The sequence below is a fragment of the Acetobacter tropicalis genome (assembly GCF_001580915.1).
GTDB lineage: Bacteria > Pseudomonadota > Alphaproteobacteria > Acetobacterales > Acetobacteraceae > Acetobacter > Acetobacter tropicalis.
Window position 1 is genome coordinate 1 of sequence record NZ_LHZQ01000213.1, and the last position, 57671, is coordinate 57671.

41 protein-coding genes (1 of these 41 running past the window's edge) are annotated in these 57671 nt (G+C 58.3%); 17 read left to right on the forward strand and 24 right to left on the reverse strand.

What is annotated here, in order from left to right; all coding sequences use genetic code 11:
* Positions 1-435: 435 nt before the first annotated feature.
* The 5 genes from AD944_RS10825 to AD944_RS10845 form a co-directional block, all read right to left on the reverse strand.
* Entirely contained in the window at positions 436-2013 is a 1578-nt protein-coding gene (locus tag AD944_RS10825; protein ID WP_045542881.1) for an efflux transporter outer membrane subunit, read from the reverse strand.
* Between the two features lie 10 nt (positions 2014-2023).
* Entirely contained in the window at positions 2024-5323 is a 3300-nt protein-coding gene (locus AD944_RS10830) for an efflux RND transporter permease subunit (protein ID WP_045542880.1), read from the reverse strand.
* Positions 5320-8499: an efflux RND transporter permease subunit gene (locus tag AD944_RS10835; RefSeq protein ID WP_045542879.1), complete on the reverse strand. Its 3180-nt coding sequence runs from the start codon at positions 8497-8499 to the stop codon at positions 5320-5322. Before AD944_RS10835 ends, AD944_RS10830 begins: the two co-directional genes overlap by 4 nt.
* Positions 8496-9758 carry an efflux RND transporter periplasmic adaptor subunit gene (locus tag AD944_RS10840; protein WP_045542894.1) on the reverse strand — a complete coding sequence of 421 codons (1263 nt, stop codon included), beginning with the start codon at positions 9756-9758 and terminating at the stop codon, positions 8496-8498. The genes AD944_RS10835 and AD944_RS10840 overlap by 4 nt, the downstream gene beginning before the upstream one ends.
* Positions 9759-10045: 287 nt before the next feature.
* Positions 10046-11440 carry an MFS transporter gene (locus tag AD944_RS10845; protein WP_045542878.1) on the reverse strand — a complete coding sequence of 465 codons (1395 nt, stop codon included), beginning with the start codon at positions 11438-11440 and terminating at the stop codon, positions 10046-10048.
* Between the two features lie 111 nt (positions 11441-11551).
* Between AD944_RS10845 and AD944_RS10850 the strand changes: the two genes are divergently transcribed.
* The 3 genes from AD944_RS10850 (at position 11552) to AD944_RS10860 (ending at position 13742) form a co-directional block, all read left to right on the forward strand.
* Entirely contained in the window at positions 11552-11857 is a 306-nt protein-coding gene (locus AD944_RS10850) for a CsbD family protein (RefSeq protein ID WP_035377713.1), read from the forward strand.
* Between the two features lie 110 nt (positions 11858-11967).
* Positions 11968-12612 carry a ribonuclease HII gene (locus AD944_RS10855; protein WP_179946494.1) on the forward strand — a complete coding sequence of 215 codons (645 nt, stop codon included), beginning with the start codon at positions 11968-11970 and terminating at the stop codon, positions 12610-12612.
* Positions 12609-13742, forward strand: a complete 1134-nt coding sequence (locus tag AD944_RS10860) for a site-specific DNA-methyltransferase (RefSeq protein WP_045542876.1) — start codon at positions 12609-12611, stop codon at positions 13740-13742. Before AD944_RS10855 ends, AD944_RS10860 begins: the two co-directional genes overlap by 4 nt.
* A gap of 89 nt (positions 13743-13831) precedes the next feature.
* Here the strand turns inward: AD944_RS10860 and AD944_RS10865 are convergent, their stop codons facing one another.
* The 5 genes from AD944_RS10865 to AD944_RS10885 form a co-directional block, all read right to left on the reverse strand.
* Complete coding sequence (locus tag AD944_RS10865; protein WP_035377718.1) at positions 13832-14437, reverse strand: ankyrin repeat domain-containing protein; 606 nt, start codon at positions 14435-14437, stop codon at positions 13832-13834.
* A gap of 69 nt (positions 14438-14506) precedes the next feature.
* On the reverse strand, positions 14507-16708 hold the full coding sequence (locus AD944_RS10870; protein ID WP_045542875.1) for a hypothetical protein: 2202 nt from the start codon (positions 16706-16708) through the stop codon (positions 14507-14509).
* Between the two features lie 6 nt (positions 16709-16714).
* Complete coding sequence (locus AD944_RS10875; RefSeq protein WP_045542874.1) at positions 16715-19699, reverse strand: DUF4159 domain-containing protein; 2985 nt, start codon at positions 19697-19699, stop codon at positions 16715-16717.
* Positions 19696-20757 carry a DUF58 domain-containing protein gene (locus AD944_RS10880; protein WP_082741273.1) on the reverse strand — a complete coding sequence of 354 codons (1062 nt, stop codon included), beginning with the start codon at positions 20755-20757 and terminating at the stop codon, positions 19696-19698. The genes AD944_RS10875 and AD944_RS10880 overlap by 4 nt, the downstream gene beginning before the upstream one ends.
* A gap of 4 nt (positions 20758-20761) precedes the next feature.
* Positions 20762-21775 carry an AAA family ATPase gene (locus AD944_RS10885; protein WP_045542873.1) on the reverse strand — a complete coding sequence of 338 codons (1014 nt, stop codon included), beginning with the start codon at positions 21773-21775 and terminating at the stop codon, positions 20762-20764.
* A gap of 143 nt (positions 21776-21918) precedes the next feature.
* Between AD944_RS10885 and AD944_RS10890 the strand changes: the two genes are divergently transcribed.
* From AD944_RS10890 to AD944_RS10910, 5 genes are all read left to right on the forward strand, one after another.
* Positions 21919-22476, forward strand: a complete 558-nt coding sequence (locus AD944_RS10890) for a DUF1285 domain-containing protein (protein ID WP_045542891.1) — start codon at positions 21919-21921, stop codon at positions 22474-22476.
* 20 nt (positions 22477-22496) lie between these two features.
* Positions 22497-23720 carry a CCA tRNA nucleotidyltransferase gene (locus AD944_RS10895; RefSeq protein ID WP_045542890.1) on the forward strand — a complete coding sequence of 408 codons (1224 nt, stop codon included), beginning with the start codon at positions 22497-22499 and terminating at the stop codon, positions 23718-23720.
* Positions 23721-23870: 150 nt separating this feature from the next.
* A complete protein-coding gene (locus tag AD944_RS10900) occupies positions 23871-25661 on the forward strand; it encodes an ABC transporter ATP-binding protein (protein ID WP_045542889.1) in 1791 nt (596 codons plus the stop codon).
* Between the two features lie 279 nt (positions 25662-25940).
* Entirely contained in the window at positions 25941-27116 is a 1176-nt protein-coding gene (locus tag AD944_RS10905) for an HlyD family secretion protein (RefSeq protein WP_045542872.1), read from the forward strand.
* Positions 27113-28690 carry a DHA2 family efflux MFS transporter permease subunit gene (locus AD944_RS10910; RefSeq protein WP_045542871.1) on the forward strand — a complete coding sequence of 526 codons (1578 nt, stop codon included), beginning with the start codon at positions 27113-27115 and terminating at the stop codon, positions 28688-28690. The genes AD944_RS10905 and AD944_RS10910 overlap by 4 nt, the downstream gene beginning before the upstream one ends.
* A 494-nt stretch (positions 28691-29184) precedes the next feature.
* Here AD944_RS10910 and AD944_RS10915 read toward each other — a convergent pair whose 3' ends face one another.
* The 5 genes from AD944_RS10915 to gpmI form a co-directional block, all read right to left on the reverse strand.
* Entirely contained in the window at positions 29185-29694 is a 510-nt protein-coding gene (locus AD944_RS10915; protein WP_045542870.1) for an RNA pyrophosphohydrolase, read from the reverse strand.
* Between the two features lie 3 nt (positions 29695-29697).
* A complete protein-coding gene (locus tag AD944_RS10920) occupies positions 29698-30837 on the reverse strand; it encodes a divergent polysaccharide deacetylase family protein (protein ID WP_045542869.1) in 1140 nt (379 codons plus the stop codon).
* 21 nt (positions 30838-30858) lie between these two features.
* The gene (locus AD944_RS10925) at positions 30859-32301 is read right to left on the reverse strand and encodes a S41 family peptidase (RefSeq protein WP_006559288.1); all 1443 of its coding nucleotides are present in this window, start codon (positions 32299-32301) and stop codon (positions 30859-30861) included.
* 167 nt (positions 32302-32468) lie between these two features.
* Complete coding sequence (locus tag AD944_RS10930; RefSeq protein WP_045542868.1) at positions 32469-33977, reverse strand: murein hydrolase activator EnvC family protein; 1509 nt, start codon at positions 33975-33977, stop codon at positions 32469-32471.
* A complete protein-coding gene (gene gpmI, locus AD944_RS10935; RefSeq protein WP_045542867.1) occupies positions 33978-35516 on the reverse strand; it encodes a 2,3-bisphosphoglycerate-independent phosphoglycerate mutase in 1539 nt (512 codons plus the stop codon). It lies immediately after the preceding gene.
* Positions 35517-35522: 6 nt separating this feature from the next.
* Here gpmI and AD944_RS10940 point away from each other — a divergent pair, with 6 nt between their 5' ends.
* Positions 35523-35801: a hypothetical protein gene (locus tag AD944_RS10940; protein WP_045542866.1), complete on the forward strand. Its 279-nt coding sequence runs from the start codon at positions 35523-35525 to the stop codon at positions 35799-35801.
* A gap of 97 nt (positions 35802-35898) precedes the next feature.
* Here AD944_RS10940 and AD944_RS10945 read toward each other — a convergent pair whose 3' ends face one another.
* The 4 genes from AD944_RS10945 to carA form a co-directional block, all read right to left on the reverse strand.
* Entirely contained in the window at positions 35899-37095 is a 1197-nt protein-coding gene (locus AD944_RS10945) for a threonine ammonia-lyase (RefSeq protein ID WP_035377740.1), read from the reverse strand.
* A 1-nt stretch (position 37096) separates the two neighbouring features.
* Entirely contained in the window at positions 37097-37570 is a 474-nt protein-coding gene (greA, locus tag AD944_RS10950) for a transcription elongation factor GreA (protein WP_039903066.1), read from the reverse strand.
* Positions 37571-37712: 142 nt separating this feature from the next.
* Entirely contained in the window at positions 37713-40967 is a 3255-nt protein-coding gene (carB, locus tag AD944_RS10955; protein WP_045542865.1) for a carbamoyl-phosphate synthase large subunit, read from the reverse strand.
* A gap of 107 nt (positions 40968-41074) precedes the next feature.
* Positions 41075-42481 (reverse strand): glutamine-hydrolyzing carbamoyl-phosphate synthase small subunit, encoded by a 1407-nt coding sequence (gene carA / locus AD944_RS10960; RefSeq protein ID WP_045542864.1) that lies wholly within the window; start codon positions 42479-42481, stop codon positions 41075-41077.
* A 180-nt stretch (positions 42482-42661) separates the two neighbouring features.
* On the opposite strand from carA, the gene AD944_RS10965 reads away from it, so the two are divergent.
* The 8 genes from AD944_RS10965 to AD944_RS11000 all read left to right on the forward strand — a co-directional run bounded on the left by AD944_RS10965 (position 42662) and on the right by AD944_RS11000 (position 50551).
* The gene (locus AD944_RS10965; protein ID WP_045542863.1) at positions 42662-43117 is read left to right on the forward strand and encodes a GatB/YqeY domain-containing protein; all 456 of its coding nucleotides are present in this window, start codon (positions 42662-42664) and stop codon (positions 43115-43117) included.
* A 62-nt stretch (positions 43118-43179) separates the two neighbouring features.
* Positions 43180-45012, forward strand: a complete 1833-nt coding sequence (gene dnaG, locus AD944_RS10970; RefSeq protein WP_045542862.1) for a DNA primase — start codon at positions 43180-43182, stop codon at positions 45010-45012.
* Positions 45013-45161: 149 nt separating this feature from the next.
* Positions 45162-47132: an RNA polymerase sigma factor RpoD gene (rpoD, locus tag AD944_RS10975; RefSeq protein ID WP_035377750.1), complete on the forward strand. Its 1971-nt coding sequence runs from the start codon at positions 45162-45164 to the stop codon at positions 47130-47132.
* Positions 47122-47706, forward strand: coding sequence for a GNAT family N-acetyltransferase (locus AD944_RS10980; RefSeq protein ID WP_045542861.1), 585 nt, complete (start codon positions 47122-47124; stop codon positions 47704-47706). The genes rpoD and AD944_RS10980 overlap by 11 nt, the downstream gene beginning before the upstream one ends.
* 156 nt (positions 47707-47862) lie before the next feature.
* Positions 47863-48336: a 30S ribosomal protein S6 gene (gene rpsF, locus AD944_RS10985; RefSeq protein WP_006557019.1), complete on the forward strand. Its 474-nt coding sequence runs from the start codon at positions 47863-47865 to the stop codon at positions 48334-48336.
* Positions 48337-48342: 6 nt separating this feature from the next.
* Positions 48343-48618, forward strand: a complete 276-nt coding sequence (rpsR, locus tag AD944_RS10990) for a 30S ribosomal protein S18 (protein ID WP_006557020.1) — start codon at positions 48343-48345, stop codon at positions 48616-48618.
* 13 nt (positions 48619-48631) lie between these two features.
* Positions 48632-49228 carry a 50S ribosomal protein L9 gene (gene rplI, locus AD944_RS10995; RefSeq protein ID WP_045542860.1) on the forward strand — a complete coding sequence of 199 codons (597 nt, stop codon included), beginning with the start codon at positions 48632-48634 and terminating at the stop codon, positions 49226-49228.
* Between the two features lie 108 nt (positions 49229-49336).
* Positions 49337-50551 carry an SAM-dependent methyltransferase gene (locus AD944_RS11000; RefSeq protein ID WP_045542859.1) on the forward strand — a complete coding sequence of 405 codons (1215 nt, stop codon included), beginning with the start codon at positions 49337-49339 and terminating at the stop codon, positions 50549-50551.
* 455 nt (positions 50552-51006) lie between these two features.
* Here the strand turns inward: AD944_RS11000 and rsmA are convergent, their stop codons facing one another.
* The 5 genes from rsmA to lptF form a co-directional block, all read right to left on the reverse strand.
* Positions 51007-51873 (reverse strand): 16S rRNA (adenine(1518)-N(6)/adenine(1519)-N(6))-dimethyltransferase RsmA, encoded by an 867-nt coding sequence (rsmA, locus tag AD944_RS11005; protein WP_045542858.1) that lies wholly within the window; start codon positions 51871-51873, stop codon positions 51007-51009.
* Complete coding sequence (locus AD944_RS11010) at positions 51845-53206, reverse strand: peptidylprolyl isomerase (RefSeq protein WP_045542888.1); 1362 nt, start codon at positions 53204-53206, stop codon at positions 51845-51847. The genes rsmA and AD944_RS11010 overlap by 29 nt, the downstream gene beginning before the upstream one ends.
* A gap of 80 nt (positions 53207-53286) precedes the next feature.
* Positions 53287-55614 carry an LPS-assembly protein LptD gene (locus AD944_RS11015; protein ID WP_045542887.1) on the reverse strand — a complete coding sequence of 776 codons (2328 nt, stop codon included), beginning with the start codon at positions 55612-55614 and terminating at the stop codon, positions 53287-53289.
* A 6-nt stretch (positions 55615-55620) separates the two neighbouring features.
* Positions 55621-56736 (reverse strand): LPS export ABC transporter permease LptG, encoded by a 1116-nt coding sequence (lptG, locus tag AD944_RS11020; protein WP_035377759.1) that lies wholly within the window; start codon positions 56734-56736, stop codon positions 55621-55623.
* Positions 56737-56753: 17 nt separating this feature from the next.
* A protein-coding gene (gene lptF, locus AD944_RS11025) for an LPS export ABC transporter permease LptF (protein ID WP_045542857.1) crosses the window boundary here: on the reverse strand, positions 56754-57671 show its 3' portion. It continues 231 nt past the right edge of the window; 918 of the gene's 1149 nt are visible here — the last part of the coding sequence; its start codon lies off the right edge, out of view — the gene reads right to left on this strand; it ends in the stop codon at positions 56754-56756.

The following is a 57671-nucleotide window of genomic DNA, read 5'->3' on the forward strand; positions in this document are numbered from 1 at the left end:
TGGGTACCCCCATGAGTCAGGTCAAATAGCGCTTGGTATAAGTAGTTTACAGATCTATGCGCACATTAGAACGTGCAGACTGAAGAGCGCGATAGATGTGTGGGGAGCACACAATTGCGGGCAGACACGGAGAGGGCAGAAAACTTCTGTTGCGGCTTTTCTGTCAGCATCAATGCGTTATGGTTTGGGTATGATTAGGAAAGGATTTTTTGAAAATCCTTTACATCCTATTCGGGAAAAGTGGTGATGCTCTGAGTGAAAGAGGGGCTTGCCTATGTAGGGCTTCTATTTTCACCCGAGCCGAAAAAGCTGCTCTGTATGGTTCAGTTCAGTTCAGTTCTGATCGTAAGAACTTTAGGGGAAAGTATTTACGGCAAAAAATAGCCTCTTGAGGAACCCATTTTCACGAGGAGGTTCTCAAGAGGCTTGATGTTCTTACTTATGATCGTTCGGTAAAAAGTTTTTATCTTTTTGGATGAAAGAGGGCAGGAAGGGGTTGTCTTTCTGCATGGAGTTTTTGCTTGGTAGTTCGGAAACATTCCAGCCGCCACCCAGATTTTGGATCAGGCTGACAGAATCAAGAATACGGTTCTGCTGAATTTGCAGTGCCGTTTCGGCATTGGAGAGGGCTGTCACTTCCGATGTGATGACGGTGGTGTAAATCTGGGTGCCTGCCAGATACTGGTTCAGGGCGACAGTCACGGCCCGGTTGGCGGCTTCCAGCGCAACCTGTTGCTGATCAGCCTGCTGCGCCAGTATGTGCAGATTGGAGAGTTGATCTTCCACATTCTGCAGAGCTGTCAAAACAGTTTGCCGATAGGTGGCTACATAGTTGTCATATGTTGCATCGGCTTCATGCACGGCGGCAGTTCGGCTGCCACCCGCAAAAAGTGTTTCCGTAGCGGAGGCGCCAAGGGACCAGATACGGTTTGCCACCTGTACAAGAGTGCCAACAGGGTCCCCGCTATAGGAATAGGATGCGCTCAGCTTCACCTCTGGGTAGAAGGCGGCAATGGCGGCGCCTATCTGGGCGTTATATTCTTCCATGCGGCGTTCTGCAGCGGCCACATCAGGCCGCCGTTCTAAAAGCTGGGCTGGCACGGAAACAGGAATGGTGGGAATGGCGCGGGGTAGTGCGCCCGGAGCAATGGAGACCTCAGCGGGCGGTTTGCCAATCAGCACCGCAATGGCGTGCTCATACTGTGCCCGGCTCGCCTGAGTAGCCGTGGCCTGAGCGCGCGTCTGTTCCAACTGGGTTTGAGCCTGAAGCACACTGGTGGGGTCTGCTGTGCCTGCTTCGTACTGGTTACGGGTAATCTGATAGGAGCGTTCATAAAACTTTACGTTTCGCTGGAGCAGATCATAAAGACTATCCTGATACCGCATGTTGAAATAGGCCGTGGCAAGCTGTGCCTGGTAGGAAAGTTTGGCATTGGCCAAATCTGCAGCGCTGGCCTGTGTTTCTGTCACCTGAGCCTGAATCTGCCGGCGGATCTTGCCCCACAAATCCAGATCCCAAGAGGCCGTTGGTCCCATACCGTAAGTATTTTCAGTGGTGTTCGAAGGCGTATAGCCAGTGCCGGAAGAACCATCCCCACCGTAATTGATGATGGTGCCACTGGAACGGGAACCACGGCCTGAACTCTGGCGGTTGAAGGAAAGAGAGCCGCTCAGGGTAGGATAAAGTTGCGCCCGAACGGAATTGATGGTTGCGCGTGCACTGCGGTAACGTGCCTCGTATTCCTTCACGTTCTGGTTGTTGATTTCAACCTGCGCCTCAAGCTGGTTCAGGATGGGATCATTGTAAATGGTCCACCATGTGCCTTTGGGAAGCTCCGCCAGCGCAGGGTTGGCGTAGTTCCAGCCAGGGGCGGGGCGCAGTTCCTTGAATTTGGGAGAAATAATGGCGGTAGGCCGCTTGTAAGAGGGGCCTACCATGCAGCTGGTCAGGACAAGAGGCGCCAGCAGGATACCCAAGCGGCGTGAAAGCGGACGGGAAGAGAAGGGCTTCATGGGTAAAACTTCAGGTATCTTGCGGGTTGCGGGAGAAGAAAAAGGGCCGGATCTTTACGTGTTTAAAGCGCAGACGCAGGGTGTCCAGCATCAGATAAACAACCGGCGTTGTATAGAGGGTGAGTGCCTGACTGACGATCAAGCCGCCCACGATGGCAATACCCAGGGGCCGACGTAGCTCCGCCCCATAGCCGTTGGCGATGATTAGCGGAAAGGCCCCCAGAGCTGCCGCGATGGATGTCATCATGATCGGGCGGAAGCGTAGCAGGCAGGCCGTATGGATGGCTTCAAGTGGCGAAAGATTATGTTCACGCTCTGCGGCGATTGCAAAATCGACAAGCATAATGGCATTTTTTTTCACAATGCCGATCAGGAGAATAACCCCGATCATGGCGATCAAGGAGAACTCTTCCCCTGCCAGTTGCAGCGCTAGCAGTGCGCCCACACCGGCGGATGGCAGGGTGGATAGAATGGTGAGGGGATGGACGTAGCTTTCATACAACACGCCCAGAGTGACATACACAGCCGCTAGTGCTGCCAGGATCAGAATGGGTTCGTTATTGACGGTTTTCTGAAACTGCGCGGCATTACCAGCAAAACTGCCATGAATGGTGGGTGGCATATGCAGTTCAACCTGTGCTGTCTGAATAATGTGTGTTGCAACCCCGAGAGAGACCCCTTTGGCCAGATTGAAGGAAATGGTTGAGGCAACCGATTGGCCTTGATGATTGACGGACAGGGGTGTTTGAGAGGCCCGGAGTTTTGAAACCAGAGTCAAGGGTACCATGGCGGAAGAGGAAGTGGAAACAGCGGAGCCATTGGAGGCACTGTTGCCGCCCGCCAGAGAATTGGCAATCTGGTTTCTGAAAGACTGGCTGCTTAATGTTGAGGCGCTGCTGTTGCCTGAAGAATCCCGACCTGTTGTGTTACGTACGCGGACTGTGTTGGACGCAGTGCCGCCCCCCGCACTGCCGCCCGATACACTGATCCATACCTGCATCAGGCTGTTGGGGTTTGACCAATACGTAGGATCGGCTTCCATAACCACGCGGTACTGGTTCAGGGGGTTATAGATAACGGATGCGGCACGCTGTCCGAACGCATCATATAACGTGTTGGACAGCAGTTGTGGGGTAATGCTGACACGTGAAGATGTGTCTCGGTCAATGTCTACATCAATGGCGGAACCGCCCTGCTGAACATCGGAAGACACTTCAGTTAGTTCCGGATATTTGCGGAGAGCAGCAAGGAGTTTATCGGTCCACTGGTAAACTTCGGAGGCATCTTCTCCATCCAGAGTATATTGGTAGGAGGCGTTGCCCTGGCGTGCCCCTGCGCGCACGGCACCGGGTTGCATCAGGAAAAACTGAGCGCCTACCAGTTTGCTGAGCTTTTTTTCGATGCGCGCAATCAGTTCTGTTGGCGTGTCGCTGCGTTCGCTTTTGTCTTTAAGTTGCAGGAACATGTTGGCAGAGTTGGACGAACCACGGCTGCCCATAAAACTGGCAACGCTTTGTACATCAGGATCAGATTTGATAACCTTCTGAACATCTGTCAGCTTTTTAGAAAGGGCCTGGAACGAGATATTCTGGTCGCCCTGCAAATGGCCCATCAGGAGGCCCGTATCTTCGGTGGGGAAAAACCCCTTCTGCATGCTGATGAAAAGCGCAACAATGATAACAAGCGTGAATGGCAAAGAGAGAATAACAATCTTGCGGTATCTCAGTGCAGTATTCAGAGAGCGTTCATAGCCTTTTTGCAGACCATCAAGCAGGCGTGTAATCTGGAAAATCAGAAATTGTGTGATGCGGTTGGATGTTTTGTTGGGATGTGTTGGTTTCAGAAGTTGTGCTGCCATCATTGGCGTGAGGGTGAGAGACAGCACCATGGAGACAAGAATGGTAACGGAAACCGTCATGGCGAATTCATGAAACAGGCGTCCGGCTAAACCGCCCAGAAGCAGGATGGGCAGAAAAACGGCAATCAGGGAAATGGAAATTGAGATAACGGTAAACGCAACCTCGCTGCTGCCTTTCAGGGCGGCATCACGTGGGGAGAGGCCTTCTTCAATATAGCGGGCAATATTTTCCATCACCACAATGGCGTCATCCACCACAAAGCCGGTGGAGACCGTCAATGCCATCAGGGACATGTTGTCCAGCGAGTAATTCAGAAACCGCATGACGCCAAAAGTGGCGATAATGGACGTGGGCACCACAATGGCGGGAATAAGGGTCATGCGGAGGGAATGAAGAAACGCCAAAACCACAAGCACAACCAGCACGATTGAAATGACCAAGGTGAGTTGTGTATCCGCCAGAGACGCGCGGATGGTAAGTGAACGGTCCAGCCCGATATGCAGATCAACCCCGCCGGGAAGGGCGGCGCGAAGCATGGGGAGCTTGGCGTTGATCTCATCCACCGTTTCAATAACGTTTGCACCTGCCTGCGGAAAAACAATGGCGATAACAGAATGAGCGCTGTTGAAGTAGCCGGCGTTGCGGCGGTCTTCAACGCTGTCTTCAACTGTTGCGACATCTGCCAGACGTACGGGGCGGCTGTTGCGCCATGCGATAATCAGATCACGGTAGGATTGCGCACTTCTGGCCTGATCATTCGTATCAAGTGTGAAGCGTGTGCCGTTCTGGTCAATAATGCCTTTGGGGCCATGCGCATTGGCGGAAGCCAGAGCAGCACGGATGTCTTCAAACCCGATCCCGTACCGGTAGAGGGGGAGGGGGTTGATTTCCACCCGTACGGCAGGGAGGGAACTACCGCCAATTTCCACCTGCCCAACGCCACGAATTTGTGAAAGATGCTGCACCAGAACATTGGTTGCGTAATCGTAGAGTTGTGCCTGTGTATGGATGTCTGATGTCAGGGCCAGAATGAGAATGGGTGCGCCGTTGGGGTTGGCTTTGGAATAGCTGGGATTCTGGCGCAGGGAGGACGGCAGGTCCGCGTGGGCGGCCTGAAGGGCGGCCTCAACATCCCGCGCAGCCCCATTGATATCCCGTGAAAGGGCAAACTGAAGGGTAATGCGCGTGGTGTTCTGGGAGGACTGAGACGTCATTTCCGTGAGGTCTGCAATCTGGCCCAGATGCCGCTCAAGCGGGGCAGCAACCGCGCTGGCAACTTCTTCGGGTGAACCGCCGGGCTGGCGGGCCTGTACCTGAATGACGGGAAAATCGACATTCGGCAGGTCCGCCACCGGCAGACTTCTGTAGCCCAGCACTCCTGCAAGAAGAAGCGCCACAGTCATCAGAATGGTGGCTACAGGCCGATCAATGAAGATCCGGCTGAAGTTCACGGCGTGGTTTGCTCAGAAGGCGGAAGAGAGTGGTTGCCCTGCCGCCAGGTGTTCCAGCGGTGTGCCCAGGTATCCAGCGTGTAATAGATAACTGGTGTGGTGAAGAGCGTGAGCAACTGAGACAGCGCAAGCCCCCCGATAATGGCCAGACCAAGCGGAAAGCGCAGCTCAGAGCCCGTACCCTGTGAAATGACCATAGGAACGGCGCCTAACATGGCGGCCAGAGTTGTCATGAGGATGGGGCGGAAACGCAGGGTGGCTGCCTGCCGAATGGATTGCAGGGAGTCCATGCCATGTTCCCTCTCGGCTTCCAGTGCGAAGTCGATCATCATGATGGCGTTTTTCTTCACAATGCCAATCAGCAGCACAATGCCGATGATACCCATGACATCCAGTCCGGCTCCTGCCACCCACAATGTGAGCAGTGCGCCAATAGCAGCGGAGGGCAGGGTGGAGAGAATGGTGATGGGATGAATGAAGCTTTCGTAGAGAATGCCCAGCACGATATAAACGGCAATCAGCGCTGCCCCTACAAGGAACAGTTCATTGCTGAGCGAGCCCTGAAACGCGGCAGCCGTTCCCTGGAAGGAGGTCTGGAAAGACGCGGGTAAGTTGATTTCCTTTTCCACCTTCTGGATGGCGGCGGTGGCGTCACCCAGAGAATATCCCTTGGCCAGATTGAAGGAGATGGTGGTGGCCGGAAATTGCCCGAAATGGGTAATCAGCAGGGGCGCGGTTTCATGCGTAACCGTGGTGACTGCGGCTAACGGTACCAATCCGGATGTGGGGGACCGGGTGGGACCGGAGGCGCTTTCTCCTGAATTGCCGCTGATACCGGGCAGGTAAAGCTGGTTCAGGGAGTACAGGCTACCCTGGAAACGAGGATCAGCTTCCAGAATGACACGGTATTGGTTGGACTGCGTGTAGATGGTAGAAATCTGCCGCTGACCAAAGGAGTCATACAGCACGTTATCAATGGTTTGCGGTGTGATGGAGTAGCGTGCGCCCGTTGTCCGGTCCAGCGTGACTTTTGCCACCAGCCCCTGCGCCTGAAGGTCGGACGTGACATCGGCAAGAGAAGGCTCGGCCCGCAGCTTTTCCAGCAGCTTTGGAATCCACGTCTTGAAGGCGTCGTAATCCGGGTTTTCCAGCAGGAACTGGTATTGGGTAGCGGTGACGGTTGTATCGAGTGAAAGGTCCTGAATGGGCTGCATGTAGAGCTTGATACCCGTAACCTGCGCCGTCTCCTGTGAAAGGCGACGGGCAACTTCCGCCGCACTGCTGGAGCGGGAATCATGGTCTTTCAGGTTAATCAGAAAGCGCCCCTGATTCAGAGTGGCGTTCTGCCCATCCACTCCGATGAAGGAGGAAAGGGAGACCACATCCGGGTCTTTTAGAATAACTTTTGCCAGATCCTGCTGGTGCGCCTTCATGCTCTCAAAGGAAATGGACTGGGCTGCAACGGAAATACCCTGAATAACGCCCGTATCCTGCTCAGGGAAAAATCCTTTGGGGATGACAAGCGCAAGAACGCCGGTCAGCACCAGCGTGCCCACAGCGACCATCAGTGTCAGCACGCGGTGGGCGAGCACAACATCCAGTGCGCGGTCATAGGCGGCAATCAGTTTTTCCGTAGCGACTTCAACGCGGGCTGACCAACGCTGGAACGCCGTTGTGGCACTGGATTCATCATGTGGGCGCTCCGTGAGGATGCGTGCGCACATCATGGGCACCAAGGTAAGGGACACCACGGCGGACAGAATGATGGTGATGGCCAGTGTCATGGCGAATTCGTGGAACAGGCGTCCCACAACATCGCCCATGAATAGCAGCGGGATGAGAACCGCAATCAGGGAGATGGTCAGGGAGATAATGGTGAACCCGATTTCTCCCGCCCCCTTGATGGAGGCGCTCATGCGGTCTTCCCCGGCTTCCACATAGCGGGAAATATTCTCGATCATGACAATGGCATCATCCACCACGAAGCCGGTGGCGATGGTCAGCGCCATGAGCGAGAGGTTATCCAGCGAGAACCCAAGCAGATACATGATGGCCAGCGTGCCGATGATGGAAAGCGGCACGGACAGGCTGGGGATGATGGTGGCCGGTATATTGCGCAGGAACACAAAAATAACGGCCACAACCAGAACCAGCGCCAGAAACAGCTCGAACTCCACATCCGCAACGGAAGCGCGGATGGTGGTGGTGCGGTCCGTTAGGGGCACAATATCAATACCGGGCGGCAGAGATTTGCGCAGGATGGGCAGGGCGGTCTTGATATTGTCCACCACCGAGATCACGTTCGCGCCCGGTTGCCGCTGCACGTTCATGATAAGGGCGGGGGTGAGGTTAGACCACGCGGCAAGCTGCGTGTTTTCCGCGCCGATCACAACAGATGCAACATCCCGGATCCGAATGGGGCCACTGTTCTGATACGCGATAACCTGGTTGAGCAGCGTATCAATGGACGTGATCTGTCCATCCACACGGAGGGTCGCGGCGCGGGTTGCGCCATCAAACGTGCCGGTGGGAGAGTTGACGTTAACGTTGCCAATAGTGGTACGTAGCGTATCCAGATCAATCCCGTAGGAGGTGAGCTTGGGGATGTTCACCCGAACGCGGATAGCCTTGCGGTTGCCACCAGACAGCGTCACCAACCCCACGCCTGAAATCTGGCTGATTTTCTGCGCAAGGCGGGTGTCCACATAGTCTTCCACCTCAGGCAGGGGGACGGTGGCGGAGGTAATGCCCAGTGTGAGCACGGGTGTGTCCGCCGGATTGACCTTGGCGTAGATGGGCGGAGCGGGCAGGTCCGTTGGCAGCAGGGAGTTGGCCTGATTGATGGCCGCCTGCACTTCCTGTTCCGCCACGTCCATGGACATGGTCAGGTTGAACCGCAGCGTAATGACAGAGGCCCCGCCAGAGGAGCGGGAGGTCATCTGGTCCAGCCCCGGCATCTGGCCGAACTGGGTTTCCAGCGGTGCAGTGACGGAGGTTGCCATCACATCCGGCCCTGCGCCCGGGTAGAAAGTTTCTACCGTGATGGTGGGGTAATCAACCTGCGGCAGGGCGGAGATAGGCAGAAAATGGTAGCCAAGCAGCCCCGCCATCAGAATGGCGAGCATCAGCAGCGTGGTGGCGACCGGCCTGCGGATAAAGAGACCTGAGGGGTTCACGGGGCTGGGGTACCTGAAGGGGTGTCAGATTTCTCGGTGTCGGGGGTAGCGGCCGGGATAGTTACTTTGATGCCGGCGCGCAGATGATCCGTACCATCTGTTACCACGCGGTCTCCCGTTTTCAGCCCGCCGCTGACCACCGTGCGATTGCCGTCTGAAATACCAACCGTGACAGGCCGTACTTCAACCGTGTTGTCCGCTTTGACCACATAGACAAACTGGCCGGAGGGGCCGGTCTGAAGAGATGTCGCTGGAACGAGGATGACATCTTCCAGTGTCTTGACCAGCAGGCGCGCGTTCACGAACTGGTTGGGAAAGAGATGTTCATCCGTATTGGGATAGATGGCGCGCAGGCGCACGGTGCCGGTTGCCGTATCAATCTGACTATCCAGCGTACTGACTGTGCCATCAGCAATCTTGTGGGTGTTGGAACTGTCCCATGCCTCAACTGGCAGAGAGCCTCTGGCACGCAGTTGCTCTGCCACTTCCGGCAACTGATCCTGAGGGAGGGTGAAAATAACGGAAATAGGCTGCATCTGCGTCAGGATGGCGAGGCCGCCCGACTGCCCCGCAGCGATGTAGTTCCCTTGGTCAACCGCACGAATACCAATTCGTCCATCCACCGGGGCGATGATGTGACAGTAAACAAGCTGGAGCTTCTGGTTATCAACCAAGGCCTGGTCGGATTTGACCGTGCCCTCCATCTGCTCGACGGTAAATTCCTGATCCCGTGCCGTTTTGGCGTCGATACTGTCCTGCTTGATCAGGCGCTGATAACGCGCGTTGTCCACGCGGGCCTGAGCAAGCTGCGCTTTGTCCCGTTCAAGCTGGCCTTCATACTGTGCCAGTTGCACCTCGTATGGACGGGTATCAATCAGGGCGAGAAGATCACCCTTGTGAACATGCTGACCTTCCGTGAAGAGCACTTTGGTCAGATAGCCTTCCACGCGGGTCTGGACCGTCACGTTGGTGATGGGCACCACTGTGCCAAGTTCGGTCAGCACAACAGGCATGGAGCCGGTTTTAACGGCTTCAACGGCCACGGGTTGGGCATCACCCCCATCGGCGGTCTGCTGCACGGCGTGGCGGCGGTGCTTGCCTGTTCCCGTGTTTTCCCCGCCATGGGGCCGGAAGAGCGCAAAAGCTAGCACGCAAACGCCAGCAACGGCAACGCCGCTCCAGATAAGACGTTTTTTTCTGCTGGAAGAGCGGGGGGGCGTGGGTGAATCGGATCGGGGGTCCGTGGTCTGGTTATCCATGGGGCGCGCGGGTCGTTCACCTAATTGAATGTTGAAAAAACAGATCCGGTGGCTCATCCCACCGTCTGTCAGAGAACATGAATGGCCTAGGCGGTTGTCTATGCCAGATTCAATGCCATTAAGAAACAAGTATAAGGCAGGCATACCTCCGGCAGCCCATGAGAATGTGTCGAGCCTATACCAGAATGCGGGGCTGGTCCAAGGGGAAGGCTGGAAAAGAAAAACTATAAATAAAAACTTAAAAAAAGAGGCCTTTTTTACGCCTTAAAGTGGCGATGGCCTGCGCTTTACTCCTTTTTGCCGCTGAGCGCTGCGCCAGCGTTGGCGGAAAGGCAGGCTGCGGCAGGCACGGCCAGTAACGAGATGAGACCCACGGCAATAAACGCGGTTGAAAAATCGTGTGATGTGGGCTCAGCGCGTCCGTGGAGGAGGCAGGTGAGTGTCAGCGTTCCTGCGGCGATGCAAATGCCAAGGGAGAGCATAAGCTGCTGCATGGTGGCGTAAAAGCTGGTTGCGGCGCTCATACGGCTGGCGGGAATATCCGCGTAAGCAATGGTGTTATAAGCCGAAAACTGCGTGGCCTGTGCCATGCCGGCGGCCAGCAGAATGGGATAGAGCGGCCAGAGAGTCAGCCCCTGATGAAAGCTGGAGATCAGGCCGCACAGAATGCCCGCTGAAAATCCGTTGAACATGAGCACCCGGCGAAACCCCCACCGTTTTAACACTGCTGGCACCCAAGGCCGCATGACCAACGCCCCCACGGGGGCGATGAACGTGACCATTCCGCTTTGGGCGGCTGTCAGCCCGGACCCGATTTGCAGAAACGCAGGCAGAAGAAAGGGAAGGGCCCCCACAGCAATACGGGAGGCTGCGCCACCCAGAACCGAGATGCGGAATGTGGGGATGGCCAGCAGCTTGAAGTCCAGCAGAGGAGAACTCAGGCGCGCTGCGTGAAAACCATAGCCCCCCATAAAACCGAGCCCACCGAGAAACAGCGAGAGAAGAAGAGTGGTAGATCCCTGATTATGGGTGAAGAGTTCGGTGCCGACGGACAATGCGGCCAAGCCGCCCCCGGCAAGGAACATCCCCGTCAGATCGAAAGGGGGAGGAGTGTCCTCCTTTACCTCCGGAATGAAGCGGCGGGTGAGGATAAACCCCAGAATACCGACGGGGATATTGAGGTAAAAATTCCAGCGCCAGGACAGGTAGGTGGTTACAAACCCGCCCACCACTGGCCCCAGCAGCGGACCCAGTGTTGCGGGGAGCATCATCCACGTCATGGTGCGCACCAACTCCTCCCGCGGCGTACTGCGCAGCACGACAAGTCGCCCGACCGGGACCATGAGCGCGCCCCCAATGCCCTGCAAAGTGCGCATACAAGCCAGAAACAGGAGGCTGTGCGCCGAGCCGCAGGCCACCGAGCACAGAACGAAAATAACGATGGCGCAACTGAGAACGGTGCGGCTGCCCAGTCTGTCCGCCAGAGCGCCGGAAGCGGGAATAAAGATGGCTAACCCTATGATGTAGGAGGTTAGCGCAACCGATGTTGCAACCGTATCCACATGCAAACTGTTAGCAATGGATGGCAACGCGGTTGAGAGGATGGTCCCATCAAGCTGCTCCATGAACAGCATGGATGCGACGATAAGGGCGGTAAGATGAACGCGACTGACAGACAGCATGCTAGTCAGAGACGAGTTTTTGCGTTCTGATGCAACAGAAGACCGCGGTCTGGATAAACCCTAAAGGGCCGCCGGGCGGAAGAATGCGGTCACAAAACAAGGAGAAAGCCGATGGCTGACGATAAACTCAAGACGGTCGCAAACAAGGTTGAAGGGATTGCTGATGAAGCCAAGGGTCGCCTCAAGGATGCGGCTGGCGGTCTGACGGGAGATCTGGGCCTGCAGGCGGAAGGCAAGTTCGATCAGTTTTCCGGCATGGCGCAGCAGGAATTTGCTGACCTGTATGAGGAAGGGGAAGGCGTAGTAGAAAAAGCTGTCACGTTTGTACGTGATAAGCCTTTGCTTTCATTGGGAATTGTTTCCGTGGTGGGCCTGCTGATTGGCTGGCTGGTGTTCCCGCGCGGCAAGCGTTCCTGAAAATTTCCTGCACCGCGACTCTTGCGCTGAGCGGTGAAAAGTGATTCTCCTTGCCTCACGGAGTCGCAGTTGGTGCGACTCGGTATTTTTTACCGAGTCGCACCAAATCGATGGAAAGAGGGGCAATGCCGGATTTTACGCGGGAACAGCAACATGGCGGACGTGTCGCCGGAGTGGATGAAGTGGGCCGTGGCCCGCTGGCTGGTCCCGTAGTCGCCGCCGCCGTGGTCTTTGCCGCAGGCGTGCCCGCTGATCTGGCGGCCATTATTGATGATTCCAAAAAACTGAAACCGGCAGTGCGTGAGGCCATCGCGGCCCGCCTGCCTGATGTGCCCGGTATTGAAATCGGGCTTGGTGCAGCCTCGACTGCCGAAATTGATGATCTGAACATCCATCATGCCGCCCATCTGGCCATGCAGCGCGCCGTTGCCCGGCTTCCGCGCTTGCCGGATCATGTGCTGGTGGATGGCAATAAAGCGCCCGATTTTGGATGCAGCACGCAAACTGTGGTTGGGGGTGATCGCCTGAGCCTGTCCATTGCCGCAGCCTCCATTGTGGCCAAGGTTGTGCGGGACCGCATCATGGCCCGCCTTGATACGCGCTGGCCCGCTTATGGGTGGGAGAGAAATGCGGGCTACGGCACCGCAGCCCACCGGCTGGCGCTGACCACAACGGGGATCACCCCGCATCATCGTAGAACCTTCGGCACTGTGCGCCGGCAAATTGAACATTTTTATACGGAGGGCCGGGCATGAGCGGCGCAAAATCAATGAGCATGGAACTGCCTCTGGACCAGATTCTGCGTGGCGAATGTGTTGAAACCATGCGCACGTTGCCCTCCGGCTCTGTTGATTGCGTGTTTGCTGATCCGCCGTATAACCTGCAACTTCGTGGTGAACTGCGCCGCCCCGATGATTCCCTGGTGGATGGTGTGGATGATGATTGGGACAAATTTTCCGATCTTCAGGAATATGACCGCTTTACGCGGGCCTGGCTGACGGAAGCCCGCCGTGTGCTGCACAAGGACGGCACCATCTGGGTGATCGGTTCCTATCATAACATTTTCCGCATCGGTGCGATTTTGCAGGAACTGGGGTTCTGGATCCTGAATGATATTGTGTGGCGCAAATCCAACCCCATGCCGAATTTTCGGGGGCGTCGTTTTACCAACGCGCATGAAACCCTGATCTGGGCGGCCCGGAGCGAGGATAGCCGTTACCGGTTCAATTATCAGGCCATGAAGGCGCTGAATGATGATGTGCAGATGCGGTCTGACTGGTATCTGCCACTCTGCACCGGCAATGAACGTCTGCGGAATGAACACGGGCTGAAGCTGCACCCCACGCAGAAGCCGGAAAGCCTGTTGCACCGGGTGCTGCTGGCGTCCACCACGGTTGATGACGTGGTGCTGGACCCCTTTACCGGCACAGGCACAACGCCCGCCATGGCCCGCCGGTTGCGTCGCCGTTTTATCGGCATTGAGCGCCACCCGGACTATGTGGAAGCAGCCATGAGCCGTGTGGCGCGGGAAACGCCGCTGGCTGATGATGCGGTTGTCACCACGCAGGATAAGCGTGAAGCGCCGCGTGTGCCTTTTGGTAGTCTTGTGGAGCAGGGTTTGCTGCCGGTTGGCACAGTACTGTGTGATAAAAAGCAACGGGTGAATGCCACGGTTTCGCTTGACGGCACATTGGTGAGCGGTACCAAGCGTGGGTCCATTCACAAGCTGGGCGCGCAGTTAACCAACGCACCATCCTGCAATGGATGGACCTTCTGGCATTTTGAACGCAATGGCGAGTTTCTGCCGCTGGATGTGTTGCGTCAGGAAAGTCTGGATCTGGCAAAAACTGCTGCCGCTACCGCCAAGGCAGCCGCCGCAGGCTGAGAGGGCAAAACGTAGATAGGAAAAAGCCGCCTCAACAGGGCGGCTTTTTTATTGGGCAGAACATTTCCGTACGAAAAAACAGAACAGGGTCAGCCGCCGCTAAACCCGAGGAACCCGACATCCGGCTGAGGTCTGCCGCCAGTGGTGTCGTAACGGCTTTCATGTGGCTGAGCGTTATGCCGCCCTGCGCTGCCGCCAATGGTCAGGTGTCCGCTACCATTTTCCATTTTCATGCTGCGTGTTTCCGCCGCAATATCCGTGCGGGGACGATCATCATTGCCACGCAGGGAGAGCAGCAGGAAGGTGATGGGGTTGCGGTTCAGGTCAATGGACATATCAAGGGGCGTCTGACCCAGCACGTTCCTGCTGTGAAGATCCGCTCCACGGTTGATGGATTCCTTGGCGGCACTGATGCTGCCACGGTTGATGGCTTCAAACAGCGCGGCCGTAGGCTCCATATCCGTATTGGAATGATCCCCGTCATCGTCTTCCTCACCAGCGGCACCCGGAATGGATGCGGGAGGAGCTGCGCGCTTTGCAGCCTTGGCTGCTTCAGCCTTCTGAGCGGCTTCTTCCGCCGCAGCCTGCGCTTCCTGCTCGCGGGCGGACTGGGCCCAGCCGGTGGCGGGGAGGGCAAGAGCCAGAAAACTGCTGCAGGCCAGAGCAGCCGGAATAATGCGGAACGAGCGGGTCATGGTCTGTCCATACAGGAAACGTCACATATAAATTACCACAATGGTGAGATTGCGGAAAGGATCTGCGGTTCAGCTTCGGCCTTCCCGCCACCAGCCAGCAAACAGCAGCAGAAGGGACAGGCTCAGCATAACCCATGCAGGCAGCAGGGGCGTGGCGCTTCTGCCCGTTACCACATGGGCATTTCGGTGCGGAAACGCAAACCAGTTCTCGCCATGCAGGCTGCCGCTATCAGCTAGCTGAAGCCTGGGGACCGTCGGGGCGGTGGCGTTATCCCCTGTCCAGAGAATGCCGCCACCCGTGGCCGAGACAATGTTTTGCAGCTTGCTAGCTGTGGCGCGAAGGTCTGCAAACTCCTGCGGATCAGGTGGTATGGGCGCTGCAAACGCCTTGTGCGTACCATCGTCCACCTGCCAGATGCCCGGTTGCTCCGCCGCCAGATGACCGATGCTCAGACCGCTCTGGTTTTCTTCCGGTCGAGTGTGAGAGGCTCCGTTCTCTTTCTGATTCTGCGGCGCAGAGGAAGCTGCATGGAGTGTTAGCGTGACAGGTTTTCCGTCTGGCGGTGTCACGGTTACATCATGCTGTGCCTCGCCCGTTGTGCTACGGCGGCTGACGGTCAGTTCCCCTCCGGCAATGGACGCGTTTAGCTGTTCTTCTTCCAGTTCCGGCTCTTTCATCAGCCAGTGGGAAATACGGCGCAGCAGTTCAGCCTGTGGGCCGCCACCGCCTTCTCCACGGGACCATAACCAGATCTGATCAGACAGCAGAAGGGCCACACGGCCTTGATCCACATGATCCAGCACCAGCAGGGGGGCGTTGTCTGGCCCGCTCATCAGGGCTTGGCCGTGGGTGGTGTCCGGCTTTAGCGCTCGGTACCACGGTCCCCACTGGCCCGGAATGGTCTGAGCCGCAGAGTCCGCGTTGGTGGGCGGCGCGCCGGGGAGCGCGGCCGTTACCGGGTGTCTGCGGCCTTCCGGCGTCAGATGGGGGCGGAAGCGTTGTTCCACCATGCCATTTTCCAGCGGCACGTGTGCGGGCAGGATGTCACCCACAGGCGTATCCTGAAGGGTGCCGGGGCCGACAAACTCCGGCCCGGCCGTCAGCAACAAACCGCCTCCTTTGCGTACAAAGTTGGCAATATTATTCAGGTAGGCGTGGGGCAGAATGTTCTGGTTTTCAAACCCATCCAGAATGATGAGGTCAAACTGGTTGATCTTTTCCTGAAACAGTTCCCGCACCGGGAAGGCAATCAGTGCCAGATCGGACAGCGGGGTGCCATCATCCTTATCCGGTGGGCGCAGAATGGTGAAGTGGATCAGATCAACAGAGGGATCAGCCTTGAGTAGCCGCCGCCAGACCCGCTCCCCCTGATTCGGGGTGCCGGAAATCAGCAGCACGCGCAGACGGTCACGGATGCCCGTCATGCGCGTGATGGTCTGATTGTTGATTTGCGAGACTTCGCCCGCCAGAGGCGAGACCGCCAGACTGATCAGCATCTGCCCGGGATGAGATACCGGCAGGGAGATATCCTGCGGCGTACCTGTTGTTACGGGTATGGAGAGTGGTTCTTCTCCATTCACGCGCAAGGTGAGTTCCGCCTGTGTACCCGGTGTGGTTCCGGGGCCTGCATCATCCACCTGCACGCGTAGTTTAGCGGGTTGGCCTACAATCCCGTAAGGCGGGGCTTGAAGAATACGCAGTTGCCGGTCCGTTTCCTCCCCTTTTGCCGGGATCAGGACATGCAGGGGCAGGTGCGCTTTTGCGCCAGTTTGGTTAACGGGAGTGAGCCGTTCCGGCACGGAACCGGGAGTGTCAGACACCTGACCGTCCGTCAGCATGACAGCGCCAGCAAGCTGATCCGGTGGAATATCGGCAGCAGCCTGATCCAGTGCGTCAAACAGGCGTGTGCCGTTATGCCCGGAATTGCGGACAGTCACGGTCCGGAGGGAGAGCCCCTGCGTATGAGCCTGTGCCATGGCCTGTGCAGCCTGCCGGGCCAGAGCCGAGCGTTGACCGATGGACATGGAGGGAGACTGATCCACCAGCAGCAGGGCAGTTTCGGGCAGAACGTGCCAGCTTTCATGCAGCCGCTGTGGGCCGGACAACCACAACAGAAGGGAGGCAATGGCGGCCAGACGAAGCACGGCGCCCTTGGTGCGTCTGCTTATGGCGTAGGCACAGAGCAATACCGCCAGCACGGCAATCGCGGCCAGCAGCCAGAGCGGAACAAGAGGGGCAAACCCATAGGATTGCGCAAGATGGTTCAGCATGGGCGGTTATTCTCCCAGCCGTTGCAGCAGCATGGGCACATGCACCTGATCTGCCTTGTAGTTGCCGGTGAGGGCGTAAATCACGGCATTAACGCCAAACCTGTAGGCAAGCTGGCGCTGGTCCGCTCCGTCCGGGATGACCGCATAGGGTGTATTGCCATTTTCATCCACGGCCCACGCATGCGCCCAGTCTGCTGAACCAATAATAACGGGGCTGACATCATCGTTCTCAGCCTGTCCTTCACGTGCAACCCAGATAGGTTGACCTGCATAGCGACCGGGAAAGTCATGCAGCATGTAGAAAGTGTGGGCCAGAAGATGATGGTCGGTAATGGTGGCCAGAGGCGGAATGGGGAGGCCACTGGTCACGCGCCGCAAGGCAGAGCGTGTGCCGGGTGCGTCTCCCGCAAAGCTGCCAGAGGTGTCTCCTTCATTCTGGCTGCTGACGTCCTGCCCCTGGGTATCAATCAGCAAAATGCCGCCATGCGCCATGAAGGTGGTGAGGGCAGCCGTTTGGGCCGGGGTTGTACGTGCATCGGGTGTGATGGGCCAGTAAAGTAGGGGGTAATAGCTGAGATCATCCTGCCCCGGCCGCACGCCATCCGGATGACCAAGTTTGGCGGATGTGCGGGCATTTGTGTAGTCTGAAAGCCCCTGTAACCCTTGGCGGGAGACCGTATCCACATCCTCATGGCCCGTCAGAACATAGGCGAGGCGCGTTTCCAGTGCAGCGCCAGGCACCGAAGGCGTGCCCTGTTGAGGAGAGGCCAGCGAGGCGGTGGCTGGCTGTGGAGCGGGGAGGGTTGGAGAATCGGCCTCTGCTGGTGGAGGCGTTGCCGTATGGTCCGCGTTCTGATTTCCGGCCAGCGTCGGGCTCTGCACGGATTGCGCCGGCGTAGCTGAGGCCGCAGGAGCCTCTGCTGCCCGCGCGTTTATGGGCACTCCAATGGCGAGAAGAAGAGCCAGAGAAAGAGTCGAGCTCCTTGTGGGATTTTTTTTGCCAAATGAAACGCCTGCGCGCATGAGCAGAACCATGACCGCATCCAGTAACAGAAGCAGGGCAGCGGCAAGGAGGCAATAGCGGCCCAAAGGTGTGTCAGGTCTACGGCCTGCGGGAGTGGTGACAGTGCCCACAGGCTGAGCAGGTACAAGGTTGACCAGATGCGTGCCAGCGTTCAGGGCGCGCCGTGCGGCACGCGGCCCATATAGCCCTGGCGGATGAGCCGGGGAAACAGCGGTATCGGCAAAGGCGTTGGCTTTTAACCCGCGCGCAGAAGGGGGCGGGGGGGTAAGCACGCCTTCACCATCCAGTGTCATGACCGGGGCAAGAAGGCTATCATCCGCGGGGATGCTGACACCGTTGGCGTGATCTGTCAGCCGTTGCAGCATGGCCACAAACAGGCCAGAGAGCGGCAGGTTGGACCAGTCCGCCGTGCTGCTGATGTGAAACAGCACGATTTCTCCTTTGCCCAGAGCCGCGTGGGTGACCAGTGGCGTGCCATCTGTCAAACGGGCCCAGCTATGAGCGGCCAGATCCGCCACAGGGCTGGCCAGAACCTGCTGCGAGATTGTGACATCTGCCGGAATATCAAGCCCGTGAAATGGGGAGGCGGCGTCAAAAGGCGCGAGTTTCTGCGGGGCACCCCATGTCATGGTGCCACCAAGTTGGCGAGATCCATCCAGCAGAGCGACGGGCAGGAGATCAGTCGTGGGGGCTGTTGATGTCTGCGCGGAGGGTTGCTGTGGAGCGGTATCGTCCTCTCCCTCACCGGCGGGAGCGGGCTGACCTGCCTCGTGGTGTTCGCCTGCCAGCGCAGGGCCTGCAAAACGGACAAGCGTGCCGCCATTTTTTACCCAGTCAGTCACCTTCTGGCGTGTGGCTGGGTCTGCCAGCGTGCCGTCGGGCGCAATAATCACGGAAAGCGGCTGTGTCAGAAGGGCAGCATCGTTGCCTTCATGCAGGTCTGCCGTAGGAGCAAGTGCTCGGCGCAGATAGAAAAGTGGCCCGATCAGAGGCGTATCAGCAGCGCCTGACGTCATTAACCCTACAGGGCGCAGGCGGTCCCCTTCATCAAAGAGCACTGTTGCCGCCGCACTGGCCTGACCAGCAAGTGCAATCTGATCAATCCGGTTGCGAACGGTATTGGGAAGTTCGACTGGCACATCCGCACTGGAGGCCCCTGCCGGCAGGGTCACGGGCACAACGGCCAGCGTGCCACCATCCTGTGTATGCACGCGCACGGTGAAGGAACGAGGGGCTGAGGCATCGGGCAGGGCCAGAATGCGGGCAATAATGGGCCCATTGCGTGCGGAGGCAGGCGCAAGAGCCAAAGGTGGCGCATCCGGGAACCGGACTTCCTGCACCGGGCCGAGTGCCTTCAAAGCCTTGCTGAAGGCCGCATCTCCTGTAGAGGCGACACCGTTGGCTAGATAGACCACGTTGCCGACATCACCCGGAGGGTGGGTTTCCAGCATATGGGCCAGTGCTGCCCGATCCGTGCCCCACGGGGCTGGGTGCAGGCTGTTGAGTTCCTGCTGCACGATGGTGGCTGGACGAGCGTGGGGCGTATCCTGTGCGCCAAGGGAGTCCACTGTGGCGGCGGTACGCAGCAGGAGGACCGGACGGTTTGCATGGGCTGCGTCATCCACAAACCCTTGGGCGGTGGCAATGCGCTGCGACCATCCTGAAGCGGAAAGCATGTCATCATCCAGCACCAGCAACAGGGGGCCGTGGCCGGAGGTTGGCACATGTTCGCCTGGCAGCACGGGGTGAGCCAGACCCAGAACCAGAAGGATGACGGCTGCCAGCCGCACCAGAAGAAGCCACAGAGGCGACCGTGCGACATCTGCTTCACGTGGGCGCAGGCGGCGTAGAATCTGGATAGGCGGGAAGCTCTGTCGGCGGGGCGTGGGGGGAGTTGCCTTCAGCAACCACCACACCAGAGGAAGGGTTAGCAGGCCTAGTAAGGCAAAAGGCGTAAGAAAAATCATATGTGCCGGCCCTCCCGGTGGCTGCCGGGTCTGCCGCTGATCAGCCCATGAAGCGCCAGCAGTGTGGGAAGTGCCGCATCCTGCGTGCAATGCAGCACGAGGTCATGTCCATACGTTGCTGCCTGCGCTGCCAAAGCGGTATTGCGGGCGGTAACGAGGCTTTCATAGTCCTGTCGCAGAGTCTGTACATGGGGCAGGTCAACAGGGGCTTCCTGTTCCAGCCCTTCAAATTCCACACGCCCCTGATACGGAAGGCTGAGTTCGGCTGGATCTGCAATCTGGATGAGGTGCGCACGGGCGGGCAACCCCGCCATATGGCGCAGACAGGGGACGAGAGCCTCATCCGCGCACAGAAAATCACTGGCAATCAGAATGTGGGCATGACGAGGCACCAGCGTGACAGGAGGAAGAGCGCCCGCAGGATGTGTGACGGAAGAAGCTTCCATATGCGCCAGCCCAAGGGCCAGCCGTTCCAGCGGTGTGCCACTGGCAGGCAAGGGAGCCATGCCGGAGGGAGCCAGCAGCCTGACCCGTTCCCCATTGCGCAGCAACAGGGCGGCCATGGCCAGTTGCAGCAGGACCGCGCGATCCCGCTTTTCGGGCAGGGAGGATGCGGAACGCCACTGCATGGAGGGAGAGAGATCACACCACAGGAGGATGGTCTGGGCGGATTCCGCTTCCGTTTCGCGCACATAAGCGTGGGTGCTGCGGGCGGATTGTCGCCAGTCTATATGCGTTGCCGGCTCACCCGGTTGCGCCTGACGATACTGCCAGAACGTATCTCCCCACCCCGCGCGGCGCTGGCCGTGTTGGCCTGCATAAAGCGTGGCGGCAATGTGGTCTGCCTGAAGCACCAGATCCGGCAGGCGAGCCGCAAGGGAAGACGCCTGATTGGCGATTCCCGAGGCGTGCCCCTGCAAGGTTGCTCCCGCGGGGGCGTCTGGTTGCAGGCCGGAGGGAGACGTAAAAGCGGCAGTCGGCCCCGAGTGGTGCCGTTCCGCTGACCGGCCCAGCACCTTGCGCAGGAAAAATGTGGGTGAAAAGGCAGACTGTGCCAAGGCGTCAGCCCAGCCGGTTAACAAGCCGGGTGATCACATCATCCAGATGCACGCCTTCTGCCCGTGCGGCAAACGTGAGCGCCATACGGTGCGCCAGAATGGGGCGGGCAAGGGCAATGACATCATCCAGACTGGGGGAGAGGCGGCCATCCAGCAGGGCGCGAGCACGGGTGGCGAGCATGAGTGCCTGTGCGGCACGGGGGCCGGGGCCCCAGGCAATCTGGGTGCGCAGGGTTTCATCCTGCGTGGTTTCCGGGCGCGCGGCACGCACCAGCGCCAGAATAGCATCCACAATTTTTTCGCCTACAGGCAGGGCGCGCACCAGAGCCTGCGCTGCGATCAGGCTTTCCGCACTCATGATCTGCTGAGGAGGTGTCTGTTCTGCGCCTGTGGTGGCCAGTAGCATGGCGCGTTCAGAGTCCGCATCGGGGAAAGTGAGCGGAATTTGTAGCATGAAGCGGTCAAGCTGGGCTTCTGGCAGGGGGTAGGTGCCTTCCTGCTCCAGAGGGTTCTGGGTTGCCAGCACATGGAAGGGTTGGGGCAGCTTGTGCTCAGCGCCGGCCACGGCCACGCGACGTTCCTGCATGGCTTGGAGCAACGCGGACTGGGTGCGCGGACTGGCACGGTTGATTTCATCAGCCATCAGCAACTGGCAGAAAACCGGACCAGGCACAAAACGGAAGCTGCGGTGGCCGGCGGAGTCTTCATCCAGAATTTCGCTGCCTGTGATGTCGGAGGGCATCAGGTCAGGCGTAAACTGCACGCGCCGGGCATCCAGCCCCAGTACCGTGCCAAGAGTAGTGACCAGAAGGGTCTTGCCTAGGCCAGGTGCACCAACCAGCAAAGCGTGCCCTCCGGCCAATATGGCGGTAAGCGTCTGGCTGATAACCTTGTCTTGCCCGAAAATTACACGGGATGTTTCCTGCTGCACGGCCTGCAGGTGAGCGCAAAGGCGGTCAGCCTCTCGCACATCGGGTTGGGTCGGGGCGGGCTGGGGCTGTGTGTCTGATGCGGTCATGGGTCCAGTCTGTGCAGATACAGGGCTTACATCAAGCGGGGTATGATCCCTATATCATTCTCCACGCAGTGAAACAGTCATAACAGGATTATCTGTCAGTGCATGATGAAGGCCCATTCCCTGAGCGCGGGACCCCCTGCCATATTGCAGGACTGGATCCGGCAAAAGCAGGCGCAGAGCCCAGAAAACTGCCGTTTCTGATCCGTCGGGATGGAGTGTGGCTGTACCGGGGCACGCCCATAGAGCGCAAGACCATGGTGTGTCTGTTCGGCTCCATGCTGACCAGGGACGAAAATGGCGAATATCTGCTGCGTACCCCTTTTGAATCCGGGTCTATTGAGGTGGAAGACGTGCCTTTTCTGGCGGTAGAGCTGGAATGGAAGGGGTGTGGCCGCATGCAGCGCCTGTGTTTTCGCACCAATGTGGATGAACCTGTGGTGGCCAGCCGTGAGCACCCGATTCGCGCTGTGTGGGATGTACCACCGGATGCGTGCGGAGATGGAGGGTGCCCGCCTTATCTCCTTGTGCGAGCCGGGGATGGGCGCTTTCCGGTAGAAGCGCGGCTAACCCGCTCCGTGTGGTATGAACTGGCCGCTTTGGCGGAACCAGGCACGTGCAATGGCGTGCCCTGCATGGGTGTATGGAGTTGCGACTGCTTTTTCCCGCTGGCCCGCTTATGTGCAGAGAGCAAAACGGCGTGAGGGCTGCTGCCCCGAAAACTCTGGACGCAGGCAGTGAAGGACTGACACCCGCCCAGCGTCAGGCACTGGTGCAGATATGGGCCGTATTGCCACAGGCCCGTTTGGTGGGTGGTGTGGTGCGGGACCTGTTGATCGGTCGGCCCGTGGCGGATGTGGACATAGCAACCCCGGAAACACCGGAGCAGGTACAGGAGACATTAACGGCAGCAGGCATCAAGACGGTGCCTACCGGCCTGGCACACGGGACAGTCACGGCCGTAATCGCTTCTGCGCCTTATGAAATCACCACCCTGCGGCGGGATCTGGAAACGGATGGCCGTCACGCTGTAGTGTCTTGGACCACGGACTGGCGGGAGGATGCTGCCCGGCGTGATTTTACCATCAACGCCATGTCACGCAGTCGGGATGGCGCTCTGTATGATTATTTTGGCGGCCAGGCTGATCTTGCGCGCGGGCTTGTGCGGTTTGTGGGAGATGCGGGTACCCGCATAGAGGAAGATGCCCTCCGGATTCTGCGCTTTTTTCGCTTTCAGGGCCGTTATGGCGTAGGGCAGCCCGATGCAGATGCCATGCAGGCCATTATGCAGCGGGTGGAACTGATAACCCGGCTTTCTGTGGAGCGGGTATGGTCTGAATTGCAACGGATTCTGACTGGCCCCAATGCAGATGGACTGGTGACGATGATGGCACAGGCCGGAGTGCTGTCCGTAATCCTACCGGAAGGTTTTACGCTTGGCCGGTTTACGGGCCTTGTGCAGGTGGGCGCACCGGCTGATGCGGTGTTGCGTTTGGCTGCTTTGCTGGAGAAGGGCAGAGAGGGGGCGGCGCAACGCCTCAAACTCTCGCGCGCTGATACGGCGTTTCTGCTGGCTGTGTCCCACGGGCCCGTGCCGGAGGCAGATGCGTCAGATGCAACCCTTCGGCGCTTTCTGGCCGATGAACCGGCACGCCATCTGGTTGGCCGGACATGGTTGCGGCAGGCCACTCTTCTGGCTGAGGCGCAGGCCAATACGGAAGCAACATCTTTGCCAGACGCGCAGGCTTTTGCCGCGTTGCGGAAGCGTCTTGAGGCCATGCCGCGCCCTGTTTTTCCGGTAGCCGGACGAGATATTCTGGCCGCAGGCCATGCGCCCGGCCCTGCGGTGGGGCAGGTGCTTGCACATTTGCGAAACTGGTGGATGGCAGAGGGGTGCACGCCATCCCGCGAGGCCTGTCTGGCGCAGTTGCAGCATGGTTTTCGGTAACAATCGGGAAGGAAAAGATCGCCCCTCTCTTTTACGTGGCGGCAGGAGGCTGGTAGAGGGACGAGCATGACGTCATCTCATCCGGTTCCAGTCCAGCCTGTTCAGGCTTCCATTACCGCAGATCCTCCCACGTCCACGGTTCCTGTTGCCATGCAAGGGGAGGCGCAGAAAGCGGGTGGCAAGACGCCACGCGGCGGCGGACTGGTGCCAGATGATACACGCGTGTTGCTGAAACGCCTGTGGCGGGAGCAGGTGCGCAAACATCCGGGCCGGATTGTTGCGGTTATTGGGCTGACGGTGCTGACAGCGGCGTTGACGGCCCTTTACCCGCTGGTGATCCAGCGTGCTCTGGACATGTTCTCGGCCCATGATTCGCGCATTCTGTATCAGGTGCCATTGCTTGTGGTGATGATTACGGTCTCCAAGGCGTTGGCTCAGTATGCGCAGACACTGGCCGCGCAGGGGCTGGTTCTAGTCGTGATTCGCGGCTTGCAGGGCGAGATGTTTGACCATCTGGTGCAAACGGACATCACCCGGATAGAGCGAGAGCCCCCAGCCAAACTCGCAGCTCGCTTCACGACGGATGCTGTCTCTATTCGGGAAGCCATGATCCGCGCCGTGAACTCGCTGGGGGATGTGGTGACCGTGGTGGGGCTGATTGCCTCCATGTTCTATATGGATTGGGAACTCAGCCTGATTGCTGGCCTGCTGTATCCCATTGCTGCGGTTCCTATCCAGAAACTGGGCAAGCGGGTGCGCCGTGCTTCAGGCGGTATGCAGGAGAGAATCGGCGAGACCGCCGCTTTCCTGACAGAAAGCTTTGCGCAGGCGCGCACCGTGCGGGTGTATCGGATGGAGCAGCGCGAAAAAGCACGTGCCGCTTTGTCCTTTGATCATCTGTATCAGGCCATGCTGCGCATTACCCGTGGCCGGGCGCGTGTTGATCCGTTGCTGGAGGCTCTCGGCGGATCTGCAGTGGCGGCGGTGTTGGGGTTTGCCGGCTGGCGTGCCGCTATGGGGGGCGCAACGCTGGGTGATTTTTCAGGCTTTGTGGCGGCTCTTTTGCTGGCAGCCCGGCCATTGCGGGCGTTGGGCGCGCTGAATGCGGCCTTGCAGGAAGGTCTGGCAGGGCTTGTGCGCGTCTTTGACGTTATTGATGAAAAACCCGCTGTGACGGAACAGCCCAATGCCGTTCCTCTCCCGCCCGGCCGTGGAGAGCTGGTATTTGAAAATGTGGGTTTTGTGTACCCAGATGGCCGCGTTGGGTTGGACGGGCTGAGCTTCAAGGTAAAGCCCGGGCAGACGGTTGCGCTGGTAGGGCTTTCCGGGGCGGGTAAATCCACAGCACTTTCTCTTATCCCTCGGCTGCATGATGTCACATCAGGCCGTATTCTGCTGGATGGTGAAGATTTGCGGGCCTTGACGCTGGAGAGCCTGCGGGATGCCATAGCGTATGTTAGTCAGGACCCTCTGCTGTTTGATTTCTCCGTGCGGGACAACATTCAGATTGGAAAACCCGGAGCGCGGGAAGAAGCTGTGGAAGAAGCAGCCCGTGCAGCAGCAGCAGAACCCTTTATTCTCGCATTGCCCAACGGTTACAGCACCAGTGTAGGGCCAGGCGGGCAGCGGCTTTCCGGTGGGCAGAGGCAGCGTGTGGCATTGGCGCGCGCCTTGCTGCGTGATCCCCGCCTGCTGCTGCTGGATGAAGCCACAAGTGCTCTGGACAGTGAGAATGAAGCTGCGGTGCAGGATGCGCTGGCCCGGATGCGGCAGGCCCGCACAACCATTATTGTGGCGCATCGCCTCTCTACCGTGCGGTCTGCTGATCTTGTGATCGTCATGAAGGAAGGGCGGGCCGTGGAGTGCGGCACGCATGATGAGCTGATTGAGCAGGATGGGTTGTATGCGCGGCTGGTGCGGACCCAGGGGCTTGAGCGCTGAGGCCGCGTCATCAGCCTTCTGGAAAGTATAAAAGCAGTTTTAAAGAGGCTTTGAGAGCTGGCGGCTAGGCGGTGGCCAGCCTTACCGGGCGGCCTTAAGTCTCTTTTTCTTTTCCACCGTGGTCCTCGGTTTTTTGCTCAAACGTATGCCCACGGCATGAAGTCCGCTTGATGCTGTCTCATGATCGTGTCACATACTGACCGAACCGATCGGTCAGCCGATACCCCTGCGGGTGAAGTGGCTGCTGAATGAGTATGCGTTTGATGGACAGGGAACAGGATGGCCGACGACCATAACGAACAGGCTGAAGCCGCATCTGAAACCGGCGCCAAGCCATCCGAAAAAAAGAAAAGCGCGCGCGGCAAGATTATTCTGACAATCGTAATCGTGGTGTTGGCGATTGCCGCTGGTGTTTACTGGTTTCTGACCCGCAATGAGGTGGAAACGGATGATGCCTTTACCGCAGGCCGCTCCATTTCCGTGGCGCCCCATGTAGCCGGCTACGTGACCGAACTGCTGGTGAACGATAACCAGTTTGTTCGCAAAGGGCAGTTGCTGGCCCGTATTGACCCGCGTGACTGGAAAGCCGCACGGGACAAGGCTGCCGCCTCCCTCATCCGGGCGCAGGCTGCCAGGCAAGGTGCGGACATGCTGCATCAGGTAGCGGCTCTGGAGTTCCCCGGTAGGCTGACCCAGGCACAGGGGAACCTTGCAGCGGCCAAGGCGCAAGTGTTCAAGGCGGAAGCCGATTACAAGCGGCAGCGCTCCGTAGAACGGGCAGCTACGTCCCAGCAGGATATTGATTACGCCCGCGCGGCGCTGGATGCGGCCAAGGCGCAGGTTATGGAAGCGCAGGGTGCGGTGCAGACCGCCATGCCGGTTCTGCCAAACATTGAAAACACCAAAATTCAGGTCAGCCAGCAGGAAGGGCAGGTGCGCTACGCTCAGGCCGAACTGGACAGCGCTGACCTGAACCTTGAATGGACGGAAATTCGCGCGCCGCATGATGGCTGGATCTCCCAGCGTAATGTGGAGCAGGGAAATTACGTTTCAGCCGGTCAGCACATTTTCTCCATTGTGGAGCCGGAAGTGTGGGTGGTGGCCAACTACAAGGAAACGCAGATCACCCGCATGCGCCCTGGCCAGAAGGTGGATATCAAGGTGGACGCCTATTCCTCCATCAAGCTGCATGGTCATATTGATTCTTTGCAAAAGGGAACCGGTGCCACGTTCAGCGCCTTTCCGCCTGAAAACGCGACGGGTAACTACGTGAAAATTGTGCAGCGCGTGCCGGTGAAGATCGTGATTGATGAAGGGCTGGACCCCAACCATCAGCTTGCTCTGGGGCTTTCCGTTGTGCCTGTTGTGCATGTGGATACTCCCGGACAGCCGGACGGTGTGCCGCAGAACAACACAGACGCACGCACACCAGAGCATGAGCCCGCCGCGCAATGAGCGGGCAGGCCGACGCCGCAGCTGCGGGGTGGAAGCCCCGCCATAATCCATGGACAGTCGCTTTTGTGGTGACAATGGCGGCGTTCATGGAAATTCTGGATACGACCATCGTCAACGTCTCGCTGCCGCATATCGCGGGTAGCCTGTCCAGCACGTATGATGATGCAACGTGGACGCTGACGGCCTATCTTGTTGCCAATGGCATTGTGCTCACCATTTCCGGGTGGTTGGGAAAAGTCTTCGGGCGCAAGCGCTACTTCATGATCTGTATCGTGATGTTCACGGTCTCCTCCTTCCTGTGCGGCATGGCGACGAGTCTGGTGGAACTGATCCTGTTCCGCATGATGCAGGGCTTTTTTGGGGGCGGCCTTCAGCCCAATCAGCAGTCCATCATTCTGGACAGTTTCCCGCCTGAAAAACGGGCGGCTGCGTTTGGCCTGACCGCCATTGCCGCCGTGGTGGGGCCGGTTATCGGTCCGACGCTGGGTGGCTGGATTACGGATAATTTCTCCTGGCGCTGGATTTTCTTTATCAACGTACCCTTCGGTTTTCTGACAACAGTTGGGGTTGCGACCGTTGTGGAAGATCCTCCCTGGGCACAAAAGCGCAATGCGCCGATTGATATTATCGGTATTGGTCTGATTACGCTGGGCTTCAGTTGCCTTGAAGTGATGGTGGACCGTGGTGAGGATGCTGACTGGTTTGGCTCCAATTTCATTCGTGTCATGGGCGTTCTGGCGGTTATCGGGCTGGTGGGTGCGGTCTTGTGGCTTTTGCATACGGATCGTCCCGCGGTGGATCTGCGCGTGTTCAAGGATCGCAATTTTGCAGTCGGCACGGCGTTGATGGGGGCCATGGGGGCATTGCTTTATGCCTCCGCCATTATTGTTCCGCAGTTTGCTCAGCAGGTGATGGGGTACACAGCCACGCTCTCCGGCCTGATTCTCTCGCCCGGTGGTATTGCGGTGATCATTCTGATTCCCATTGTCGGCAAGCTCATGACGCTGATGAGCGTGCGTAGTGTGATTGCCCTGGGGTTTGGCTTGATGGGGCTGGCGCTGTTCAGTTCCGCCAATCTGGTGCCCTTGCTGGACTTCAAGCATCTTGTGCTGTTCCGCATGAGCCAGACGGCCTGCCTGGCTTTTCTGTTCGTGCCGCTTTCAACTATTGCGTATTCGACCATTCCGGAACGCCTGAATGCGGATGCATCGGCTCTTTTCAGTATGTCCCGAAACGTGTTGGGGTCTCTGGCTATTTCGGGCGCCACAGCCTTGCTGATGGAGCGGAAACAGGCGCATCAGGCGCATATGGTGCATTGGATGACCCCGTATCATCAACCTTATAATGATTACTTTGATCAGGCCAAAACCGTGGCGCAGGCGCGTGGTGCAACCGAGCATGCGGCAGAAGGCATTGCCCAGCATGTGCAGTATCTGGAATTTACCCGGCAGGTCGCTATGCTGACCTACAATGAAGTGTTCATGATTCTAGGGATTGGCGCGTTCTTGTGCATCCCTTTCTGCTTCCTGTTCACCCCGATCAGGGGCGGAGGAAAGCCCGGAGCGGCGCACTAAGTCCTGTATTGAAAAGCCCGTCAGACCAGTCTGGCGGGTTTTTTATATGCCCATGGGTGGAAGGGGCGCAGCGGTATGAGGTCGATCTTTATGTCGGCCAGCCAGAGTGTGGGGCGTAATCAGAGCAATGGCTATGCGGTTTGACTATAGGGCTTTCATCTCGGCGCATACCCAGAGGTAGAGAAAGGCCATGGTTCCAGTGGGCACTCTATGTCACCCCCATTAACCCTTGGTATCATCTGAAAAATAGAAGGGGGATGTTCTTATTGCAGCGGGGGATGGCTGCTGTTGAACGTGAGATCATGCCGAGGCACGGAGGCTGTTTGAAAGGCGGGGCTGGCAGGACAACTTGTGGTGGTGATCGAAGGGGTATTTACCCCACGATGAATCAACATCCGGCCTCTCTGGGCGCTTTTCCGGCCTTCACGCTTTCTCGCCAGCCTCACACGGCTGCGCTTTCAAAAAGCGTCAAAGCCCGATGGAAGGGGAGTGGCTTAGCTTGCGTGGGTGAAAGGCTCGAAGTCCTGCACCAGCTTTTCGTAAATGGGCTTTTTGAAGCCCACGTTCCGTTGGGGCAGGGACGCGAGGTCTACCCACTGGAAGGCATCAAATTCCGGCGGGTTTTGCAGGTTCAGATTGATGTCCTGATCTGTGCCGGTGAAGGCAAGCGCAAACCATTTCTGTGTTTGCCCGCGATACTTGCCGCCCAATGCCTTGCCAATCAGATTTTCAGGCAGATCATAGGCAATCCATTCTGGATGCTCTTTCAGAATGTGCAGTGTGTCCGTGCCAATTTCTTCCTGCACTTCACGCAGCACGGCAGCTTCAGGTGTTTCGCCTTCGTCTATGCCGCCCTGCGGGCATTGCCATACGCCTTCTGAAAGGGGACCGCCCACGCCGGGCATATCCGTGCGGCGGGCGATAAAGACTTTGCCGTCTGCACGGAAAATAAGGGCTCCTACATTTGGACGGTAGGGCAGACTATTAGGAGAAAGAACTGTCATGGCTCAGAATCGGGGCTGCTGGGAGTTCTGCTGGTTCCAGTTGGGCGCGGACAGGTGAACATGCATGCCACCATCGGCCTGAGCAGGACCTTTAGAGGATGCTGGCGTGGTTGAGGATGATGCCGCAGCCGGTTGGGGCGCAACAAGCATGCTGACAGGCACCAGTGTAATGCCCACATCTTTCAGGTGCGGAATCCACGCACGCAGGCAGGCCAGAGCCACAGGGCGCAAAGGCCCCATCACCCCAATGGCGCGGCCATTCCGGCGTGCTGCCTGCTGAAGTTTCAGCAACTGGATATCAATATTGACGATATCTGTATCGGTATTGATGCTGACATCCGCTGTGCCAATGGCGCCCGGCCCCTGCGCGGCTGTTCCCGGTGTTGCGTTCAGGTAGAGAAGGCCGCGCTTATCAATATCAGTCAGAATAGGCGTGAAAGCAGGAGAGTGAGGAAACGCGCCGCCATTCTGGCCGGAAAAGGCGTTGGTTACACCTGCATAGCCCGCAAGGCTTGAAAGCGCCCAGCTATAGTTTTCCATATTTTTAGATGCGGAAAGCCCAGCCCCCAAGGCTCTGGGGCCAGCATTGTTCGCAGCCTTGGCGTCTGCTCCGCCTGCGGCTTTATCGTCCTGAACCGGCAGGGACAACAAGGTTTCATGCTTGTGGGCACGCGCCTGCTGGATAATGTCATCCGCATCAGAGACATAGGGAGAAATGGCCAGAGAAACCGGACCGGGCAGGGAGGTCATGGCTTCCTGCGTCAACGCCTCAGAATCCCCCACGCCGTCAATCAGCAGTGCCACCTGGGCGGAGCCTGCGGGCACATCTACCACAGGGGCGGCATAGACCTGGCGTGCCATACGCCCATGCTGGCCGCGCTTGGGCAGTGCGTAGCCATTCGGGCCACTATGGTTTTCAAGCAGGTCCGCCTGTAGGCCGGGAATATCGATTTTGGCCGCCTGCGGCTGCGCAGAGTCTGCTGAGGGTAGATCAATGTCCTGACCGCCAATTTCCGGACGCGGCGGCCCCATGATCTGCAAGGTGATTGCCAGCACGCCAGCCACAGCGGCAGTGCCCCCCCAGAAGCGAACAAAGGCCCGGCCAGAAGGTGGCATCTGCTGCCACAGGGACGTGCTGTGCATGATGGCTGTTCCTGTCACGGATTAATGGTGCGGGGCTTCGTCCTTGGTCACCACTTTTGCAGGCGGCAGGGCGGCAGCCGGATCAGGCGCAGGCAATCCTGCCATGGAGCGCACAACTCGCAATCCCTGCTGAAGCTGGAAATCCGTTTTGGGTTTGGTGTAGTCAAATTCAGGCCAGTTGGCCGGAGGCTCAGCCGGAATATCCTTGGCAATGGCCGGCAGATCCGTGCGGGGCACGGCTTTGGTCTGGTTGCCACCCTGATTTTTCAGAATATGTTCAAGATCTGCTTCATGCAGGCTGAAGCCGGGGTCTTCGCGCGTTTCCCGAACGGCAATATCGGGCGTAATGCCCAGCGCCTGAATGGATCGACCGGAAGGCGTATAGTAGCGCGCCGTGGTCAGGCGGATGGCACCGTTGCCCGGAATGGGCATGATGGACTGCACGGACCCCTTGCCGAAGGATTTTGTACCCACCAGCACGGCACGATGATGGTCCTGCAATGCGCCGGAGACAATTTCAGATGCCGAGGCTGACCCACCGTTGATCAGCACCACAACGGGCAGACCATCGGTAATATCTGTACCGTGGGCATCCCAGCGCTGGCTGTCCTTGGGGTGGCGGGCGCGGGTGGAGACAATCTCGCCAGACCGGATGAAGCTGGAAGACACATCAATGGCCTGATTCAGCAGGCCGCCGGGGTCATTCCGTAGGTCCAGCACCAGCCCGGCCAGCTTGCCGCCGGCCTGCTGCTTCAACTGGTTGTAGGCTTTGAGCAGCCCTTTTTCCGTTTCCTCATTGAACTGGGCAATGCGGATATAGCCGATGCGATCATACAGTGCGGATTTGATCACTTCGATATGAATGATCTCACGCGTCAGCGTCAGGACGATGGGCTTGGGTGTTTTTTCACGCACCAGCGTCAGGGTGATCTTGGTGTTGGGTTTGCCGCGCATTTTCTTCACGGCTTCATCCAGCGGCGTGCCATCAACGGGGTGGCCATCCACGGCGATGATATAATCACCCGGCTTGATGCCAGCGCGGAAGCCCGGCGTGCCATCCACAGGCGAGACAACGCGGATATGGCCGTCCTGCTGCTGAAGCTCCAGCCCAAGCCCGCCGAACTCGCCTTTCATCTGCACCATCATGTCTTCGTACTGCTTTTCAGTCATGTACGAACTATGGGGGTCTAGCCCGGTGAGCATGCCGTTCAGGGCGTTGGTGATCAGATCCTTGTCAGAAACAGGTTCAACATAGTCTGCACGGACAAGGTCAAGCACGGTGCCAAACAGGGTCAGCAGCCGGTAGGTTTCCGCATGGTTGGCGGTAGGGGAGGCATCGGGCGCCTTCTCAGCCAGCGCGGGGGAGGCGAGCATGCCTGCGCCAGAAAGCACTCCTGAGTGGGAGGCCACGGCAAGGCCTGCCAGAAAGGTAGCGCCGAGCATCAGACCTGTGCGGAACTTCATGCGATCTCGTCTCCTGTCGCCGGGCGTGGCCCGTGCGGTCGTATCCTGTACTGTTGTATTGCACATCGTGCGGCCAAACCGGAGCAGTGTCTGCTTCTTGCCACCACTCTGCGGCAACGGAGAGTAGCGGCTTCTGCCGCTCAGGAAAACTGCCTGTGCGCTTTTCCTTACAGGAATGGCGCAGGGTTGACAGCCTTCTGACCATGGCGAAGCTGAATAAACAAGGTGCCGGAGCCCCCCATATGCCCAACGGGTGCGCCTTTTGTGAGGCTTTGCCCGGTTTCAACATCTAGTCCACCCAGTCCCGCCATGACAAAACGGTAATGCTGCCCGCAGTTGAGGATGATCATCTGGCCATAAGTTCTGAACGGGCCTGCAAAATCAACGCGCCCCGAACAGGGGGTGCGTACGCTGGCACCCGGCGGGGTGCGGTAGGTCACACCCGTTGCCGGACCAGATTCGGTGGCGGAACCCCATGTTGTTACCAGTGCGCCCGCCACGGGGCGCGTGCCGCCACCCGTTGGCGCACGCTCACTCAGGCCCGGACCTGCTGATGTCTGAATAGCCTGCATCTTCCGGCGTGCTGCATCGGCCTGCTCCTGCGCGCGGCGGCGGGCGGCCTCATCCTTTGCCGCCTGATGGGCGCGCTCGGCTGCGGCAATTTCCTTTTGCAGGGCGGCTTCCGCATTGGCTTGCAGCGCATCCAGACGGGAGACGGCATCCTGAAGGGTGGAGGCTTTTTTTGTGGCGTCTTCCAACCGTTGAGAAGCTGCGCGGGCGGCGGCGTTGGCCTGCCGCTGGGCATCACGCGCTTTGAGGGCCTGCTGCTTTACCGTGTCACGCTGCCGGGTCTGGGTCTGTTGCAGGGTGGCAAGCTGGGTAAGGTGGGTTGAGAGTTCGGTATCAAGGGCTGTCAGTTTTTCCTGTCTGGCCCGCATATCCTCGGCCTGATGCTCCAACTCCCGTGAGAGGCCACGCAGAACCAGAAACCCTGTTACAGCTTCCCCCTGTGGTACGGGGGCAGCCAGAAGGGTATCTGAGGGGTAAAGGGACAGGCGTTCGGCCAACGGAAGCACGGGGGAGAGCGCTTTTGCATCTTCCTCCAACGCGGCATGAAGGCTGGTCTGTTCTTTCCGGATATCTGCAATACGGGAATCGAGATCAGCAATCTGCTGTTCCGTGGTTTGCAACTGCGTGGTGGCGCTAACGGTCGCGGCGGAAAGCGCAGTGGCTTTGGCGGCACTTTGAACGGCCAGCGCCTGAGCCGCCGCATTCCGTGCGCGGGAGGCTTCCACCGCCGCAGCTTGTGCCGCTTTTTGCCGGTTTATGGCATCCCGTTGGGCCTGCGTGGTTTGCAGCGCCTGCCGCGCCTGCAGCACAGATTGCTCGGCCTGCTGTTCCGCTTTTGTTGTTGGAGTGCTGCTGCCGGAGGCTTTGGAGTTTCTGGTGTGGCTGCGTGAGGACGCGGTGTGATGGTGGCTGGCAGAGGACTGGTTGCTGGCATGCCCAGCGCTATGGCTGCTTTTGGCCGCTCTGGTTTTTTGCGAAGCAGCTAGCGCCGTGCCGGGGGATATTCCAGCCCCTACAGTCAGAAGCACGGCGGCAAGGCCACACACTCCCCCCGCCAGAAGGCGGCGCTGGGCAGAGGGGGGAGAGGGTGGCAGCGTAAAGAGCATTCAGTCCGTTAACAGGGATACGCCGGTCATGTCATCCGGTTTGGGCAGGCCCATCATATCCAGCAGGGTTGGGGCCAGATCTGCCAGCCTGCCATCTTTCAGTTTTCGGTCGCCTACATTGAAGGCCACCAGCGGAACAACATTAAGCGTGTGGGCCGTGTGAGGCACCCCGGTATCCGGGTCTCTCATGGTTTCGCAGTTGCCATGATCCGCTGTAACCAGCAATGCACCATTCTGCTTTTTCAAAGCCTCCAGAATACGGCCTACGCCCGTATCAACCGTCTCAACCGCTTTGATGGCTGCTTTCAGAACCCCCGTATGTCCCACCATGTCCGGATTGGCGAAGTTCAGCACAATCAGATCATACGTGCCGCTTTCAATGGCATGCACGGCTTTATCCGTCAGTTCCGGCGCGGACATTTCGGGCTGGAGATCATAGGTGGCGACTTTGGGGGAAGGGACCATGATACGGTCTTCTCCCTCAAACAGCGTTTCCCGGCCACCATTCAGAAAATAGGTGACATGCGGGTATTTTTCGGTCTCCGCCATGCGCAACTGTTTGCGGCCTGCGCGGGAGACAACTTCACCCAGAATATTGGTGAGTGTTTCCGGCGGGAACAGGATGGAAATACGTTCCACCAACGTATCGCTGTAATGGGTCATACCCAGTACGGCCGCGAAGGAAACCACCTTATGGCGTGCAAAGCCGTCAAAATCAGGCTCCACCAGCGCATCAAGAAGTTGCCGGATACGGTCTGCACGGAAATTGAAGGAGAGAATAGCATCTCCATCCTTCATGCCGGTGTAGCCTTCAAGCACCGTGGGGAGAATGAATTCGTCCGTGGTATTGGCCTTGTAGGCGTCTGCAATCACATCCTGCGCGGTTGCGGCTTTCGGCCCTTCGGCAGTGACAATGGCGTTGTAGGCTTTTTCAACCCGCTCCCAACGCTTGTCGCGGTCCATGGCGTAATACCGGCCGCTGACAGTTGCGAGGGTGACACCTTCGGGTAGCTCAGCCTGCAACTTTTCCAGATACCCCTGAGCAGATTGCGGTGGTGTGTCTCGCCCGTCTGTAAAGACATGAAACGCGACGGGAATACCCGCTTCCGCCACAATACGGGCGAGTGAAACCGCATGATCCTGATGCGCATGCACCCCACCGGGGGAGACAAGGCCCATCAGATGACAGGTGCCTCCGGTTTTTTTCAGCGTAGCAAGAAAAGCCTGCATCACAGGGCTACGGGCAACAGACCCGTCCCGCAGGGCGGTAAAGATCCGGGGCAGTTCCTGCATGACCACACGACCGGCCCCGATATTCAGATGCCCGACTTCCGAATTACCCATCTGGCCTTCCGGCAGGCCCACATCCTCGCCGCAGGTGCGCAGAAAGCTGCGCGGCGCATTGGCCCAAAGCGCATCAAAAACGGGCGTGTTGGCAAGCTGGACGGCGTTATCTGAGGAGTCTTCTCTCCAGCCGAACCCATCAAGAATAACCAGCATGACGGGACGTTTGTGCTGCTGCGGCGCGGAGGTGCTCATGGGGGCATGCCTTCTTATGTTTTTGTTGGAAAGATCATGCCACCAAATGCCTTTTTTCACAAAGGGGACAGACGTTTTCTTCCTGGAAAGCTCGCAGGGCTTCTTGTAGCGGATTTTCAGGACAACCTGACGCAAGCGATGTTTCAGGCCGAGATGGGGCCTGACAATACCGGCTCAGAATGCCGTGGAGGGTTTCCGGCGAAAAATTCTGCTCGGAAGGAAATTTTTTTCGTCAGGACAAACTATGTCAGGAAACATCCTCAAAAGCAGCGTGCCACACTTTAATGGGGACGCGCCTTATGCGGAGAATGAGAAGGACGAAATAAGGGAGTGTTGAGAAAAAAGACGGGGAGGCAGCGTGCCTCACCCGTCGGAAAGTGTCTTAGGCGCGGCGCACAATATAGGAGTGGCCGAGCGCTTTGGTAATCAGTGCTGCGTGTTCGGGGTCGCGCGCTTCGATCATGACTTCCAGCTCCGCTGCCTGAACGGAGGGAGCCGCAAACAGGCGCTGGTGAGATACTTCTATTATGTTGCCACCAGCTTCCCCAATGGTCTTGGAAATATCGGCCAGAACGCCAGGGCGATCTGGAATTTCCATGATCAGGCGGAGAATGCGCCCATCGCGCAGCATGGCGCGCAGAAGGGTATTGGCCAGAATACGGCTATCAATGTTGCCGCCAGAAATAGGCAGCGCCACCTTTTTACCCCGGAACACGTCCGGGTAAGTCAGCACCGCCGCCAGTGCCGCAGCACCAGCACCTTCACTGATCTGCTTTGCCCCTTCTGCTAGCAGAGTGATGGCGGTTTCTACCGCACATTCGGGCACGACCAGAACTTTGGAGACCAGCTTGCGGATGACTTCATCCGGGGCTTTGCCAATCTGCAGAACCGCAATGCCTTCTGCAATGGTCGAGCCGCCATTGGGATGGGTCGCAGGGCCGGGGAAGGCTGAGAGGGAATCATACCCTTCCACTTCCACACCAATCAGTTCCATGTCCGGGCGCATGGCGCGCGTGGCGACAGCACACCCGCTGAGCAGACCGCCGCCGCCAATGGGGGCGACCAGCATATCCAGCGGACCGGCATCTTCCAGCAGTTCCAGCGCGCATGTGCCCTGGCCTGCCATAATGGCAGGATCATCATACGGATGGATGAAGGTGCGGCCTTCCCGTGCCTGAAGATCCTGTGCGAACAGCAGGGCTTCTGCAAAGCTTTCGCCTTCCAGAACCACGCGGGCACCCCAGTTACGGGTACGCACCACCTTACCGGCAGGCGTGAATTTGGGCATGACGATTACGGCATCAATACCCAGCAGGCTGGCATGACGTGCCACGCCCTGCGCATGGTTGCCGGCCGAAACGGCAATCACCCCGCGCTGGCGTTCTTCAGGTGTCAGCAGGGCCAGCTTGTTGGCGGCCCCCCGTTCCTTGAAGGAGCCAACGGCCTGAAGGTTTTCAAGCTTCAGGGTAATGTCCGCGCCCGTGGCCTTGGACAGCGCGTGAGAGGAAATCGTGGGCGTGCGGAGAACATTGCCCTTGATTCGCCCCGCCGCTGCGGTGACGTCCTCAAACGAGATCATGTCAGATGAATTTCACGGAAAGGATTTCATACGTCCGGTCACCGCCCGGAGCAGGCACGGAAATGCTGTCTCCTTCATGCTTGCCGATCAGAGCCTTGGCCAGCGGGGAGGAAATGGACAGCAGGTTCTGTTTGATGTCGGCTTCATACACGCCAACAATCTGGTAAGTGGCTTCCTTGTCCGTGTCTTCATCAACCACGGTTACGGTTGCGCCAAACTTCACCTGATCGCCAGAAAGGCTGGTGGGGTCGATCACCTCGGCGGTGGAGACAATTTCTTCCAGCTCAAGGATACGGCCTTCGGTAAAAGACTGCCGTTCACGGGCTGCATGATATTCCGCGTTTTCGGACAGATCCCCATGGCTTCGGGCTTCCGCAATGGCGCGGATAATGGCCGGACGTTCCTCGGACTTGAGCCTGCGGAGTTCGTCTTCAAGACGCTTCAAGCCTTTGCCCGTCATTGGAGTTTTCTGCAAGGCGTATCCCCAAAGTGATTTTGCCAGCACACTGGCTGGCATTAAAGTGACACAGATAAGCGGGCACGCACCGCGCCGCTAAAAAAGCGGGCAGCCACCCGTCCGGAACAGCCGGGCAGGCTGTAACGCCTGCCCGTTCTGATCAGAATGTTCCGCTAAAGTATGACTGAAGCGGCGCAACATCAAGCGGTCCTTCCCGCATTGCCGCAATCGCGTGGATTGCAGCGCGGGCTCCGGCCATGGTTGTGTAGTGCGGAATGCCCAACACCAGAGCTGAACGGCGGATGTCAAAGCTGTCCGCTACAGACTGTGCGCCCTGTGCCGTGTTGATGACCATCTGCACCTCACCGGATCGAATGGCGTCCACACAATGCGGGCGGCCTTCCAGCACCTTGTTCACCACGGAAACCTCTATTCCGGCATCCCGCAGTTTTTTGGCTGTGCCGCGTGTGGCCAGAATTTTCAGGCCCATCTTGGCTAGCTGGCGGCCCAGTGCAGGCAGGTGTGGCTTGTCGCTTTCTCGCACGGAGAGGAACACCGTGCCTTCAGTCGGCAGGCGCACGCCAGCCCCAAGCTGGGATTTGGCAAAGGCCCGTTCAAAGGACGTATCAAGCCCCATCACTTCACCCGTGGAGCGCATTTCCGGGCCAAGGATGGTGTCCACTTCCGCAAAGCGGTTGAAGGGGAACACAGCTTCCTTCACTGCCACGTGCGGTGTGACGGCACGGTCATCCAGATTGAAGGCGGTCAGCTTTTCACCGGCCATCACGCGGGCGCCAATCTTGGCGACCGGAACGCCAGTGGCCTTGGCCACAAACGGGACTGTGCGGGAAGCGCGAGGATTGACCTCCAGCACGAAGATTTCCTGATCCTTGATGGCGTATTGCACGTTCATCAGGCCCACAATGCCCAACTCGCGCGCCATGGCTTCGGTCTGGGCCTTCAGTTCCGTCACAATGGCGGGGGAGAGCGTGTAGGGCGGCAGGGCGCAGGCGCTGTCACCCGAATGGATGCCCGCTTCCTCAATGTGCTCCATAACACCGGCCACATACACTTCCTCGCCATCGGAAATGCAGTCCACATCGGCTTCAATGGCTTCGTTCAGGTAGCGGTCAATCAGCACGGGGCCGGAGGCAATTTCGTGCCCGGCCAGTTGCAGGGCCACGCGCATGTAGCGTTGCAGGGAGGCGCGGTCATACACGATTTCCATGGCGCGGCCGCCCAGCACGTAGGACGGGCGAACAACCACGGGGTAGCCAATCCGTTCCGCCACATCTTCCGCTTCCTGCGGGGATCGGGCAATGCCGTTGGCGGGCTGGCGCAGGCCAAGCGTGTGCAGCATGGTCTGGAAGCGTTCGCGGTCTTCCGCACGGTCAATGGCGTCTGCCGGGGTGCCCAGCAGCGGAATGCCAGCCTTTTCAAGCGCATGAGACAGTTTGAGCGGAGTCTGCCCGCCATACTGCACAATGCAGCCTTTGATTTTGCCTTTCTGCTGCTCACACCGGATGAGGGCGATAACATCTTCCGCCGTCAGGGGCTCGAAATACAGGCGGTCAGACGTATCATAATCGGTGGAGACGGTTTCCGGGTTGCAGTTGACCATAATGGTCTCAAACCCGGCTTCACGCAGCGCATAGGCTGCATGCACGCAGCAGTAATCGAACTCGATCCCTTGCCCGATCCGGTTGGGGCCACCGCCCAGAATGATAATCTTTTCACGGTCCGTCGGGTCGGACTCGCACACCGGCGGCGCAAACATGCCTTCATAGGTGGAATACATATATGGCGTGCTGGAAGCGAACTCGCCCGCGCAGGTATCAATGCGTTTGTAAACGGGGGTTACGCCTGCTTCTGTGCGGAGTGCGGCCACTTCGTCCGCCTGCACACCGGAGAGGCGGGCAAGCTGCACATCCGAAAAGCCAAGCGCTTTCAGGCGGCGCAGGCTCTGGGCGTCACGCGGCAGACCATGGTTTTCTACCTGCCGTTCTGCATGAACGATCGTTTCAAGCTGACGCAGGAACCACGGTTCAAAGCGGCAGGCTTCATTGATCTCTTCAACGGACAGGCCAGCACGCAGCGCCTGAGCCGCCATAAGGATGCGTTCCGGGCGTGGCTGGGAAAGAGCAGCGCGGAAGGCATCCACGCCGCCATCGCCGGGTACGTCCACAGGGTCCAGTCCATGCAGGCCGGTTTCCATGGACCGCAGGCCCTTCTGCAAGGCTTCCGGGAAGGAGCGGCCAATGGCCATGGCTTCCCCCACGGATTTCATGGAGGTGGAGAGCAGGGCAGGCGCACCGGGGAATTTTTCAAACGTGAAGCGGGGGATCTTCACCACAACGTAGTCAATGGTCGGCTCGAAGGAGGCCGGGGTGGTTGTGGTGATGTCGTTCTTCAGTTCGTCCAGCGTGTAGCCCACAGCCAGCTTGGCCGCGATCTTGGCGATCGGGAAGCCGGTAGCCTTGGAGGCCAGTGCGGAGGAGCGGGACACACGGGGGTTCATTTCAATCACCACCATGCGGCCATCTGCCGGGTTCACGCCGAACTGCACGTTCGAGCCCCCGGTTTCCACGCCAATGGCGCGCAGGCACGCAAGGGACGCATCACGCATGCGCTGATATTCCTTGTCGGTCAGCGTCAGTGCGGGAGCCACGGTTATGGAGTCACCCGTATGGATGCCCATGGGGTCAATGTTTTCAATGGAGCAGACGATAATGCAGTTGTCCGCCTTATCGCGCACAACTTCCATTTCGTATTCTTTCCAGCCCAGAAGGGATTCTTCAATCAGCACTTCCGTGGTGGGGGAGGCATCCAGACCGGAGGCCACAATCTGCTCAAATTCCTCACGGTTGTAAGCAATGCCGCCGCCAGAACCGCCCATGGTGAAGGAGGGGCGGATAATGGTGGGGAAGCCGATGTTTTTCAGCGCTTCCCGTGCTTCATCCATGGTGTGGGCAATGAAGCTGCGCGGGCTTTCAATGCCAATGGCGTCCATGGCTTCACGGAATTTCTGACGGTCTTCCGCACGGTCGATTACTTCCGCATCAGCGCCAATCAGTTCCACGCCATGTTTTTTCAGGAATCCGGAGGCATCCAGCGCCATGGCGGTGTTCAGCGCGGTCTGGCCACCCATGGTGGGCAGCACGGCATCCGGCTTTTCCTTCAGAATGATGCGTTCAACACACTCTGGGGTGATGGGCTCCACATAGGTGGCGTCCGCCAGACCGGGGTCGGTCATGATGGTGGCGGGGTTGGAGTTGACCAGAATGACCCGGTAGCCTTCTTCCCGCAGGGCCTTACAGGCCTGTGCGCCGGAATAGTCGAACTCGCAGGCCTGCCCGATCACGATGGGACCAGCGCCAATAATGAGGATGGAGCGAATATCTGTCCGTTTGGGCATGATGCGTTCAGTCCTGACAGGCAGCCCGCAGGGGGCTGAAAAAGCGGGAAAAAGAAGGATGGATGCGGGGCGTTGCCGTGCAGAGGCGCACGGCGGGCCGGGGCAGATCAGTTCTTGCTGGCATGAGCATCAATCAGCGCCACAAAGCGTTCAAACAGGTAATAGCTGTCAGACGGGCCGGGGCTGGCTTCCGGGTGATACTGCACGGAGAAGGCAGCATAACGGTCAGAGGCCAGACCTTCGTTGGAGCCATCGAACAGGCTGACATGCGTGACGTGCGCATCGGCGGGCAGGCTGTCCGCATCCACGGCAAAGCCATGGTTCTGGCTGGTAATTTCCACGCGGCCGGTTGAGAGATCTTTCACCGGCTGGTTTGCCCCACGGTGGCCACGGGCCAGCTTGTAGGTCTTGCCGCCGAGCGCCTGCGCCAGAAGCTGGTGGCCAAGGCAGATGCCAAACAGCGGGATACCCGCATCCAGCACATCCTTGATGGCAGGCACGGCGTAGCTGGCGGTGGCTGCCGGATCACCCGGACCATTGGAGAGGAAAACGCCTTCAGGTTTCAGGTCCAGAATTTCTTTCGCCGTGGTGGTGGCTGGCACGACCGTTACGTCACACCCGGCGGCGACAAGGCAGCGCAGGATGTTGCGCTTGGCACCGTAATCAACGGCTACAACCTTGCGGCGCTTGCCGGATACCGCGCGAGTGCCTGCGGGCCATTCCCACACGCTTTTGTCCCAGGTGTAGGGGGCTTTGCAGGTGACTTCCTTTGCCAGATCCATGCCTTCCAGACCCGGCCATGCCTTGGTGGCGGCCTGAAGGGCATCCAGATCGAACTTGCCGTTTTCAGGGTAGAACAGGGCGGCGCTCTGCGCACCCTTGTCACGGATTTTCAGGGTGAGGGAGCGTGTGTCCACGCCCGCAATGCCGGGCACGTTGCGTTTTTTCAGCCACGCATCAAGGCTGGCTGTGGACCGCCAGTTTGTGGGTTCGGTCACATCTTCCTTGACCACAAGCCCACGGGCGGCCACCTGATCGGCCTCGTCATCTTCCGCATTGGTGCCCACATTGCCGATATGCGGGAAAGTGAAGGTAATGATCTGCCCGGCAAAGGAAGGGTCTGTGAGCGTTTCCTGATAACCCGTCATGCCAGTGGAGAAGCAGATTTCCCCGATGCTGGGCTGCTGGGTGAAGGCGCCAAAGCCCTTGCCCCACAAAATGGTTCCATCTGCAAGAACAAGGGCGGCTGTTGCGCCATCCGGGCGGGCATCGGGCATGGATGATCCTGTTGTGCTGCCTCCCGTAGGGGAGGATTTGTCCTGAAGCGTGGGGTCTGCGGGCTGGAGATCAGCCAGGGAAAGGCCGGTGGCCTGTGCAATGACAGGCCAGTGACGGGAGGGGATGGCCTGCGCCTGCCGCCATTTGCGAATGGCCTCCGTGCCAACGCCGGTAAGCCGGGCTGTTGCTTCGGGGCCGCCTAATCGGGCAATTATGGTATCGATTGACATGGGCATGGCTTACGTTGTTCCTCCCGTGGCGTCCCTTCTAGCAGTCCGTGAGAGAGGTGGGAAGAAATTTCCCACATGCCGGATTGGGTTTAGTGGGTGAGTGGGAAATTTCTTCCCACAGGATGACTGTCCGTCACGCGTCCTCAGGGAACCGTGCGCGGCATGATAAAGGAAGTATGAGGGATCATGTCTTTACGTGAACGCCTGATGGCTGATCTGAAAACGGCAATGAAGGCCGGAGAAAGCGCGCGTGTGGCTGCTATCCGCATGATCACCGCCAAGCTGAAGGATGTGGAAATTGCTGGCCGTGCCAAAGGGGCGGAAGGCCTGAATGAGGATGAAGCCATTTCCGCCCTGCGCGGCATGGTGAAGTCCCGCACCGAATCCGCCACCATGTATCGCGATGCCGGGCGACCGGAACTGGCCGAGAAGGAAGAGGGTGAAATTGCCGTTATCCGTTCCTATCTGCCTGCCGAGATGGATGATGCCGCACTTGAAGCTGCCGTGAAGGAGGCTATTGCCGCAACCGGGGCCGCTGCCATGAAAGACATGGGCAAGGTGATGGGTGCGCTAAAAGCCAAATTTGGTGCAGGGCTGGATATGGGCCGCGCCAATGCGGTGGTGAAGACGCACCTGAGCTAACGGGAGCAGGCAGGAATACGGGGCGCGCAGCGTGACTCAACAGGCAGGAGGGCTGGCATAATATGGCGATCGAGCCGGGCTTTCTGGACGAACTACGTGCGCGTACCCCTCTGACATCTGTTATCGGGCGGCGGGTCAAACTTGTTCGCTCCGGCAAGAACTGGAAGGGCTGCTGCCCCTTCCATGGTGAAAAAACGCCATCGTTCTACGTGTATGATGATCACTTCCACTGCTTTGGCTGTGGCGTGCATGGAGATGTGATCTCCTTTGTCATGCAGATGGAGGGCAAGAACTTTCCCGAAGCGGTTGAGGAGCTTGCGACCTCGGCCGGGATGGAAGTGCCCAAAGATACCCGCCGTTCTCACGAGGAGGTGGCGCGCAGCCAGTCTCTGGAAGATGTGCTGGCGCAGACGCAGGCGATCTGGTCCAGCGCATTATATGCTCCTGCGGGCAAGGCGGGGCTGGACTATCTGCTGGGGCGCGGCCTGACACGCCAGACCATTGAGGATTTCGGGCTGGGCTGGGCGGGTGATGGTCGTGGCGGCCTGAGTGCGGCGCTGGCGGCCAAAAACATCACCCCCCAGATGATGGCGGAAGCCGGCCTGATGCGGCTGGATGATGAGGGGCGACCAAAGGGCGAACTGTTCTGGGGGCGGGTGACCTTTCCCATTCGGGACAGGAAGGGGCGGCTTGTTTCCTTCGGGGGGCGTATTCTTGGCGATGGTCAGCCCAAATATCTGAATGGGCCGGAAACAGCCCTGTTTTCCAAGCGGCGTCTGCTGTTTGGTCTGGACAAGGCGCGGGCCGCCGTCAGGGCGCCTCATCCCAAAGGCACACCTCCCACTGATCTGATTGTGGTGGAAGGGTATATGGACGTGATCGGCCTCCATCAGGCCGGATTCAGGGGAGCCGTCGCGCCGTTGGGAACCGCCCTGACCCCCGAACAGTTAGAGGTTTTATGGCAGGTCGATCGGGCACCCATCCTATGTTTTGATGGGGATGCGGCGGGGCGGCGCGCAGCAGCGCGCGCGGCTGAGGTGGCGCTGCCTTTGCTGAAAGCCGATCACACCCTCCGGGTATGCCTGTTGCCAGAGGGAGAAGACCCGGACAGTCTGGTGCGTAGCCGGGGCCAGCAGGTGGTGGGTGAAATGTTCGCCACGGCCGCGCCTCTGGCGGATGTGCTGTTTGATCTTCTTGCCGGGGGTATCAGCAACCCGGGGCCGGAAGAGCGGGCGGCTCTGCGCCACAAATTGGTTGAGGCGGCTGGCCTTATACCGGACAAGGCTCTGGCGTCCGAATACCGTTCGACTCTGTTGGACCGTTTTTTCGAGACGTTCCGGCGCAGGAAGGGCAAGGGTGGAGGCGGGGCATTTACCCCGGCGGCGCGGCCAAGTATCGGTGATGGCAAGCCGGTGGTGCTGGATGCCATGCAGGAGCGGCAGCGTATCCTGCTGGCGTTGCTTCTCCGTTATCCGGAAGTTGTGCCGGAGGTGGAAGATGCTCTATGCCGCCTGAGCCTCCCTGATGCCTTCTCCGAGGTGCGGGGACTCCTGCTTGATCTCTCGGCCGAGGGAGCATTGCCGGAGACAGGCGAGGCTCTTCTTTCAGCCCTTGAGGGGGAGGAGGAAGAAGAGATGGTGCAGCAGGTGTTGAGGGGAGGTCCGCTTCCGTTTTCATTTGAGGAAAAGGACTCTTCTCTGGCTGTGGCGGTGAGAACACAGTGGTGGCATTTTTACGGTTTGCTGAATTTTTCTCAATTCCAGCAGGAGGTTGAGCAGGAAGTGGCCCGCTTCTGGCAGAAGGGCGGAGATTCGGCGGAATGGAAACGATTACAGCCCCGTCTTGAGGCGCTGGCACGCCTCAAACGAGGCGAAATGGAAGAGCATGGGCTCTAGGGCGCAGGAACATTCAGGGAGTGTTCCCCTTGACTTCGGAGGCAGGATATCCCACGTCCTGCCCGCCCTGGAAAACTGAACAGTATGTATGGTGAGCTGGTCGTTCTGCATTCCTGTCAGAATGCAGGCGGGGAGGGAGCAGGTCTGGCATGGCGACAAAAACGGCATCAGGTAACGTAGCGCAGGCAGAGCAGGATGGTGACACCACCCTGCTTGATACGCAGTCTGCCGCGGTCAAGAAACTGATCGCGAAAGGGCGCGAGCACGGGTGCATCACGTTTGATGAACTGAATGCTGTCCTACCGCAGGACAAGATGTCTTCAGAGCAGATTGAAGATATCATGGCCATGCTCTCCGAAATGGGCATTCAGGTGGTGGAAAGCGAGGAAGGCGAAGACGCTGAAACCGCCAAGGCAAATACGGCCGAAGGCGAGGAAGCGGCTGAAGAAGACGCCGAAGAAGCGGAAACCCCGACAGGGAACGTCAACGCCGAGAATCTGGGCCGTACGGATGATCCTGTGCGGATGTATCTGCGCGAGATGGGCACCGTTGAGCTGCTCTCCCGCGAAGGCGAAATTGCGATTGCCAAACGGATTGAGGCAGGCCGCGATGAAATGATTGGTGGGCTGTGCGAAAGCCCGCTGACGTTCCGCGCCATCATCTCCTGGCATGAGATGATCCGTAACAATGAAATGCTCCTGCGTGACATTGTGGATCTTGAAGCCATGCAGTCTGGCGGCAACCCGCCCGGCGAAGGTGAGGAAGGTTTCGAGAGCGACGACTCGGAAGAGTCTGACGAGGCGGAAGCAGAAACTGAAACCGAAGGCGAAGTGGAAGGTGAGGGCAGCGGTCTCTCCCTTTCTGCGCTGGAAGAAAAACTGAAGCCCGAAATCCTCGCGCATTTCGAAGAAATTGAACCGCTTTACGAAAAACTGCGTCAGTTGCAGGTGCAGCGCATTGAAGCGCTGACCGCAGGTGAAGCTGTGGAAGACCAGTCCGAGCTGGTTTATGCCCAGTTGCGTGATGAACTGGTGGGCAAGGTGGAGCAGGTTCATCTGCACAACAACCGGATTGAAGATCTGGTGATGCAGTTGAAAGAGATGTTCCGGAGCCTGAATGTTCTGGAAGGCCGTATGCTGCGTCTGGCAGAAAGCTGCCGCGTCTCCCGTGAGGACTTCCTGCTCAAGTATCGCGGCCGGGAGCTTGATCCCTCATGGATGGATATGGTCTCTGCGCTGCCGGGAAAATCCTGGAAAAACTTTGTCGCTAAGCATAGCGATACCGTGGTGGACCTGCGTAATCAGGTTGCCCAGCTTGCGCAGGATACGGGCCTGCCTATTGGCGAGTTCCGTCGCGTCTATGCAACGGTGGCTCGTGGTGAACGTGATTCTGCGCGCGCCAAGAAGGAAATGATTGAAGCCAACCTGCGGTTGGTGATCTCCATTGCCAAGAAATACACCAATCGCGGCTTGCAGTTCCTTGACCTGATTCAGGAAGGCAATATCGGCCTGATGAAGGCGGTGGATAAATTTGAATACCGCCGTGGCTATAAGTTCTCCACCTATGCCACATGGTGGATTCGTCAGGCCATCACCCGTTCCATTGCTGATCAGGCGCGCACCATCCGTATTCCGGTGCATATGATCGAAACCATCAACAAGCTGGTGCGGACGTCCCGCCAGATGCTGCATGAGATTGGTCGGGAACCTGCGCCGGAAGAACTGGCTGAAAAGCTGGGTATGCCGCTTGAAAAAGTGCGCAAGGTGCTGAAGATCGCCAAGGAGCCGATCTCTCTTGAAACCCCGATCGGGGACGAAGAAGATAGCCATCTGGGTGACTTCATTGAGGATAAAACGGCTGTTATTCCGCTGGATGCAGCTATTCAGACCAACCTGCGTGAAGCCACAACCCGCGTTCTGGCCTCCCTTACCCCGCGTGAGGAGCGTGTGCTGCGCATGCGCTTCGGGATTGGCATGAACACGGACCACACGCTGGAAGAAGTTGGCCAGCAGTTCAACGTGACGCGTGAACGTATTCGTCAGATTGAAGCCAAGGCCCTGCGTAAACTCAAACACCCGAGCCGCAGCCGCAAGCTGCGTTCCTTCCTGGATGATAACTAAGATCAAAATTACGCCGCTTGAATCCGTAACCCGCATGAAGGTGACCGTCACCTTCATGCAGATGACCAGCCCTCCGCGTGGGACGTCCCTTTCCCTGCCGGAGGGTTGGTTCATTGAGGACGATGTAAAGCCCACCATTGCAGAATACCGCATGCTTCAGGACCGTGTGGGGCGGGACTATTGCTGGTGGATGCGGCAGGCGGCTTCTGATGCCACCTTGGGCACATTTCTGGCGACGGCTCCTGTGCAGATCGGTCTTTTGCGCCAGGGCGAGGTCGTTCGGGGTTTTTTTGAACTCGATCTGACCAACCCGCTTGATATCAACCTTGCCTATTTCGGCCTGTTTCCCGATGCGGTCGGCCACGGGGTAGGGCGAGCCTTTCTGGATTCCGTCGTGCGGAAGGCCTGGGGGCAAGGGACGCTCACGTTGCGGGTGAATACCTGCACGGCAGACCATCCACGCGCTTTGCCACTGTATCAACAGGCTGGCTTTGTGATTGTGCGGGCGGTGGAAGAAGTGTGGGATGTGCCGCAACGTCTTGGCCTGACTATTCCGGAAAAATTTCTGGTCTGAATTCCTTGCTATTTTGCGTAGAATGTGGTTAGCACGCCATCTTCCCTGCCGGATGCGTGGCATCGCACCGGCTATACCCGTGCTTTTGTAAAAGGAAGCGCTGCCTGCCGGAATGGTTCGGCGCAGTCGGGTTGACCTTATCCGAAGGGAGACACAATGCCGCTTTATGAAACCGTGCTGATTGCGCGGAATGACATTTCCCAGCAGCAGGTTGATGCCATTGTTGATGGCATCGTCGCTCAGATTGAAACCGACGGTGGTAGCGTTCAGAAGCGCGAATACTGGGGTCTGCGTACTCTGGCTTACCGTATCAAGAAGAACCGTAAGGGCCATTACGTGCTGCTCGGTCTGGATACGAAGTCTGAAACGCTCAAGGAAGTCGAGCGCCAGCTTTCCATCAATGAAGACATTCTGCGTCTGCTGACGCTGCGTGTTGAAGAAATTGACGAAGCACCGTCCCCGATCCTGTCCCGCAAGGGTGATGATCGTGGCGAACGCGGTGGCTTCCGTGGGCCCAAGCCCGCCGGACGCTTTGAAAGCGGCCGTGGCCGTCGTTCTTCCGAAGACCGTGAAGAATACCGTGCCCGTGATGAAAAAGCAGCCGATACGGCTGGCAACGAAGCGGAGTGATGCAGCATGTCTGACACGATGGAAATCAATCCCGCCGCCCGCCGCCCGGCTGTAGGCGCCCGTCGCCCGTTCTACCGTCGCCGCAAGTCCTGCCCGTTCTCCGGCCCGAATGCGCCGAAGATCGACTACAAGGACGTGCGTCTGCTGAGCCGTTTCCTGTCCGAACGTGGCAAGATCGTGCCCAGCCGTATTACGGCCGTTTCCGCAAAGAAGCAGCGTGAGCTGGCACAGGCTATCAAGCGTGCCCGTTTCCTGGCCCTGCTTCCCTACGTGATGAGCTGAGAGGGACGAGATCATGGCTGCTACAGAAGTGATCCTGCTTCAGCGCGTTGAACATCTGGGACAGATGGGCGATGTGGTGAAGGTTCGTCCGGGTTATGCCCGTAATTTCCTGCTGCCGCAGGGCAAGGCCATTCGTGCAAACGAAGCCAACCGCTCACGCTTCGACCGTGAACGCGCCCAGCTTGAAGCACAGAACATCAAACGTCGTGAAGAAGCTGAGCGTCTTTCCGAACGTATGGATGGTCTGGCAGTGATCCTGATCCGTCAGGCTGGTGACAGCGGCAGCCTGTATGGCTCCGTTTCTCCGCGTGATGTGGCTGAAGCTGTTACGGAAGCTGGTTTCACCATCTCCCGTCAGCAGGTTTCCCTGGCTCATCCGATCAAGTCTCTTGGTCTGTATGAAGTGAAGGTTTCCCTGCATCCGGAAGTCACCGTGCCGGTTATCGTCAACGTTGCCCGTTCTACTGAAGAAGCTGAACGTCAGGCACGTGGCGAAGCGACCAGCGTGGAAGAAGAAGCCGAACTGGCTGGCGATGAAGCCGTTATTGAAGGCGAAATCGTCACTGACGAAGCTGAAGTTGCTGCAGAAGAAAAAGATACGGTTGCTTAATCGTTTTTTTTCTTGTTGCTGACAGGAAAGAGGGTCCGGAAGTAATTTCCGGACCCTTTTTTTTGGCTTATGGTGCCCCGAAAATTGGGCATGAAGGAGCCAGCACGGATGAACCGACTTCTTGACCGGATCTTGCGGCATTTTATCTCGTCCGGCCGCCTGCACGTGGCGTGGCCAGATGGGGCGCAGACTGTGTATGAAGGCAGCAAACCAGGGCCGGAAGCCGGTATGGAGCTACTTGATTCGGCCAGTGCAAGGGCTTTGGCGCTCAACCCAGGGCTTGCCTTTGGCGAGGGGTATATGAATGGCGGCATTCGCCCAAAGGGATGCACGCTGTATCAGCTTCTTGATCTGCTGATGCTCAACGCCATGTCTCCCGGCCATCTGCCGGAGCAGATTGCAGCCAGCTTCCGCTATGCCTGCCGTGGCTGGATTCAGTTCAATCCCGTCAAGCGCGCCCGCCAGAATGTTGCCCATCATTATGACCTTGATAGCCGGTTGTATGATCTGTTTCTGGATAAGGATAAGCAGTACTCCTGCGCCTATTTCCGCCGTGGGGACGAGACGCTGGATGAAGCGCAGGAAGCCAAGAAGCGGCATATTGCGTCCAAGCTACTGCTAAAGCCCGGCATGGAAGTGCTGGATATCGGGTGCGGCTGGGGCGGCATGGGTCTTACGCTTGCGCGGGATTACGGTGCCATTGTCACCGGCATCACGCTTTCCGAGGAGCAGTTGACCATTGCCCGCCAGCGTGCGCGCGATGAAGGGCTGGAAGGGCGCGTGCGCTTTGAGATGCTGGATTACCGTAATCTGCATCGCCGGTTTGACCGTATTGTCTCCGTAGGCATGTTTGAGCACGTGGGCGTGCGTCACTACGGCGAATTTTTTGATATTCTGAAAAACAGCCTTGTGGATGATGGGGTGGCCCTTGTGCATTCCATTGGGCGGAATGACGGACCGGGCACGACAAACCCCTGGATCAACAAATACATTTTCCCCGGTGGCTATTCTCCGTCCCTAAGCGAAGTGTTTGCCGCCGTTGAGAAATCAGGCTTGTGGGTCACGGATTGTGAAATCCTGCGCCTGCATTATGCAAAAACCATTGCCATCTGGCGGGAGCGGTTTGCGGCCAACCGGGCGCGGGCCGTGGCACTGTATGATGAGCGTTTTGCGCGGATGTTTGAATTCTATCTGGATGCGGCGGAACTTTCCTTCCGTGTTCAGGGGCATATGAATTTCCAGCTCCAGATTTCACCGGGCATTGATGCCGTGCCTCTGACACGAGATTACATGGCCGAAGCCGAAGGGCCTGTGTCCCAATAGGGCGCTCTTCTTCTCCTAAAGGCGGATTGGGGATGTCTCTTATCCGCCTCATGGGAGTGGTCAGAGGAAAAGCACCTGAGTGGAGGCTTTTGAAACAACGTCTGGATATCTAGGTCACGCCTCTCACGCTCTGCATGATGGACGAATTCCTGTTGATACCGGCTGGTATCAACCGACCAAATATTTTCTGCCTTCCACGAGATGGCCTTCCGCGCCTTGCCTTAATAGGTTTCTAAAATTTTGAGGCGAGAGAATGAGGGTGGCGCGGCAAGGCAGGTTCGCCCTGTGTGGGGCAAGGATGCAGACAACTCTGTTTCGCTTTTGAAACGCTGCTTTCAGGTCCAAGGGCAGTGCTCAGGAACCCTTCGTGCCTAAATAGATGAGCCCTGCGGTATATCAGAGCTCTCTAAGTGACTTTTTTTAACACCAGCTTTTTGAGATGCAGCAAGGCAGCGTCAGACTTGGCGGGACAGGGCCAGGTGCGCTTTGGCTAGGTGATCGAATTCAGCCACGCTCAGCGTTTCAGCCCGACGGGTGCCATCAATGCCTGTTTCGGCTAGAAGTCGTTCCCCTTGCAGGCTTTTCAGGGAACCACGCAGCATTTTTCGGCGCTGTCCGAATGCTGCGGCTGTTACCCGTTCCATCGCCTTGAACAAGGCGGGCTCAGGCTGTTCTGGATGAGGAATAATGCTGGCCACGGCAGACCATACGGCTGGGGGCGGGGAAAACGCGCCCGGCGGCAGCTTCATGACAATGGCGCATTGTGCGCACCATTGGGCCAGCACTCCCAGACGACCATAATGCTCGCTGCCCGGAAGGGCGCAGATGCGTTCTGCCACTTCCAACTGGAACATCAGTGTCAGACGTTCCCACGCTGTTCCCTGACGCAGCCAGCCAATAAGTAAAGGGGTCGCAACATTGTAGGGCAGGTTGGCGACAATATGGCGGGGTGCCGGGCACAGGCGTGTCAGATCCTGCTTCAGGGCGTCCGCTTCCACAACGGTGAGCCGATCGGGGAAGTGAGTGGCGAGTTCCGTGATGACCTTTACGGCACGGGTATCAAGTTCCACCGCGGTGACAGATGCTGCAGGCGTGGCCAGCAGAGCGCGGGTCAGGCCACCGGGGCCGGGGCCAACTTCCACCACATGCCGCCCATCTAGCTTGCCAGCCAGAGAGGCGATACGGGTTGTGATATCGGGATCAAGCAGAAAGTGCTGGCCAAGAGCCTTGCGCGCATCCAGTCCGTGCCTGCTGATAACATCACGCAGGCTTTCAAGGGCAGGAAACAGGGCCTTAAACTCCCCTGGGCTTGCCGTGCACATCCACAATCATGGCACGACGGTGCAGATCACTATCAAGCTGGCGGGCTGTCTGCTCCACACGTTCGTTCATGAGCTGATCCGCAATTTCACTGGGGGGACGGTCAGCAAAGTTTTTTTCTTTTTTGGAACACACCATGATCATGTCGATCCCGTCCGTTGACACCAGAGGACGGGAGAGCTTGTTCAAGGGCAGGGAAAGCATCAGATCCCGCATCTGAGGGTTCAGGCGTTCAAGCTGAAGTTCGCCGGGGTCTGTTGGGCGTTTTTCACCATACTGCTTGTTGATGGCTTCAACTTCGGCGCAGGAGGAGGCCGTCTGCATATAGTGCATGGCCTTTTGCAGGGTCTGCTGCTGCTGGGGCGTAACCTGTGCGGGGTTGAGGGGAGTGTCAAACGGCAGGAAAGCCTGCCGGATAGTGGCTACATGGCCGGGCTGATGCCCGATAACGCGCTTGCCGTTTACGCTGATAATCACAAAGCCACCGGGTACCGTAATGGGGTTGGAAATAGCTCCTACGCCAACCGGCATCTGCTTGACCATGGCCACCACGGAAGGATCAAGCTCATCTTCCTGCACCCAGCCCATGGAGCCGCCATCCAGTGCTGTCTGGCTTTCAGAGAACTGTGCGGCCACAATCGGGAAAGGCGCACCTTTGCGCAGTTCCTGAATAACGGTGTTGGTAAATGCCAGTTCTTCTTCCGCGTGCCGGGGGTCTTCCACGCGGACAAAGATTTCGCTCAGATTGTATTCAATCCGGCCATCTTCGCGTTTCAGGGCTTCTTCACGCTGGGCAATTTCGCGCGCAGAAACACGGCCTCGGCCTCCCAGTTCCTGCCGCAGCACCTGAACCCAGCCAATCTGCACCCGGATCTGATCAATCAAGGTGGTTAGAGAAACACCGTCTTCCGCCAGTTTGTTCCGTAGGGCGTTTTCCGGCATGCCATTGCGCCGCTCAATACCAGCAATGGCTGCGGCAATCTGTTCTGGCGCCACGTTGATATGGCGGCTGAGAATTTCCTGCGTGCGCAGGCGCTCATCAATCAACTGGCGGATAATCTGGGGCCGGAGACGGTCCATCAGCTCCGCATTGACCGGCAGGCCCGTGGAAAGCGCAAACAGTTTGCCACGGTTATCAACATCCCGCTTGGTAAGGGGAATGCCGTTGATAACCCTGATGATCATGTCGTCAGGCTCAGGGGCAGCAGGCTGTTTTGCAACAGCTTTCTCTTGCGTGGCAGCGTGGTGGTGCGTGGCTGCCTGGGCAGCGCCACCAAAAACAGGAACAGTCAGCGCGGCAAGAGAGCACGCCAAGGTGAGAGAGCGCAGACGCATGCGGAACAGTCTTTCAGCTTTCTGCCGGAAAAGGAACACAGTTTCTGATAGCGGAGAGAGCACGGTTTTTGAAGCAGTTCTTATTTCAGGCCGAACGCCCCAAGCGTTTTGAGGCTGACTGTAAACAGATAGGTGGAGTTACGCTGCTGGCCGCCAATGGAGGTGTATTGTTTGAGATACATGAAATCAATGCCGAAGCAGTCATTATTGTATCCAATATCTCCGCCCAGAGAAACAAACTCTTTCCGGGAGAGGCTGCGCCGCGCAAAGCCGGACAGATGCCAGTTTGCCCAGTCGGAAGAGAAGCCGCCGCTCAGTTCGCTGGTTTTGACGTAGTAGAGTGAGGGCGGATTATATTCGCGGTAATTGGTGGCGTAGTAGTAATAGGGCGTAACCGGCTCATACACATAGCCACCGCGAATACGGAAATGCGGCACGCCAGCGCTGAATAATGCATCACCAAAGTTGATTTTGGTGGTGTAGGGATCAAGACGCATACGGGCGTTGAAATCAAAATACTGGTTGGGTGAGACACGCGCCCGCATCACGAGATCAGACGCATGGTGCTCCAGGCCCGAGTAGGGAATGCGGTCATGCGTGATGTGCTCCTGAAAGCTCTCTCCGGCCAACAGATCCACTTCATGGCCGTCCCATGTCCAGTTGGCGTGGATACCCACATTGCCGCGCAGGCCGCCATCCAGCCGGTCCGTGCCCTGATAGCGGTTGAGCGCGAACAGGGTGGAATCCGTGAATTCGTAAGCCATACTGTCTTCGTTGGGGATGAGATCATTCGCGCCAGCCCCCGTGTTAGGCGCGTAAATCCCTTGCACGATAGGTTCGATAATCTGAGAGCCTCGTCCATGTTCAAAGGTGCGGACAAACGGCCAGTTGGTCTTGAGGGCGATGGTCGGCAGAACCTGCCCGCTGGTGAGGCTTTTATTGTGCTGGTAATAGTTGGGCTGCTGGTAGAGCTTGCGGGCCCGATAGACCATGGAATCCACATGCAGCGTGAGGAGGAACTGCTGGCCCAGCCGGTTACGGAAGGGGCGGTCCCAATTAAGCGCCATTTGGCCACGGATGTCCGACGTGCCGTTGTCACGCTTCACGTTGAAGTCCGTGGTGGACATGCCAAAGCGGCCACCCCATGCATCGGGCTGGCTCAGGAAACTGTAGGTATAACGGGGCAGCACGAACGGTAGATCGGTGTTGCGGATAACACCCTGGTTCAGGCCCTGATAGAACTGGGCATCCACACGGCTGTAGGAGCCGGTGCCAAAACCTTCAAGATAGGCGTTGGAATTCAGGGTATCAGACCCATACCCCTGAATACGGTAATCGCGCATGTAGTCGGCTGACGTGGACACGTTTATGTTGGCCCCGGCACGCCAGTATTTGTTGATGGCAAACTGCGCATTGGCAAACAGATAGCCCTGTATGCCGTGGCCACCGCCGCCTTCAACATCGTGCCCGAAATCGTTGGTGTAAGAATCGGCGCGATGGGTGTCATACGCCAGACCGCCCTGAATGTTCAGGGAGCCAAAGTTGAAACGGTTACGATACTGCGCGCTGATCTGCGGGCCGGTTCTGGTAGAGAACAGCCCCTGCACCGTGACATCGGATTGATCATCAAGCACCCAGTAATAGGGGATGGTGAAATATGTGCCCAAATAACGGTCATGCGGGGTGATGCCCGGCATGAGGAAGCCGCTGTGCCGTTTGGCGGAGGGGTCCGTCATGGAGAAATAAGGCAGATACAGAACCGGAATGCCCAGAATATCCAGATAGGCATCCCGGAAATCAATTTTCTGGTGTTCCAGATCCTGCGTGGCGTCAAAGGCTCGGAACTGCCAGAACGGCGCGCGTGTCTTGTCTTTTTCGCAGATTTCACAGGCCGTATAGACAGCGCGACTCATGTCATTGAGCTTGCCGCCCGTGCGGCGCATGCCGTTGGCGGCCAGCTTGGCGTTTTCCGGCAGAACGGCGTGGACATGCTGCATGATACCATCGCGCATGTTGCCGCTGAGTTCGGCATAATGGGCGTACAGCACGGAGCCATCCGGCTGCACTGTCGCAACGTTACCGCGTGCGGCCACAACGCCTGTATCACGGTCAAAGACAATCTTGTCCGCCCGCATTACATGATCGCCCTGCCAAACCTGCACGTTGCCGGTCCAAGTTACGGTGTGCTCGTTATCATCATAATCCACCTTGTCGGCCTGAAAGGTGGCGGGATCATTAGAGGATGTTGTGCGGCCCGTGTTCAGATGCATGGGCTGGGGCCGGAACTGGGCGTGCGCCGCCCGCGGCGGTTCGAGCACCGCGTATGCAGCCACGCTGCCCAGTGCCGTAGCGGCAGCCAGAGCATGCCTGCGGCGTAGCCGCCGGTTGCGGGAAGGCCGATAGGCCACGGTCAATCAGCCATCCTCCAGATGAAGTAACAACGAAATAGCAAGACACAACCCGGCGACTGTGGGGGCCCAGGCCGCAAGAACGGGGGGAAGGGCGCCGGAGTTACCAAACTGCTCTGCAACTTTTGATACTGTGAAAAGCAGAAATCCTGCCGCAACGCCAGACCCGATCATTTGCGCAACGCCACCTCGGCGGGTGGGCCGCATGGAAAAACCGGCGGCAACCAGCGCCATTGTGCCTGCCAGCATGGGCAGCGCCAGGAGGGACTGGAAGTGAATTCTATGTCGGATTGAGGAAAAACCTGAGCGGTCCAGCAGCTTGATAAAGCTGGGGAGCGCCCAGATGGAGAGGGTCTCGGGTGAGGAGAAACTTTCCTGCACGCGGCTTACGGTCAGATCCGTGGGCAGATTAAATTGCCCGACAGAGCGGAGAATATCGTAAGGGCGCACGGTCTGGGCGTTCTGAAGCACCCAAGCGCGATCTCCCAGATAGCCTTCCGGAGATTCGATTCGCAGCATCAGTTTGTCATTATGATCCAGCCGGAACACGCTGATCTCACGAATGCGGATAATGTTGTCCTTGCCTAACTGCACGCCACGCGCATGGAGAATGGCCACGCCATGGGGATCATACTGCGTATCGGACTGACGCAGCCACAGGGAACCACTGGACAGGCTGAGGGGGCCGCCGCCGGTGCGCAGATATTGCTGATCCAACTCCTCCGCGCGCCGATACATGGTCGAGGAGACAGGGGAAATAATGCCGGTGGCTGTAGCCCCAATCAGCATGGCGCAGGCCAGTGGACCTGCCAGAAACTGCCAGGCCGAAATGCCCGCCGCACGGGCCACAATCAGTTCGGAAGAGCGGGTCAAGCGCCAGAAACACACAATACCGCCAAGCAGGATACCAAAGGGCAGAATTTCAATGGCGAAGTAAGGAACGTGCAGAGCCGCAATTTCCGTCACCACATTGGTGGAGACATCCGGCTTTGTTGCCACGCGGCGCAGCAGGTCAATGAAGTCAAAAAGGCACACAATGCCTGTAAGCGAGGCGATCATGGCCAGCACAGAAAAGACGAACTGGCGCGCGATGTAGAGAGAGAGCGTAACGGAAACAACCATGATGGCGCTTTTTTCCCTCAGGCCGAACGGGTCTGGGTGCGACCAGACCGGAATTCCGCCCCGAACAGGATAGCCGAACAGACAAGTCCGGGCAGAAGGGCAACGAGGGGAATGAGCGGAATAAGCGCCATATTCCGGCTGGCAAGGTTTTGCAGCAGCAGATTGGTGGCCAGAAGCCCCACTACACTCAGCACAGCGGCAAGTGGGCGCTTGATATTTCCGTGGCGGGAGAACACGCCACGCAGCACGGCAAACAGCCCGACCATGGCAAAGGAGAAGCAGGTAAGGGGGGATGTCAGCCTGCGCCACCCTTCCACCTTGAACTTGCCTGTATCTCGTGCGGAGACTTCCTGGGGGTTGGGGTGGAGCAGTTCGTGCAGGGACATTTCGGCGGCGTCGCGGAAACGGGCGTCTTCCTGATGCGTGGAAGACAGATCCATGGAATCCTGTTGGAACACCAGCATGTCGAGCCGCCCCGTTTTATGGTCAATCACCTGACGTGAGCCGTCATACAGCACAACACGCGGTGTGTCGTTGACGATCATCATGGTGCCGTGATTGGCCAGAATGGTGGCGCGGCGGTCAGGTTGGCGGTCATCCTGCACCACAATGCCGTGCAGCGTACCATCATGCGTGCGGGACCGGATATAGACCGTCATGACATCCGAAACCTTGGTGAACACCCCTTCCTGCAACATGAAGGCAGCCATCTTGTTGCGGATCTGGAATTCATACTGCCGGAAGGCATGATAGGAATGCGGAACAATCCACAGGTTGAGCATGAACCCTGCCAGAGTGGCCATGATGGCGCAGGCCAGCCCCGGTCGTGCCAGCGCAAAGGGGGAAAGACCGGCAGCCCGCATAACCGTTAGTTCTCGGTCTCCTGCCAGCCGCTGATACACAAACAGACTGACCACAAAGGTGGTGATGGGCAG

What these genes read in the sequence shown, in the direction of transcription:
- rpoD (WP_035377750.1), top strand. Translation starts at nt 45,162, where the DNA reads ATGGCGACAAAAACGGCATCAGGTAACGTAGCGCAGGCAGAGCAGGAT.
- rplI (WP_045542860.1), top strand. Translation starts at nt 48,632, where the DNA reads ATGGCTGCTACAGAAGTGATCCTGCTTCAGCGCGTTGAACATCTGGGA.
- AD944_RS10920 (WP_045542869.1), bottom strand. Translation starts at nt 30,837, where the DNA reads ATGCACAGCACGTCCCTGTGGCAGCAGATGCCACCTTCTGGCCGGGCC.
- AD944_RS10965 (WP_045542863.1), top strand. Translation starts at nt 42,662, where the DNA reads ATGTCTTTACGTGAACGCCTGATGGCTGATCTGAAAACGGCAATGAAG.
- gpmI (WP_045542867.1), bottom strand. Translation starts at nt 35,516, where the DNA reads ATGAGCACCTCCGCGCCGCAGCAGCACAAACGTCCCGTCATGCTGGTT.
- AD944_RS10845 (WP_045542878.1), bottom strand. Translation starts at nt 11,440, where the DNA reads ATGCTGTCTGTCAGTCGCGTTCATCTTACCGCCCTTATCGTCGCATCC.
- AD944_RS10915 (WP_045542870.1), bottom strand. Translation starts at nt 29,694, where the DNA reads ATGACAGTTCTTTCTCCTAATAGTCTGCCCTACCGTCCAAATGTAGGA.
- AD944_RS10945 (WP_035377740.1), bottom strand. Translation starts at nt 37,095, where the DNA reads ATGATCTCGTTTGAGGACGTCACCGCAGCGGCGGGGCGAATCAAGGGC.
- carB (WP_045542865.1), bottom strand. Translation starts at nt 40,967, where the DNA reads ATGCCCAAACGGACAGATATTCGCTCCATCCTCATTATTGGCGCTGGT.
- AD944_RS10910 (WP_045542871.1), top strand. Translation starts at nt 27,113, where the DNA reads ATGAGCGGGCAGGCCGACGCCGCAGCTGCGGGGTGGAAGCCCCGCCAT.
- AD944_RS10840 (WP_045542894.1), bottom strand. Translation starts at nt 9,758, where the DNA reads ATGGATAACCAGACCACGGACCCCCGATCCGATTCACCCACGCCCCCC.
- AD944_RS10940 (WP_045542866.1), top strand. Translation starts at nt 35,523, where the DNA reads ATGCCTTCTTATGTTTTTGTTGGAAAGATCATGCCACCAAATGCCTTT.
- AD944_RS10850 (WP_035377713.1), top strand. Translation starts at nt 11,552, where the DNA reads ATGGCTGACGATAAACTCAAGACGGTCGCAAACAAGGTTGAAGGGATT.
- AD944_RS10980 (WP_045542861.1), top strand. Translation starts at nt 47,122, where the DNA reads ATGATAACTAAGATCAAAATTACGCCGCTTGAATCCGTAACCCGCATG.
- AD944_RS10885 (WP_045542873.1), bottom strand. Translation starts at nt 21,775, where the DNA reads ATGACCGCATCAGACACACAGCCCCAGCCCGCCCCGACCCAACCCGAT.
- AD944_RS10855 (WP_179946494.1), top strand. Translation starts at nt 11,968, where the DNA reads ATGGAAAGAGGGGCAATGCCGGATTTTACGCGGGAACAGCAACATGGC.
- AD944_RS10865 (WP_035377718.1), bottom strand. Translation starts at nt 14,437, where the DNA reads ATGACCCGCTCGTTCCGCATTATTCCGGCTGCTCTGGCCTGCAGCAGT.
- rpsF (WP_006557019.1), top strand. Translation starts at nt 47,863, where the DNA reads ATGCCGCTTTATGAAACCGTGCTGATTGCGCGGAATGACATTTCCCAG.
- AD944_RS11000 (WP_045542859.1), top strand. Translation starts at nt 49,337, where the DNA reads ATGAACCGACTTCTTGACCGGATCTTGCGGCATTTTATCTCGTCCGGC.
- carA (WP_045542864.1), bottom strand. Translation starts at nt 42,481, where the DNA reads ATGCCCATGTCAATCGATACCATAATTGCCCGATTAGGCGGCCCCGAA.
- rpsR (WP_006557020.1), top strand. Translation starts at nt 48,343, where the DNA reads ATGTCTGACACGATGGAAATCAATCCCGCCGCCCGCCGCCCGGCTGTA.
- AD944_RS10925 (WP_006559288.1), bottom strand. Translation starts at nt 32,301, where the DNA reads ATGAAGTTCCGCACAGGTCTGATGCTCGGCGCTACCTTTCTGGCAGGC.
- AD944_RS10825 (WP_045542881.1), bottom strand. Translation starts at nt 2,013, where the DNA reads ATGAAGCCCTTCTCTTCCCGTCCGCTTTCACGCCGCTTGGGTATCCTG.
- AD944_RS10870 (WP_045542875.1), bottom strand. Translation starts at nt 16,708, where the DNA reads ATGCTGAACCATCTTGCGCAATCCTATGGGTTTGCCCCTCTTGTTCCG.
- rsmA (WP_045542858.1), bottom strand. Translation starts at nt 51,873, where the DNA reads ATGTGCACGGCAAGCCCAGGGGAGTTTAAGGCCCTGTTTCCTGCCCTT.
- AD944_RS10875 (WP_045542874.1), bottom strand. Translation starts at nt 19,699, where the DNA reads ATGATTTTTCTTACGCCTTTTGCCTTACTAGGCCTGCTAACCCTTCCT.
- AD944_RS10900 (WP_045542889.1), top strand. Translation starts at nt 23,871, where the DNA reads ATGCAAGGGGAGGCGCAGAAAGCGGGTGGCAAGACGCCACGCGGCGGC.
- AD944_RS10860 (WP_045542876.1), top strand. Translation starts at nt 12,609, where the DNA reads ATGAGCGGCGCAAAATCAATGAGCATGGAACTGCCTCTGGACCAGATT.
- AD944_RS10930 (WP_045542868.1), bottom strand. Translation starts at nt 33,977, where the DNA reads ATGCTCTTTACGCTGCCACCCTCTCCCCCCTCTGCCCAGCGCCGCCTT.
- AD944_RS11010 (WP_045542888.1), bottom strand. Translation starts at nt 53,206, where the DNA reads ATGCGTCTGCGCTCTCTCACCTTGGCGTGCTCTCTTGCCGCGCTGACT.
- lptG (WP_035377759.1), bottom strand. Translation starts at nt 56,736, where the DNA reads ATGGTTGTTTCCGTTACGCTCTCTCTCTACATCGCGCGCCAGTTCGTC.
- AD944_RS10905 (WP_045542872.1), top strand. Translation starts at nt 25,941, where the DNA reads ATGGCCGACGACCATAACGAACAGGCTGAAGCCGCATCTGAAACCGGC.
- dnaG (WP_045542862.1), top strand. Translation starts at nt 43,180, where the DNA reads ATGGCGATCGAGCCGGGCTTTCTGGACGAACTACGTGCGCGTACCCCT.